This is a genomic window from Streptomyces sp. NBC_01525, from assembly GCF_045040405.1.
Lineage (GTDB): Bacteria > Actinomycetota > Actinomycetes > Streptomycetales > Streptomycetaceae > Streptomyces > Streptomyces benahoarensis.
The window spans coordinates 1,003,005-1,060,052 of sequence record NZ_CP109397.1 but is presented as its reverse complement, the minus strand read 5'-3'; the positions used below and the strand labels follow the sequence as shown (position 1 = coordinate 1,060,052).

At 72.1% G+C, this 57,048-nt stretch carries 49 protein-coding genes, 1 tRNA gene and 2 pseudogenes (2 of these 52 running past the window's edge); 20 read left to right on the top strand and 32 right to left on the bottom strand.

What is annotated here, in order from left to right; genetic code table 11:
• The 3 genes from OG422_RS04790 to OG422_RS04780 form a co-directional block, all read left to right on the top strand.
• Positions 1 to 260: the 3' portion of a hypothetical protein gene (locus OG422_RS04790; RefSeq protein ID WP_405740029.1), read on the top strand. The gene continues 391 nt to the left of window position 1, outside the view; the window shows 260 of its 651 coding nt (coding positions 392-651); its start codon lies off the left edge, out of view; the stop codon is at positions 258 to 260.
• 66 nt (positions 261 to 326) lie between these two features.
• Positions 327 to 2,774: a protein translocase subunit SecD gene (gene secD / locus OG422_RS04785; RefSeq protein WP_405740026.1), complete on the top strand. Its 2,448-nt coding sequence runs from the start codon at positions 327 to 329 to the stop codon at positions 2,772 to 2,774.
• Positions 2,775 to 3,056: 282 nt separating this feature from the next.
• Complete coding sequence (locus OG422_RS04780) at positions 3,057 to 3,584, top strand: GNAT family N-acetyltransferase (RefSeq protein WP_405740023.1); 528 nt, start codon at positions 3,057 to 3,059, stop codon at positions 3,582 to 3,584.
• Between the two features lie 137 nt (positions 3,585 to 3,721).
• Here OG422_RS04780 and OG422_RS04775 read toward each other — a convergent pair.
• A tRNA-Pro gene (locus tag OG422_RS04775) sits at positions 3,722 to 3,795 on the bottom strand.
• 188 nt (positions 3,796 to 3,983) lie between these two features.
• Between OG422_RS04775 and OG422_RS04770 the strand changes: the two genes are divergently transcribed.
• From OG422_RS04770 to OG422_RS04750, 5 genes are all read left to right on the top strand, one after another.
• Entirely contained in the window at positions 3,984 to 4,364 is a 381-nt protein-coding gene (locus OG422_RS04770; protein WP_143944175.1) for a DUF488 domain-containing protein, read from the top strand.
• Positions 4,365 to 4,645: 281 nt separating this feature from the next.
• The gene (gene argH / locus OG422_RS04765; protein WP_143944176.1) at positions 4,646 to 6,073 is read left to right on the top strand and encodes an argininosuccinate lyase; all 1,428 of its coding nucleotides are present in this window, start codon (positions 4,646 to 4,648) and stop codon (positions 6,071 to 6,073) included.
• A 144-nt stretch (positions 6,074 to 6,217) separates the two neighbouring features.
• On the top strand, positions 6,218 to 6,769 hold the full coding sequence (locus OG422_RS04760; protein WP_405740019.1) for a TetR/AcrR family transcriptional regulator: 552 nt from the start codon (positions 6,218 to 6,220) through the stop codon (positions 6,767 to 6,769).
• Positions 6,766 to 8,352, top strand: coding sequence for an MFS transporter (locus tag OG422_RS04755; protein WP_405740016.1), 1,587 nt, complete (start codon positions 6,766 to 6,768; stop codon positions 8,350 to 8,352). Before OG422_RS04760 ends, OG422_RS04755 begins: the two co-directional genes overlap by 4 nt.
• A 406-nt stretch (positions 8,353 to 8,758) precedes the next feature.
• Positions 8,759 to 10,729 (top strand): bifunctional metallophosphatase/5'-nucleotidase, encoded by a 1,971-nt coding sequence (locus OG422_RS04750; RefSeq protein WP_405740014.1) that lies wholly within the window; start codon positions 8,759 to 8,761, stop codon positions 10,727 to 10,729.
• 62 nt (positions 10,730 to 10,791) lie between these two features.
• Here OG422_RS04750 and OG422_RS04745 read toward each other — a convergent pair whose 3' ends face one another.
• Positions 10,792 to 11,460 (bottom strand): lysophospholipid acyltransferase family protein, encoded by a 669-nt coding sequence (locus OG422_RS04745; RefSeq protein WP_405740011.1) that lies wholly within the window; start codon positions 11,458 to 11,460, stop codon positions 10,792 to 10,794.
• A gap of 265 nt (positions 11,461 to 11,725) precedes the next feature.
• On the opposite strand from OG422_RS04745, the gene OG422_RS04740 reads away from it, so the two are divergent.
• The gene (locus OG422_RS04740; protein ID WP_405740008.1) at positions 11,726 to 12,895 is read left to right on the top strand and encodes a glycerophosphodiester phosphodiesterase; all 1,170 of its coding nucleotides are present in this window, start codon (positions 11,726 to 11,728) and stop codon (positions 12,893 to 12,895) included.
• Between the two features lie 362 nt (positions 12,896 to 13,257).
• Complete coding sequence (locus OG422_RS04735; protein ID WP_143942868.1) at positions 13,258 to 13,761, top strand: GNAT family N-acetyltransferase; 504 nt, start codon at positions 13,258 to 13,260, stop codon at positions 13,759 to 13,761.
• A gap of 58 nt (positions 13,762 to 13,819) precedes the next feature.
• On the opposite strand, the gene OG422_RS04730 is transcribed toward OG422_RS04735, so the two are convergent.
• Positions 13,820 to 14,263 carry a hypothetical protein gene (locus tag OG422_RS04730; protein ID WP_143942869.1) on the bottom strand — a complete coding sequence of 148 codons (444 nt, stop codon included), beginning with the start codon at positions 14,261 to 14,263 and terminating at the stop codon, positions 13,820 to 13,822.
• The gene (locus OG422_RS04725) at positions 14,256 to 14,624 is read right to left on the bottom strand and encodes a hypothetical protein (RefSeq protein WP_143942870.1); all 369 of its coding nucleotides are present in this window, start codon (positions 14,622 to 14,624) and stop codon (positions 14,256 to 14,258) included. The genes OG422_RS04730 and OG422_RS04725 overlap by 8 nt, the downstream gene beginning before the upstream one ends.
• Before the next feature lie 698 nt (positions 14,625 to 15,322).
• Between OG422_RS04725 and OG422_RS04720 the strand changes: the two genes are divergently transcribed.
• The 8 genes from OG422_RS04720 (at position 15,323) to OG422_RS04685 (ending at position 27,379) form a co-directional block, all read left to right on the top strand.
• Positions 15,323 to 16,399, top strand: coding sequence for a methionine ABC transporter ATP-binding protein (locus tag OG422_RS04720; protein ID WP_143942871.1), 1,077 nt, complete (start codon positions 15,323 to 15,325; stop codon positions 16,397 to 16,399).
• The gene (locus OG422_RS04715) at positions 16,396 to 17,145 is read left to right on the top strand and encodes a methionine ABC transporter permease (protein ID WP_143942872.1); all 750 of its coding nucleotides are present in this window, start codon (positions 16,396 to 16,398) and stop codon (positions 17,143 to 17,145) included. Before OG422_RS04720 ends, OG422_RS04715 begins: the two co-directional genes overlap by 4 nt.
• A 75-nt stretch (positions 17,146 to 17,220) precedes the next feature.
• Complete coding sequence (locus OG422_RS04710; RefSeq protein ID WP_405747647.1) at positions 17,221 to 18,075, top strand: MetQ/NlpA family ABC transporter substrate-binding protein; 855 nt, start codon at positions 17,221 to 17,223, stop codon at positions 18,073 to 18,075.
• A 175-nt stretch (positions 18,076 to 18,250) separates the two neighbouring features.
• Positions 18,251 to 18,883 (top strand): GNAT family N-acetyltransferase, encoded by a 633-nt coding sequence (locus tag OG422_RS04705; RefSeq protein WP_143942873.1) that lies wholly within the window; start codon positions 18,251 to 18,253, stop codon positions 18,881 to 18,883.
• Between the two features lie 205 nt (positions 18,884 to 19,088).
• Positions 19,089 to 20,315, top strand: coding sequence for a precorrin-6y C5,15-methyltransferase (decarboxylating) subunit CbiE (cbiE, locus tag OG422_RS04700; RefSeq protein WP_405740000.1), 1,227 nt, complete (start codon positions 19,089 to 19,091; stop codon positions 20,313 to 20,315).
• Positions 20,316 to 20,565: 250 nt separating this feature from the next.
• Positions 20,566 to 24,879, top strand: coding sequence for a nicotinate-nucleotide--dimethylbenzimidazole phosphoribosyltransferase (gene cobT / locus OG422_RS04695; protein WP_405739997.1), 4,314 nt, complete (start codon positions 20,566 to 20,568; stop codon positions 24,877 to 24,879).
• A 333-nt stretch (positions 24,880 to 25,212) separates the two neighbouring features.
• Positions 25,213 to 26,439, top strand: coding sequence for a uroporphyrinogen-III C-methyltransferase (gene cobA, locus OG422_RS04690; RefSeq protein ID WP_405739994.1), 1,227 nt, complete (start codon positions 25,213 to 25,215; stop codon positions 26,437 to 26,439).
• Between the two features lie 52 nt (positions 26,440 to 26,491).
• On the top strand, positions 26,492 to 27,379 hold the full coding sequence (locus OG422_RS04685; protein ID WP_405739991.1) for a TrmH family RNA methyltransferase: 888 nt from the start codon (positions 26,492 to 26,494) through the stop codon (positions 27,377 to 27,379).
• 120 nt (positions 27,380 to 27,499) lie between these two features.
• Here the strand turns inward: OG422_RS04685 and OG422_RS04680 are convergent, their stop codons facing one another.
• From OG422_RS04680 to OG422_RS04645, 8 genes are all read right to left on the bottom strand, one after another.
• Positions 27,500 to 28,927 (bottom strand): NDP-hexose 2,3-dehydratase family protein, encoded by a 1,428-nt coding sequence (locus tag OG422_RS04680; RefSeq protein ID WP_405739989.1) that lies wholly within the window; start codon positions 28,925 to 28,927, stop codon positions 27,500 to 27,502.
• Complete coding sequence (gene rfbH / locus OG422_RS04675) at positions 28,924 to 30,180, bottom strand: lipopolysaccharide biosynthesis protein RfbH (RefSeq protein WP_405747646.1); 1,257 nt, start codon at positions 30,178 to 30,180, stop codon at positions 28,924 to 28,926. Before rfbH ends, OG422_RS04680 begins: the two co-directional genes overlap by 4 nt.
• 47 nt (positions 30,181 to 30,227) lie before the next feature.
• Positions 30,228 to 31,259: a dTDP-glucose 4,6-dehydratase gene (gene rfbB / locus OG422_RS04670; RefSeq protein ID WP_405739986.1), complete on the bottom strand. Its 1,032-nt coding sequence runs from the start codon at positions 31,257 to 31,259 to the stop codon at positions 30,228 to 30,230.
• The gene (locus OG422_RS04665) at positions 31,259 to 32,326 is read right to left on the bottom strand and encodes a glucose-1-phosphate thymidylyltransferase (protein WP_405739984.1); all 1,068 of its coding nucleotides are present in this window, start codon (positions 32,324 to 32,326) and stop codon (positions 31,259 to 31,261) included. The genes rfbB and OG422_RS04665 overlap by 1 nt, the downstream gene beginning before the upstream one ends.
• A gap of 40 nt (positions 32,327 to 32,366) precedes the next feature.
• Positions 32,367 to 33,044, bottom strand: coding sequence for an antibiotic biosynthesis monooxygenase (locus OG422_RS04660; RefSeq protein ID WP_143942426.1), 678 nt, complete (start codon positions 33,042 to 33,044; stop codon positions 32,367 to 32,369).
• 70 nt (positions 33,045 to 33,114) lie between these two features.
• Entirely contained in the window at positions 33,115 to 34,386 is a 1,272-nt protein-coding gene (locus tag OG422_RS04655) for a nucleotide disphospho-sugar-binding domain-containing protein (protein ID WP_405739981.1), read from the bottom strand.
• An 89-nt stretch (positions 34,387 to 34,475) separates the two neighbouring features.
• Positions 34,476 to 36,041, bottom strand: coding sequence for an MFS transporter (locus OG422_RS04650; protein ID WP_405739978.1), 1,566 nt, complete (start codon positions 36,039 to 36,041; stop codon positions 34,476 to 34,478).
• A 61-nt stretch (positions 36,042 to 36,102) separates the two neighbouring features.
• Complete coding sequence (locus OG422_RS04645; RefSeq protein WP_405739975.1) at positions 36,103 to 37,113, bottom strand: Gfo/Idh/MocA family protein; 1,011 nt, start codon at positions 37,111 to 37,113, stop codon at positions 36,103 to 36,105.
• Between the two features lie 155 nt (positions 37,114 to 37,268).
• Here OG422_RS04645 and OG422_RS04640 point away from each other — a divergent pair, with 155 nt between their 5' ends.
• Entirely contained in the window at positions 37,269 to 37,700 is a 432-nt protein-coding gene (locus OG422_RS04640) for a MarR family winged helix-turn-helix transcriptional regulator (RefSeq protein WP_143942423.1), read from the top strand.
• A gap of 26 nt (positions 37,701 to 37,726) precedes the next feature.
• Here OG422_RS04640 and OG422_RS04635 read toward each other — a convergent pair whose 3' ends face one another.
• A complete protein-coding gene (locus OG422_RS04635; protein ID WP_405739972.1) occupies positions 37,727 to 38,659 on the bottom strand; it encodes an alpha/beta hydrolase family protein in 933 nt (310 codons plus the stop codon).
• Between the two features lie 215 nt (positions 38,660 to 38,874).
• Between OG422_RS04635 and soxR the strand changes: the two genes are divergently transcribed.
• Complete coding sequence (gene soxR / locus OG422_RS04630; protein ID WP_143941341.1) at positions 38,875 to 39,327, top strand: redox-sensitive transcriptional activator SoxR; 453 nt, start codon at positions 38,875 to 38,877, stop codon at positions 39,325 to 39,327.
• Positions 39,328 to 39,422: 95 nt separating this feature from the next.
• Here the strand turns inward: soxR and OG422_RS04625 are convergent, their stop codons facing one another.
• From OG422_RS04625 to OG422_RS04535, 19 genes and pseudogenes are all read right to left on the bottom strand, one after another.
• A complete protein-coding gene (locus OG422_RS04625) occupies positions 39,423 to 40,007 on the bottom strand; it encodes an NADPH-dependent FMN reductase (protein ID WP_405739969.1) in 585 nt (194 codons plus the stop codon).
• An 87-nt stretch (positions 40,008 to 40,094) separates the two neighbouring features.
• Positions 40,095 to 40,328, bottom strand: coding sequence for an acyl-CoA carboxylase epsilon subunit (locus OG422_RS04620; RefSeq protein ID WP_405739966.1), 234 nt, complete (start codon positions 40,326 to 40,328; stop codon positions 40,095 to 40,097).
• Between the two features lie 11 nt (positions 40,329 to 40,339).
• Complete coding sequence (locus OG422_RS04615) at positions 40,340 to 41,929, bottom strand: acyl-CoA carboxylase subunit beta (protein WP_143941338.1); 1,590 nt, start codon at positions 41,927 to 41,929, stop codon at positions 40,340 to 40,342.
• 53 nt (positions 41,930 to 41,982) lie between these two features.
• Entirely contained in the window at positions 41,983 to 43,317 is a 1,335-nt protein-coding gene (locus OG422_RS04610; protein ID WP_405739963.1) for an MFS transporter, read from the bottom strand.
• A gap of 135 nt (positions 43,318 to 43,452) precedes the next feature.
• Positions 43,453 to 45,738, bottom strand: coding sequence for an SDR family oxidoreductase (locus OG422_RS04605; protein WP_405739960.1), 2,286 nt, complete (start codon positions 45,736 to 45,738; stop codon positions 43,453 to 43,455).
• Positions 45,739 to 45,740: 2 nt separating this feature from the next.
• Positions 45,741 to 46,685: an aromatase/cyclase gene (locus tag OG422_RS04600; protein ID WP_405739957.1), complete on the bottom strand. Its 945-nt coding sequence runs from the start codon at positions 46,683 to 46,685 to the stop codon at positions 45,741 to 45,743.
• A gap of 39 nt (positions 46,686 to 46,724) precedes the next feature.
• On the bottom strand, positions 46,725 to 47,510 hold the full coding sequence (fabG, locus tag OG422_RS04595) for a 3-oxoacyl-ACP reductase FabG (protein ID WP_143941335.1): 786 nt from the start codon (positions 47,508 to 47,510) through the stop codon (positions 46,725 to 46,727).
• A gap of 59 nt (positions 47,511 to 47,569) precedes the next feature.
• Entirely contained in the window at positions 47,570 to 47,836 is a 267-nt protein-coding gene (locus OG422_RS04590; RefSeq protein ID WP_143941334.1) for an acyl carrier protein, read from the bottom strand.
• A 39-nt stretch (positions 47,837 to 47,875) separates the two neighbouring features.
• On the bottom strand, positions 47,876 to 49,084 hold the full coding sequence (locus tag OG422_RS04585) for a ketosynthase chain-length factor (protein WP_405739953.1): 1,209 nt from the start codon (positions 49,082 to 49,084) through the stop codon (positions 47,876 to 47,878).
• A complete protein-coding gene (locus tag OG422_RS04580; protein ID WP_405739951.1) occupies positions 49,084 to 50,352 on the bottom strand; it encodes a beta-ketoacyl-[acyl-carrier-protein] synthase family protein in 1,269 nt (422 codons plus the stop codon). Before OG422_RS04580 ends, OG422_RS04585 begins: the two co-directional genes overlap by 1 nt.
• Positions 50,349 to 50,678: a TcmI family type II polyketide cyclase gene (locus tag OG422_RS04575; protein WP_405739948.1), complete on the bottom strand. Its 330-nt coding sequence runs from the start codon at positions 50,676 to 50,678 to the stop codon at positions 50,349 to 50,351. The genes OG422_RS04580 and OG422_RS04575 overlap by 4 nt, the downstream gene beginning before the upstream one ends.
• Positions 50,679 to 50,797: 119 nt before the next feature.
• A complete protein-coding gene (locus OG422_RS04570) occupies positions 50,798 to 52,264 on the bottom strand; it encodes an FAD-dependent monooxygenase (RefSeq protein ID WP_405739938.1) in 1,467 nt (488 codons plus the stop codon).
• Positions 52,265 to 52,364: 100 nt separating this feature from the next.
• Positions 52,365 to 52,571 (bottom strand): annotated as a pseudogene (locus OG422_RS04565) (acetyl-CoA carboxylase biotin carboxyl carrier protein subunit); the annotation flags it as partial.
• Between the two features lies 1 nt (position 52,572).
• Positions 52,573 to 52,918, bottom strand: a pseudogene (locus OG422_RS04560) (biotin carboxylase N-terminal domain-containing protein); the annotation flags it as partial.
• A 26-nt stretch (positions 52,919 to 52,944) separates the two neighbouring features.
• Positions 52,945 to 53,601, bottom strand: coding sequence for a hypothetical protein (locus OG422_RS04555; protein ID WP_405739935.1), 657 nt, complete (start codon positions 53,599 to 53,601; stop codon positions 52,945 to 52,947).
• Positions 53,602 to 53,643: 42 nt separating this feature from the next.
• Positions 53,644 to 55,176, bottom strand: a complete 1,533-nt coding sequence (locus tag OG422_RS04550) for an FAD-dependent monooxygenase (protein ID WP_405739932.1) — start codon at positions 55,174 to 55,176, stop codon at positions 53,644 to 53,646.
• Between the two features lie 16 nt (positions 55,177 to 55,192).
• Positions 55,193 to 55,411: a ferredoxin gene (locus OG422_RS04545; protein WP_143941328.1), complete on the bottom strand. Its 219-nt coding sequence runs from the start codon at positions 55,409 to 55,411 to the stop codon at positions 55,193 to 55,195.
• Between the two features lie 4 nt (positions 55,412 to 55,415).
• Positions 55,416 to 56,654: a cytochrome P450 gene (locus OG422_RS04540; RefSeq protein WP_405739929.1), complete on the bottom strand. Its 1,239-nt coding sequence runs from the start codon at positions 56,652 to 56,654 to the stop codon at positions 55,416 to 55,418.
• Between the two features lie 75 nt (positions 56,655 to 56,729).
• A protein-coding gene (locus tag OG422_RS04535; RefSeq protein WP_143941326.1) for an SCO6745 family protein crosses the window boundary here: on the bottom strand, positions 56,730 to 57,048 show its 3' end. 584 nt of this gene lie beyond the right edge of the window; 319 of the gene's 903 nt are visible here — the last part of the coding sequence; its start codon lies beyond the right edge, outside the window — the gene reads right to left on this strand; the stop codon is at positions 56,730 to 56,732.

The window sequence follows — 57,048 nt, the reverse complement described above, 5'->3', positions numbered from 1 at the left end:
AAGCCCCCCACGCCGCCCCCTTCGTCGGCGGCTTCCGGACCGCCCCCGCCGTCCGCTGTCCGGCCCCCGTGCTGCGGACCGGACCGGGCGCAGGTCCCGAGCAGACGTACCACCCGGTGTCGGGCACGCCGCCCGCCGCCGTCCCTCCCGTACCGCCGTACACCGGGCCGCGCCCGCCGCGTATCCGTGCCGCCTCCGGCGGTGCCCCTGGGTACGCCGCGCTCCCTCCGGCCCGCGCCCCGCCCTCCTCCGGCAGCTGACCGACGTCCTGTCGCATTCCACCGCGCCCGGCAACGCCCGGACGCGGTACGCCTGCTGGAGGCATCATGACCCGCGCCACCAGGGTGCGCGCGCTGCTCGCGTTCGCCGTGCTCGCCCTGTCCGCCTATCTCGCCGTGACCCAACCCGTCCGGCTCGGTCTCGATCTGCGCGGCGGTACGCAGCTCGTTCTGGAGACCCGCGACTCCCCGTCGGCGCAAGCCGACCGGGACGCCACCGACCGCACGCTGGAGGTGCTGCGCCGCCGGGTGGACGCCCTCGGCGTCGCCGAACCGTCCCTCACCCGCTCCGGCGACCACCGCATCGTCGTCGAACTCCCCGGCGTCCAGGACCCGGCCCACGCCGCCGACGTCCTCGGCCGCACCGCCCAACTCACCGTCCACCCCGTCCTCGGCACCGCCGCACCCACCGACCGCCCGGCCACCGGCAAGGACACCGGGGGGACCGACAAGGCCACCTCGGCCCCCGGCAAGGACGCGGAAGGAACCGGCAGGGTCCCTGCGGATTCCGGCAACCCCCCGAAGGACTCCCGCAAGGACCCCGGCGCCCCCGGGCCCGTCCTGCCCGACGCATCCGGTGCCCGGCTGCGGCTCGGACCGCCCGCGCTCACCGGCGCCGGGGTGGAGAACGCCACGGCCCGGTTCGACGCGGAGCGCGGTACGGGCTGGCACATCGGCCTCGACCTGCGCGGCCCGGGGGAGCGCGCCTGGGCGGCGCTCACCGCCGAGGCGGCCTGCGCGCCCCCGGGCGACCCCGCCCGCCGCGCCGCCATCGTCCTCGACGACAAGATCATCTCGTCGCCGCAGGTCGACCCTTCCGTCGCCTGCGGCACCGGCATCACCGGCGGCGCGACGCAGATCACCGGCGGCTTCGACCAGGAATCCGCGAAGGAACTCGCCCTCCTGATCAACGGCGGCGCCCTGCCCGTCCCCGTCGAGACCGTCGAACAGCGCACCGTCGGCCCGACCCTCGGCGCCGCCGCCCTCGACTCCAGCGCCCGCGCGGCGCTCCTCGGCACGGCCCTGACCGCGGTCTTCCTCGCCGTCGTCTACCGCCTCCTCGGCGCTCTCGCCGCCGCCGCGCTGGCCTGCTACGCGCTGATCTCCTACGCCGCGCTGCTCGCCGTCGGCGCGACCCTCACCCTCCCCGGGCTCGCCGGGTTCGTCCTCGCCATCGGCATGGCCGTCGACGCCAATGTGCTGGTCTTCGAGCGGGCCCGCGAGGAGTACGCGGCGGGCGGCCGGACCCGGCGCGGCGCACCACGCCGCAGCCCCCGCGCCGCGCTCACCGCCGGATTCCGGCACGCCTTCAGCGCCATCGCCGACTCCAACCTCACCACCCTGCTCGCCGCGGGCCTGCTGTTCGTCTTCGCCTCGGGCCCGGTCCGCGGCTTCGCAGTGACCCTGTGCATCGGCGTCCTCGCCTCCATGGTGAGCGCCCTGCTCCTCACCCGCGTCCTGGCCGAACTCGCCCTCTCCCGGCGGGCGGTGACCCGCCGCCCCGGCCTCACCGGCCTCGCCCGCCCCGGCCGGGTCCGCACCTGGCTGGAGCGGCGCGCCCCCGACCCGCTGCGCCACCGCCGCCGCTGGCCGCTGCTGACCGCCGTCGCGCTCGCCCTGGCCGTCACCGGCATCGTGGTGCGCGGCCTGGACTTCGGCGTGGAGTTCACCGGCGGCCGGATGATCGAGTACACGACCACCGCCCCGGTGGACGCCGAGCGGGCCCGTACCGCCCTGGGCGACGCGGGCTTCCCGCGCGCGGTGGTCCACACCTCGGGCACCCGGGAGCTGACCGTCCGCACCGAGCCGCTGTCCGCCGCGGACGGGAGCCGGGTCACCAAGGTGGTGTCCGGTCTGGGCGGCGGCGCGGAGAAGGTGCGCGACGAGCAGATCGGGCCGAGCCTCGGCACCGAACTGCGCCGGGGCGCGCTGATCGCCCTGGGCGTGGCGCTGGCCGGGCAGATGCTCTATCTCGCGGCCCGGTTCCGCTGGACCTTCGCCCTCTCCGCGGTCGCCGCGCTCGCCCACGACGTGCTGGTGCTGGTCGGCGCCTTCGCCTGGCTCGGCAAACCGGTCGACGGCGTTTTCCTCGCGGCGCTGCTGACCGTGGTCGGCTACTCCGTCAACGACTCGGTAGTGGTCTTCGACCGGGTCCGCGAGCTGTGGGCCGCCGACCGCGCCGCGCCGTTCCGTACGATCGCGGGCCGGGCGCTGCTGCAGACCGTGCCGCGGACGGTCAACACCGGCATCGGCGCGGTCTTCATCCTCGCCGCGCTGGCCCTCCTGGCCGGTGACACGCTGACCGACTTCGCGGTGGCGTTGCTCATCGGCATCGGCGTCGGCACGTACTCGTCGATGTTCACGGCGATGCCGCTGGCCATCGAGCTGGAGACGGCGAGCGGCGCCCCGCCGCCACACCCGGCCCGCCCGCGCGGCGCCCGCCCCCGCCGCCCGGCGGGCGACCGGCCGCGCCACGACACGGGGGCCCGGGTCTGACCCGGAGGGCGGTGGTCCGGCCCGAGCGGCCGGACCACCGCCCCGCCCCCGTACGCGGGGGAAACCCGCCAGCCTGGAGCTGACGCAGCTCCACCAGCGGGGCGTGGACCAGGCGTGCGCGACGGCGGACCGAGGGCTCGCGCTGATGCACGGCAACGCCCTGCCCGGCCGGATGCGCTCCCGCCTCGGGGACTTCTACCGTGACCTGACCGCGCTCGCGCCGGACTCCGGTACCGCGCGCGAGTGGAAGGACCGTTACCGATCGGAATGGAGCCAGGCCCGATGGCCTCAGCCCTGGAGCTACGCCACTACGGCCACGACGACCTGCCGGAAATCCGGCAGACCTTGATCGACGTGCACGCGGATGTGCACGCCGACCGGATGGCGGACGACGAGTTCCGGCAGAAGTTCCCTTGGTTCGTGGATCACTGGGGCGGGAACCCTGGCTTCTCGTGCCTGATCGCCTACGACGGCGACGAGGTGGTGGGCTTCTCGTTCGGTGCGCCCGCCATGGAGGGCCGGGAATGGTGGCGGAAGCGCCTGGCCCCTGCGCCGGAGAAGCCGCGCACGTTCCATTTCTCCGAGTTGATGGTGCGGGAGCGCCGGCGGAAGACGGGCACGGCGGAGCGGCTGCACCGGGCGCTGATGGCCGCCCGGGACGAAGGCCTGGCGGCACTCCTGGTGGACGTGACCCACCCGAAGGTGGAGGCGCTGTACGAGTCGTGGGGGTACCGGAAGATCGGGGAGGATCAGCCGTTCCCGGACTCCCCGGTGTTCGCCGTGATGATCGCGGACCTTCCACTGTCCTGAGCTGGGCGTTTACGCACCAGGAAGTCGCAGGTCGTCTCCGCGAAGTCCCGCCTGGCTCGCGACGCCCCGCAGCGGTCCGGCCCTGGAAAACGATCAAGAGGGGCCCCGAAGGGCCCCTCTGACCTGCTTCTACACCGTCGGGACGACAGGATTTGAACCTGCGACCCCTTGACCCCCAGTCAAGTGCGCTACCAAGCTGCGCCACGTCCCGGTGCATGGACCGACCGGAAGAGATCCGGTCGGGGCGTGCAGAAGAAAAATACCCTGTCCGGTGCCCGGAGGCCAAAAGCGGGGTCCCGAAGCGCCCTCCGGCCGGGCCTCGGCGCCGCGCGCGACCCGTCCCGACCAGGGCCGGACGCCCGCACCGGCGGACCGGCGCGGGGCGTGTTTCGATGAGGTATGGCCCATAAATCTTCCGCCGGCGGCCCGCACATCCGCCGGGTCTACGAGGCGCCGGAGCCGTCCGACGGCGCGCGGGTGCTGGTCGACCGGCTCTGGCCGCGGGGTCTCGCCAAGGAGGACGCCCGGCTCACCGAGTGGTGCAAGGCCGTCGCGCCCTCGACGGATCTGCGCCGCTGGTACGGGCACGATCCCGAGCGGTTCGCGGAGTTCGCCGACCGCTACCGCGAGGAGCTGGCGCGGGACGCGGTGGCGGGCGAGGCGCTGCATCATCTGCGGGCGCTCGCCGACGACGGCCCGCTGACGCTGCTGACCGCCACGAAGGATCTTCCGCACGGCCATGTGCAGATCCTGCTGGAGGAACTGCGCGCCACGGGCTGACGCGCCTCGACGTGCCGATCCCCGACGCCTCGTCCGCCCCACCCTCCCGCGTTGACGAACCATGCAGTCCACTGCATACTTATGCTCATCAGCGTAGGGATCGCAAGGGGGGATCCGGGGCCGCGCGCCTCGTGCCCGCCCGCTCCGGCGGCCCGTCGCGGACGCGGCCGGACGCGCGACCTCGCCCGGCCCGGCTCGTTACCTTCTTGACCTTCGTACGACGGCCGCCTCCCGCCCCGCGCGGGCAGGCGGTGGTACCTCACCACCTCCGAGGAGCAGCAGTGAGCAGCAACAGCGGTGACGTCCGGCTCTGGGGCGGGCGGTTCGCCGACGGCCCGGCAGAGGCGCTGGCCCTCCTGTCCGCGTCCGTCCACTTCGACTGGCGGCTGGCCCCCTACGACATCGCCGGTTCGCGTGCCCACGCCCGTGTGCTCCACAAGGCCGGTCTGCTCACCGCCGACGAGCTGGAGCGCATGATCGCCGGTCTTGACCGGCTGGAGGCGGACGTCGCCGACGGCTCGTTCACCGGCACCGTCGCGGACGAGGACGTGCACACCGCCCTGGAGCGTGGCCTGCTGGAGCGGCTCGGCCCCGACCTCGGCGGCAAGCTGCGGGCCGGACGCTCCCGCAACGACCAGGTCGCCACGCTCTTCCGGATGTACCTGCGCGACCACGCCCGGATCGTCGGCGGGCTGATCGCTGACCTCCAGGAGGCGCTGGTCGGCCTCGCCGAGGCGCACCCGGACGCCGCCATGCCGGGCCGCACCCACCTCCAGCACGCCCAGCCGGTGCTCTTCGCCCACCACGTCCTGGCGCACGTCCAGTCCCTGTCCCGGGACGCCGAGCGGCTGCGGCAGTGGGACGAGCGGACCGCCGTCTCGCCGTACGGCTCGGGCGCGCTGGCGGGCTCCTCGCTGGGGCTCGACCCGGAGGCGGTCGCCGCCGACCTCGGCTTCGAGCGCGGCAGCGCCGGGAACTCCATCGACGGCACCGCCTCGCGGGACTTCGTCGCGGAGTTCGCCTTCATCACCGCGATGATCGGCGTCAACCTCTCCCGGATCGCCGAGGAGATCATCCTCTGGAACACGAAGGAGTTCTCCTTCGTCACCCTCCACGACGCCTTCTCCACCGGCTCGTCGATCATGCCGCAGAAGAAGAACCCGGACATCGCGGAGCTGGCGCGCGGCAAGTCCGGCCGTCTGATCGGCAACCTGACGGGCCTGATGGCGACGCTGAAGGCGCTGCCCCTCGCGTACAACCGCGACCTCCAGGAGGACAAGGAGCCGGTCTTTGACTCCTGCGACCAGCTGGAGGTCCTGCTGCCCGCGTTCACCGGCATGATGGCGACGCTCACCGTCAACCGTGAGCGGATGGCGGAGCTGGCCCCGGCGGGCTTCTCGCTCGCCACCGACATCGCCGAGTGGCTGGTCAAGCAGGGTGTGCCGTTCCGGGTGGCGCACGAGGTCGCCGGTGAGTGCGTGAAGGTCGCCGAGGCCGAGGGCAAGGAGCTGGACGAGCTGACGGACGAGCAGTTCGCGAAGATCTCCGCCGATCTGACCCCCGAGGTCCGCACCGTCCTCAACGTCCCCGGTGCGCTCGCCTCCCGCAGTGGCCGCGGCGGCACCGCGCCGTCCGCCGTCGCCGTCCAGCTCGCCGAGGTCAAGGCCGACCTCGCCGTCCAGCAGGAGTGGGCCGCGGCCAAGCGCTGACCCGAGCCCTCGCGCATCGACGGCGTCCCTTCCCGTGCGGAGGGGCCGCCGTCGGCGTATGCGTGGCTCCGTGCGGCCCTACGGGCGTGAGAGCCTAAACGCTTGAGTGAGACACCATCGTCTCATTCGGTTAGAGTGCGTCTCATGGCTGTGGATCGCTCCCATGTACTCACCGCCGCCGCGGCGCTGCTCACCCGGCGGCCCACGTCCTCCATGGACGAGATCGCCCGCGCCGCCGGAATCGGCCGCGCCACCCTGCACCGGCACTTCGCCGGGCGCGACGCCCTCATCCGCGCGCTGGAGCAGCTGGGCATCGAACAGCTCACCCGCGCCATGGACGCCGCCCGGCTCGGCGAAGGCGACGCTCCGGCCGCGCTCCGGCGGCTCATCGCCGAGACCGAACCGGTCGCCGGCGTCCTCGCCTTCCTCTTCACCGAGAACCAGCTCTTCGAGGGCGCGGAGATCAACGAGGGCTGGAACCGCCTCGACGCCCGTATCCACGCGCTGTTCCGCCGCGGCCAGGAGGAGGGCGACTTCCGCATCGACCTCGGCGCGGCGTGGCTGACCGAGGCGCTCTACGGCCTGATCGGCGCCGGAGCCTGGGCAGTCCACGACGGCCGGGTGGCCCGCAACGACGTCACCCACTCGATCGCCGAGCTGCTGCTCGGCGGCGCACGACGGAGCATGGAGAAATGACCGAGAGCGCACCGGCGGGCCCCGGCTCCGCACACGAGGACCACCCCCGCCCGGGACGCTGGCTGGCGCTCGCCGTCCTCGTGCTCGCGGTGCTGCTGGTCGGCGTCGACGCCACGGTGCTCGGCCTGGCCACCCCGTACCTCAGTGAGGACCTCCAGCCGTCCGGCACCCAACTGCTGTGGATCGGCGACATCTACTCGTTCGTCATCGCGGGTCTGCTGGTCTCGATGGGCAGCCTCGGCGACCGCATCGGCCGGAAGCGGCTGCTGCTCCTCGGCTCCGTCGCGTTCGGCGCGATGTCGGCGCTGTGCGCGTACGCGACCAGCCCGGAGATGATGATCGCGGCGCGGGCGCTGCTCGGGGTGGCCGGGGCGACGCTGATGCCGGCCACCCTCGCCCTGATCCGCAACCTCTTCCACGACCCCAGGGAGCGCAGCCTCGCGGTCGGCATCTGGGGCGCGATGGCCTCGGCGGGCACCGCCGTCGGCCCGGTCCTCGGCGGCTTCCTGCTGGGCCACTTCTGGTGGGGTTCGGTCTTCCTGATCAATCTGCCGGTGATGGCGCTCCTCGTCGTCGTCGGCGCCCGGGTGATCCCCGAGTCGCGCAACCCCGAGCCGGGCCCGTGGGACCTGCCCAGCGTCGCGCTCTCCCTCGTCGGCATCGTCGCCGTGGTCTACGCGATCAAGGAGGCGGCGGCGCACGGCTTCCGCTGGGACATCGCGGTGGCCGCGGTCGTCGGCGTCGCCGCGCTGGTGGTGTTCGTCCGCCGCCAGTACGTCCTCGACTCGCCGCTGCTGAACATGAAGCTCTTCCACCACCGGGGCTTCTCCGGCGCGGTCCTCGCCGATCTGCTGACCATCCTCGGCCTGTCCGGACTGGTCTTCTTCCTGTCGCAGTTCCTCCAGATGGTGCAGCTCCGGCCGCCGCTCAACGCCGGACTCGTCGAACTGCCCGCGGCGGTCGGCGCGGTGGGCGCGGGCCTCGCCGCGGGGTACGTCGCCCGGCGGCTCTCCGTCCGCGTCGTGGTGGCCGGTGGCCTCGCCGTCGTCGGCCTCGCGCTGGCCGGATGCGTCACCCTGCACGCCGACACCAGCACCCTCGCCCTGACCGCGATCCTCTTCGTCGTCGGCGTCGGCGCCGGGTTCGCCTTCACCGTCACCGCCGACGTCATCCTCTCCAGCGTCCCCAAGGAGGAGGCGGGCGCCGCCTCCGCGGTCTCCGAGACGGCCTACGAACTGGGCGCGGCGCTCGGCATCGCGCTGCTCGGCTCCATCGTCACCGGCATCTACCGCGGCTTCCCCCACCCGGCGGGCGTGGCGGGCGACGCGTCCGCCGCGGCCCATGAATCCCTGGGCGGTGCGGTGGAGGCGGCCCGGATGCTGCCGCCGGAGCAGTCGGCCGCGCTGCTGCACTCCGCGCAGGACGCTTTCGTCGACGGCCTGGACATCGCGGCGGGCGTCGGCGCCGGGGTGCTGCTCACCGCCTCGGTCGTCGCATGGTTCCTGCTGCGCGGTCAGAAGCTCGGCGAGAGCCCGGAGGAGCGCCCCGCCGACGAGCAGCCGGACACGGGGACGGCGGCTTAGGCCGGGGCCGGGGCCGGCCGGGAACCGGACCGGCTCCCTCCCGGACCGGCTCCCTCCCGGACCTCGCACCCGCCCCTCCCGGCCCGGCGCCAACCCTGGCGCCGGGCCCGTCCTCGTGCGCACGGCACGCCCCACCCTCCGCGCACCGTCCCGCCCCGTACTTGTCCGTCCGGCCGGTTTGGGTGCGGATGGGGGACGTGGGGTGCGGCGGGGCGTGTCGGCGTCGGGGCGTGGCCGGGCGGCAACCATGATCACCACCGGTGCGCCGGGCGTACCGGTGGCCGACGGGCCGATGTCCGCCGCCCGTTCACGTCCGCGTCGCGTCGCGGAGATCGGCCGGCCCGCCCCGCCCGCTTTACTCTCCGACCGTTCCCTTCCGGCCGGGACCTCTCAGGAGAGTGACGCAGTGCGCGAGATCGGACGACGTTCCTTCCTCACCGCCGCCGGAGCGCTGGCCACCACCGGCGCCCTCGGCACCCCCACCTACGCCACCGGCCACGCCCGCGACGCGGCCACCGCCACCGAGTACGTCGACGTCCAGCTCCTCAACATCACCGACCTGCACGGCTACCTTCAGGGCGCGCCCGGCGGAAACTCCGTCATCACCGGCGCGGGCGGCCGCAGGTACACCGTCGGCGGCGTCGCCTCCATGGCCGCGCATCTGAACGCGCTGCGCGCCGGGCACACCAACTCGGTCTTCTTCGCGCCCGGAGACCTCTTCTCCGGCTGGGAGTTCGACGCCGCCTCCCTCGCCGACGAGCCCACCATCGAGGCGCTCAACGCCATGGGCCTGGACTTCGCGTCCGCGGGGAACCACGAGTTCGACAAGTCGGTGCGGTACCTCACCGCACACATGGCGGGCGGCAAGCCCTACCCCGTCGTCGACCGCGACGACGCCTTCAAGGACTCCACCGGCACCCGCTTCAAGGGCGCCGACTTCCCCTACTACAGCGCCAACGTCACCGACGCCGCCACCGGGAAGACCGTGCTGCCGCCGTACAACATCGTGCGGGTCGACGCGGGCGGCGGCCGCACCCTGCCGGTCGGCTTCATCCACCTCACCGCCATCGGCACCGAGGCGTTCCCCGGCTCCTACCAGCCCGGACTGTGCACCCTCGACGAGCTGGAGACCGCCAACCGCTGCGCCGCCGAGCTCAAGGCCCAAGGCGTCCGCGCCATCGTCCTGAGCATGCACGACGGCGCCGTCGCCGGATCCGACTTCAACAGCGGCACCAACCCCTCGGGCCCCGCCTACGAACTCGCCCTGCGCGCCTCGTCCGACATCGACGCCATCGTCACCGGCCACTGGCACTGCGCCTTCTCCATGATGCTGCCGGACCCGTCGGGCACCCCCCGCCCGTTCGTCGAGGCGGGCTGCTACGGCCAGCTGATCAACGAGATCACGCTCCGCCTCGACCGCACCACCGGCGAGGTCGTCCGCGAGCTGACCACCACGACCAACCACCCCAACACCCGCGACATCGCCCCCGATCCCGTCCTCCGCGAGATCGCCGACTACTGGGCCGGATACGGCACCCGCCGCGCCGCCACCCCGATCGCCACCCAGACCGCCTCCTTCACCCGCACCCGCAAGGCCACCGGCGAGAGCACCATGGGCAAACTCGTGGCCGACTGGGCGCTGTGGGCCGGACGGCAGCCCCTCGACCCGATGGCCGACCCGGGCGGACCGGCCAACGCCCCCGCCGACCTCGCCCTGATCGCCGTAGCACCCCGCCAGGGCCAGGCCGTCATCGCCGCCGACCTGGTGCACGACGCCCAGAGCGGCGGCACCGTCACCTTCGGCGCCGCTTGGAACGCCGTCGGCTTCGGCGACCCGGTCATGACCGTCACCGTCACCGGGCGCCAACTCCACGACGCCCTGGAGGAGCAGTGGGCCCCGGCCGCGGGCGGCGGCCTCGGCTTCTCCCCGCTCGCCGTCTCCGGCAACGTCCGCTACACCTTCGACGCCACCGGCCCGGTCGGCAAACGCATCGACCCCGCCGAGGTGTTCATCGACGGCGAGCCCCTCGACGAGAAGCGCACCTACCGCCTCGCCGCGCCCTCGTACACCCTCATCAACCAGGACGGCTTCAGCGCCTTCCTCGGCTTCACCGAACCCGTGCGCCACACCCGCGACTTCGAGAGCTTCGTCGCCTTCGTCCGGCAGGCGAAGAGGCTCACCCCGGCGGCCACCGACCGGGTCCGGGTGAAGAACGCCACCGGACCCGGCGCCCGCACCGGCACCGTCACCGAACGCCCCCGCCTGCTCCAGTACGACGGCACCGCCGTGCCCCGCCCCGAAGCGGCCCTGCGCACCGCCCGCACCAGCGGCACCGAGGGCGGGCGCGCCGCCGGCGGCTTCCGCGTCCCCTGCTGAGAGCGCGCACACGACGACGGGCCGCACCCCCGAAGGGATGCGGCCCGTCGCGCGGCGTACGGTCAGGCGGCGCGCGCCTTGGTGGCGTACATGTCCACGTACTCCTGGCCGGACAGCTCCATCACGTCGCTCATCACCTCGTCGGTGACGGCCCGCAGGACGTAGCGGTCGCGGTCCATGCCGTCGTAGCGGGAGAAGCCCAGCGGCTCACCGAAACGGACCGTCACCTTGGCGATGCGCGGCATGCCCTTGCCGTCGGGCTGCACCTTGTCCGTGCCGATCATCGCGAACGGGACGACGGGCGCGCCGGTCATCAGCGTCAGCCGGGCGATGCCGGTGCGACCGCGGTAGAGACGGCCGTCGGGGGAGCGGGTGCCCTCCGGGTAGATGCCGAACGCGTGGCCCTGCTCCAGGATCCGGCGGCCGGTCATCAGCGCCGCGACACCGCCGCGCCCGCCGTCGCGGTCCACCGGGATCATCCCGGAGCTGCGGAAGAACCACGCCATCAACCGGCCCTTGAGGCCCTTGCCGGTGACGTAGGAGTCCTTGCCGATGAAGTACACCGGCCGCTTGACGACCAGGCTCAGGAACAGCGAGTCGATGAACGTGACGTGATTGCCGGCCAGGATGACCGGACCGGTCTGCGGGATGCGCTCGACGCCCTCGACCGTGGGGCGGTACAGGACACGCATGACGAATCCGAGAATCGCCTTCAGCAGAATGCGGGACAACGGGCCCTCCGGGCGTGACGGGTCGGCGGTGGCGGGTGGATGACGGAACGCGAGGCTCAGGACGATACTCGCGGGTCACCCGTGGTCGCACACCGGGTTCATCCGGTCGCTACGCGCAGTTGGCCCCCACCTGCGCCCTGTTCTCCCGGAATCCGCCGCCCGTCTCCCCGAACGCCCCGGGTCGAGCATACGATCGACCGGCCGCCCGGCCCGTAGCCACGGTCCGGCGCGGCCGATCACACGAACCGGAGAGCAAGGAGCGGGGATGCACCAGGGGCAGCAGCCGGGACGGCGCAGGATACTGGGGGCCGCGGCCCTCGGCGCGGGCGCGGTGGTGCTCGGCGCCGCCGGACAGGCCGGAGCGGCGGACCGCACCGGCACGGCGGCGGGCGGCCGTCCGGGCCACGGCGGCGTCGGCGGGGAGCTGCCCGTCCCGCTGATCGTCGGCCACCGCGGCGCCAGCGGCTACCGCCCGGAGCACACCCTCGGCTCCTACCAACTCGCCCTGGACATGGGCGCCGACGTCATCGAGCAGGACCTCGTCCCCACCAAGGACGGCCACCTCGTCTGCCGTCACGAGAACGACATCACGGCCACCACCGATGTCTCCGCGCACCCCGAGTTCGCTGACCGCAAGACCACCAAGACCGTCGACGGCGTGCAGCTCACCGGCTGGTTCACCGAGGACTTCACGCTCGCCGAGCTGAAGACCCTCCGCGCCAAGGAGCGCATCCCCCAGACCCGTCAGCACAACACGCTCTACGACGGCGTGTGGGAGGTGCCCACCTTCGACGAGGTGCTGCGCTGGGCCGACCGTGAGGGCCGCCGCCGTGGCCGCCGCGTCTGGCTCCACATCGAGACCAAGCACCCCACCTACTTCCGCAAGCTGGGCCTGGGCCTGGAGGAGCGGCTGGCGAAGGCGCTGCGCGCGTACGGGCGGCACCGCCGCACCTCCGCGACCTTCCTCCAGTCGTTCGAGCCGAGCAGCATCCAGCGCCTGGGCAAGCTCGTGGACTGCCCCAAGATCGTTCTGCTCGACGCCCCCGACACCCGGCCGTGGGACTTCGTCGAGTCCGGTGACCCGCGGACCGTGGCCGACCTCATCGAGCCCGCGGGGCTGCGCTGGATCGCGGGCTTCGCCCAGGGCATCGGCCCGGCGCTGGACCAGATCATCCCCCGGGACGCGTCCGGGAAGTCCGGTGCGCCGACCTCGCTGGTCAAGGACGCGCACGCCGCCGGTCTGGTGCTGCACCCCTACACCGGCCGCAACGAGAACACCTTCCTGCCCACCGACTACCGCCGCGGCACCGACCCCAACGCCTACGGCGACGCCCGCGGCTACTTCCGGGCGTGCCTGGCGACCGGCCTCGACGGGATGTTCTCCGACAACCCGGACACCGCGCTGCTGGTGGCCGAGGAGTTCCGCACGGCCTGATCCGGTCGGCGCGTCCGCGGACCGACGCCGCCCCGCCCCGTCGCCCCGGGGTGGGGCGGCGTCGGGAATGTCACAGCGGGGCGCCGGTCCGTTCCGGTTGCGGTGCCGGGCCCGCAGAATGCCAGGGCCTGTCGTCACCCTCCCGTTGTCGCCCGGACGCCGTGAGGCGGACGGGAGTGTGACGACAGGCCCTCGCGGCGCGATTGCCGCCGGTGCTTTCCGGGGAGCCCTGGAGAGCCCGGCGACGGCCACGCCGGGAGCGGCGGTGCCTGCCGGGCGCCGCCGGTCAGGGCCATCGTTCCGGGAGCCGCCACCCTCAAGGCGCCCGGACACCGCGAACCGACAAGGGGAGGCAGACGCGCATGGGCACGAGCGTGACCATCTCTGCGGCGACCGACCAGGACGCCGAGCAGATCCTCAAACTCCAGTACCTCTGCTACCAGCCCGAAGCGGCGCTGTACGACGACTACGGCATCGAACCGCTCACCCAGAGCCTGGCCGGGCTGCGGGAGGAACTCGCCACCGGCTGTGTGGTGGTCGCCCGCCTCGGGGACGAGGTGGTCGGCTCGGCCCGAGGCACCGTCGACACCGACGGCACCGCCCGCATCGGCAAGCTCATCGTCCACCCCCGGCTGCAACGGCACGGTCTCGGCGGCCGGCTGCTGGCCGCCGTCGAGGCGCGCCTGAGCGCCGAACGCGCCGCCACCCGCTACCGCCTCCTCGCCGGTCACCGCGGCGACGGCGGTCTCCGCCTCTACCGCAACCACGGCTACGCCCCCGTCCCCACCGAGGAGACCGGCCGCCGCCTGGGCCGCATCACGCTGGAGAAGCCCGCGGCGGCACAGGCGTACGCCACCGGAGCCTGAGCCTTCGCGCCGCGGGGCCGCCCTCAAGGCCCCGCGGCACGGCCGCGCCCCGGAGGCGTCACGCCGTACGCGACCGCCGCAGCCAGAGCAGACCGGTGACCGGCAGGAAGACCGGGATGAAGAGATAGCCCATGCCGTAGTCCGACCAGACCGTGGCGTCGGGGAAGGCGGACGGGTCCAGCAGCGTCCAGCTGCCGACGCCGAGGACGCCCAGCAGCTCCAGCGCACAGCAGACCAGCGCCGCCCGGCGGGCCCCCTCACCGCCGCGCACCAGCGAGAAGGTGATGAAGCCGTAGACCACCGCGGAGACCGCGGAGAGCGTGTAGGCCAGCGGCGCCACATGGAACTGCGCGATCAGCTGGTACAGCGAGCGGGACGCGGCGGCGACGGTGAAGATGCCGTAGAGGGTGACGAGCAGCCGCCCGGGGCCGGTGCCCAGCGACCGGCGGCCGTCCGCGGCGACGGCGGTGTCCTGCGCGCCGGTCTTGGTGATGTCATCCATTGCCGCCTCCCCAGATGTCGAACAGCCGGACCTCCAGCACCGCCAGCACCACGGCGCCCGCCGCGACGGTGGCCGAGCCCCAGCGGGTGCGCTCCGACAGCGACATGAAGCCGGTGCCCGGTACGCACGCCGCCGCGCCGATCAGATAGGCGAGGAAGAGCGCGGTGCCCTTGGCGGGAGAGTGTCCGCCCGCCAACTGCACGATGCCGACGACGAGTTGGACGATCCCGAGGAGGGAGACGACGGCCATGCCGATGAAGTGCCAGTCCTTCGTGGGCTCGTCGCGGTACGCGGCGAAACCGCACCAGGCGGCCAGGGCGAGAGCGGTCGCACCGACCGCGATCGTCAGGGCGTCGATCACCGGGACCTCCGCGCGGCACGGCGGCGCACCGTGGGGTTGTGGGGCATGAGGCGATGCTAATCGGCCCGTACCGGACGCTCGCGCGCGGGCCCGGCGCGGCGGGGGAGCGGCGCGGCGGGGCCGGCGGCTTCCCCTTCCGGGCCGCGCCGCCCGCACCTTCCGGGCCGCCCCCGGGCCCCGGCCCGTCCCGCCCGCCGTGGCGTTGGCCACACGGCCCGTGCCCGCGCGGGGCGCACGGGGTGCCCGCCCGGGTCCGTACGCGGGCGTTCGCGCAGGCCGCGCGGCCCGGGGATGGCGGATGCGGCGGGCGGGCGGGTCGCGGAGCCGTCCACGTTCCGACATTCGCCGTCCGCTATTCGGACGCGCTGGCTCGACTTGCACGCTTGTCTGGTTTACTTGCCGCCATGACCACGACGAGCAGCCGCACCCCTGCGACCGAGGCGATGACGACGCCCGGTGCTCGTTGCATGTGTCGAATGTGTGACCGCTGAGGGCCCCCGCCTGAGCCTCGCGCCCCGAAGCGAGACCTGCTGCCATGAGCCGAAAGTGTCCGTCCCCACGGAACCGGCCACCCCGCGTCACCGGAACCCGAAGCCCGCTCTTCGGCGTCTTTCAGGTCCCCGGTTTCCCATGCCGCGAAAGAATGCCCCGTGTCCGGCGGGCGAGCCGCCGGGCACTCGACAGTGACGGAATTCCCTGTGATCACCACAACGGGCCTGACCAAGGTCTACCGCTCAGGAGACCGCGAAGTCACCGCGCTGGACGGCGTCGACCTGCACGTCCGCGAGGGTGAGGTCTACGGCGTCCTCGGCCAGAGCGGCGCCGGCAAGTCCACCCTGATCCGCTGCCTCAACCTCCTGGAGCGCCCCACCTCCGGCACGGTCACCGTCGCCGGGACCGATCTGACCGCGCTGGCCGGACGCAAGGAGCGGGCCAACGCCGCGCTGCGCGCCGCCCGCAGCCACATCGGGATGGTCTTCCAGCACTTCAACCTGCTGTCCTCGCGCACCGTCCAGGACAACGTCGAACTGCCGCTGGAAATCCTCAAGGTCGATCGCCGCGAACGCGCCCGCAAGGCGCTCGAACTCCTCGACCTGGTGGGCCTCGCCGACAAGGCCAAGGCGTACCCGGCCCAGCTCTCCGGCGGCCAGAAGCAGCGCGTCGGCATCGCCCGCGCCCTCGCCGGTGACCCCAAGGTGCTCCTCTCCGACGAGGCCACCAGCGCCCTCGACCCGGAGACCACCCGCTCCATCCTCCAGCTGCTGCGCGACCTCAACCAGCAGCTCGGCCTGACCATCGTCCTCATCACCCACGAGATGGACGTCGTCAAGACGATCTGCGACTCCGCCGCGCTGATGAAGGGCGGCCGCGTCATCGAGTCCGGCACCGTCTCCGAACGCCTCGCCACCCCCGGCTCCGAACTCGCCCGCGAACTCTTCCCCGTGGGCGGCGAGCCCTCCGGGGACGGCCGCACCGTCGTCGACATCACCTTCCACGGCGCCGCCGCCACCCGCCCGGTCATCTCCGAGCTGTCACGCACCTACAACGTCGACATCTCGATCCTCGGCGCCGCGATGGACACCGTCGGCGGCAAGCAGATCGGCCGGATGCGGATCGAACTGCCAGGCCCCTTCGAGGAGAACGTCGTGCCCATCGGCTTCCTCCGCGAACAAGGACTCCAAGTCGATGTCGCAGAGGCCGCAGACGTCGCGGATGCCGCACCCGCCGGAGCCACCGCGCCCGCCACCACGCTCCGGAAGGACGCTGCCAAGTGAGCTGGAACGACATGCAGCCGCTGCTGTACAACGCGTGCCTCGACACCTTCTTCATGGTGTGGTGGGCGACCGTCTGGGCGGTCATCGGCGGACTGCCGCTCGGCGTGCTGCTGGTCCTCACCGAGCGCGGCGGCCAGCTCCGCAACGCCGCCGTCAACAAGATCATCAGCGTCGTGGTGAACATCGGGCGGTCGCTGCCCTTCATCATCCTGATGATCGCCCTGATCCCGTTCACCCGCTTCGTGATCGGCACCTCCATCGGCCCCAGCGCCGCGGTCGTCCCGCTGGCCATCGGCGCCATCCCGTTCTTCGCCCGCCTGGTGGAGACCGCGGTACGCGAGGTGGACGGCGGCCTGATCGAGGCCGCCCAGTCGATGGGCGGCGGCACCTGGACCATCGTCTTCAAGGTCCTGCTGCCGCAGGCGATGCCCTCGCTCGTGGCCGGTCTGACCAACACCGTCATCACCGTCATCAGCTACTCCGCGATGGCCGGCGCCCTCGGCGCGGGCGGTCTGGGCAGCGCGGCCATCACCTACGGCCAGCAGCGCTTCGACACCCGCTTCATGATCGTCACGGTGGTCCTGATCATCGTGATCGTCACCGCCGTCCAGCTCATCGGCGACCTCGCGGTACGCGCCCTCTCCCGCCGCTCCTCGCGCGCCGACGCCCCCCGCGGTCTGCTGCGCCTGCCCCGTCCGCGCAAGGCGAGCGAGCAGATCCAGCGGGACAACGCACACCTTCTGTGAACCCCAGGTCCGGACCCTTTGCCGGACGGTCGACGTCCCGCGCGCCCCGCGGGACCCATGAGAAAGGCACTCTTCGTGCGTAACGTCATCAAGATCACCGGGGCGGTCGCGGCCGCCGCCGCCCTCACCCTCGGTCTCGGCGCCTGCAGCGCCCCCTCGGACCCGGAGACCACCAAGAAGAACGACGCGAACGCGCCGCTCACCGTCGGTGCCACCTCCGTCCCCCAGGCCCAGATCCTCGACTTCGTCAAGAAGAACCTGGCGTCGAAGGAAGGGCTGAAGCTCAACGTCCGTACCTTCGAGGACTACACGCTCGTCGACCCCGCCACCGAGAACGGGGAGCTGGACGCCAACTACTTCCAGCACAAGGAATACCTCGACGAGTACAACAAGAAGGAGAACGGCCACCTCGTCCCGGTGGTCAACGTCCACCTGGAGCCGATGGGCCTCTACTCCAAGAAGCACACCAAGCTCTCCGAGCTGGGCTCCGGCAGCGTCATCGGCGTCCCCAACGACCCCAGCAACCAGGGCCGCGCCCTCAAGCTGCTCGCGTCCAAGGGCCTGATCACCCTCAAGGACGCCAAGGTCGACAACCCCGGCCTCAACGACATCAAGGACACCAAGGGCCTGAAGTTCCAGGAGGCCAAGGCCGAGACGCTGCCCTCCTCCCTCCCGGACTACGACGCCGCGGCGATCAACGGCAACTACGCCATCCCCGCCAAGCTCAAGCCGTCCAAGGACGCCCTCGCCATCGAGCCGGTCCAGGGCAACCCGTACGCCAACTTCCTCGCCGTCAAGAAGGGCAACGAGGACGACCCGCGCGTCAAGAAGCTCGCCAAGCTCCTCAACACCGACGCGGTGAAGAAGTACATCGAGAAGACCTACACCGACGGCTCCGCGCTGCCCTCCTTCGGCAAGCCCAAGAGCTGACCGCACCCGGTGCCGCCGACGGCCCGTGCGCAGCCCCGCGCTGCGCACGGGCCGTCGTGCTTGGCGCATCCGCGCCGGGATGCTGCATGCTGGTGCACTCACGATGGTCGACAAGTGATCGAAAACGACCCGTAACTCCCCGGAGCCCTACGGTCGACAGCGTTGGAGCAGCGGCATGAACCCCACCTTTCCGGATATCTCCATCAGCACGGACCGGTTGACGCTGCGCCCGTTGGACGAGGACGACGTCCCCGCCCTCGCCGAGATGATGAACGACGAGCTGGTCGCCGCCTGGACCGCGATACCGCAGCCCTACACCGAGGACGGCGCCCGCAACTGGGTCACCCGGTACGCACCCGGCGAACGCACCTCCGGACGCGGCATCGACCTCGCCGTCACCGAGTTCCTCACCCAGCGCCTGGTCGGCATCGTCCAGCTCGGCAACACCAACTGGCGGGTGCGCTCCTCCGAGATCTCCTACGTCATCGCCCCCTGGGCCCGCGGTGAGGGCTATGCCTCCGAGGCCGCCCTCGCCGTCGCCCGCTGGCTCTTCGGGGACCAGAAGTTCGAGCGACTGGAGCTGCGCACCGCGGCCGGGAACACCGCCTCCCAGCAGGTCGCCCAGAAGATCGGCTGCATCAGCGAGGGCGTGCTGCGCAACGCCTTCATCGCCCGCTCCCGCACCGAGGACGGCGGCTGGACGGACATCCGCACCGACCTCATCGTCTGGAGCCTGCTGCCCGAGGACCTGGACGTGCCCGGCCGGCGGGTCGACGCCAACGGCTTCGCCTACCCGGAGTGGAACTGAGGGACTGACGGACTGACGGGCACCGGGGGCCGTTCCGGTCGCCCCCCGGCCCCGGTGCGGCCGGGCGCGGACCGCGGCCGGGCGGCGCGCGCCCGCCGTACCCGGTCCGTGGTCCGGGCCCGTCAGGAGTAGTCTCGCGGTGCCGCGCCCGCACCGACCTGCGACGCGGCCCCGCCCCTCACCCGCGACAGGAGACTGACGAAGCATGGCCGACCGGGTCACGGTCATCGGCTGGGACGGTTCGCCGCTCACCGCCGCCGCCCGCTCCGCGCTGGGCGCCGCGACCCTGGTGGCCGGCGCGGCGCACCATCTCGCCCTCCCCGAGGTACCGCCCGCCGCCGAACGCATCCGCCTCGGCAGCGTCGCGCTCGCCGCCCGCCGCATCGCCCAGCACCGCGGCACCGCCGTCGTCCTCGCCGACGGCGACCCCGGCTTCTTCGGCGTCGTCCGCACCCTGCGCGCACCCCTGTACGGCTTGGAGGTCGAGGTCGTCCCGGCCGTCTCCTCCGTCGCCGCGGCGTTCGCCCGTGCCGGGATGCCCTGGGACGACGCCCAGATCGTCGTCGCCCACGGCCGCGATCTGCGCCGTGCCGTCAACGTCTGCCGCGCGCACCCCAAGGTCGCGGTCCTCACCGCCCCCGGCGCGGGCCCCGCCGAACTCGCCCTGCTGCTGGGCGGCGTGCACCGTACGTTCGTCATCTGCGAGGCGCTGGGCACCGACCGCGAACGGGTCACCGTCCTCACCTCCGACAAGGCCGCCGACCACGACTGGCGCGACCCCAACGTCGTCATCGTCGTCGGCGCCGCCGGGCGCGCCGACGACGCCGGGGACCGTGCCAGCGGCTGGATCGCCGGCCACGACATCGGCCACCCGGCCGGCCCGCGCGGCTGGGGGCTGCCGTCCGGCGCGTACGGCGGGGTGTTCGGCGAGGGCGAGGCGGTGCAGCTGCGCACCGCCCAACTCGCCCGGCTCGGGCCCCGCCTGGGCGATCTGGTGTGGGACATCGGCTCCGGCAGCGGCGCCGCCGCGGTGGAGGCGGCCCGCTTCGGCGCCGCCGTCATCGCCGTCGACGCCGACCCGGACGCCTGCGGCCGCACCACCGCCGTCGCCCGCCGCCACGGCGTCCAGCTCCAGGTCGTGCACGGCCGCGCCCCGCAGATCCTGGAGGACCTGCCGGAGCCGGACGTGATCCGCGTCGGCGGCGGGGGAGTGGCGGTCATCGCCGCCTGTGCGGCCCGCCGCCCGGAGCGGATCGTCACCCACGCCTCGACCCGCGACGAGGCCGAAGCGCTCGGCCGCGCCCTGGCCGACGGCGGTTACGAGGTCGAGTGCGCACTGCTCCAATCGGTCGATCTGGACACCTCGGCCTGGGTCGAGCGGGAGCGCTCCGTCGTGTTCCTGCTGAGCGGATATCGCGTTCCTCACCCGTGACCAGGACCGTCGTCGACGCGGGGTAGGCTGGCGGATCGTTGCGCCGCCGTTCCGCTTTCGGCTTCGTACGTCAATATCCGGTAAACGTCACGGTTTTGGCTGGATATCCGGATAACCGGCTACGACGCTCGGAGGGCGGACGTGCCGCGAGGCGTGCCCGCTCGTTCCGTCACCGGGCCGAGGGCGCGCCCTCGGCCACGCGCGCGCACGAGCGGTGGTAAGGAGCACTATCAATGGGCGAGGGGTACGCATGACCGACACCGGCCAGGTCCCGGGCGAGGGACAGCCGGAGCACGCAGGCGGGCAGGCCGGGCAGCCGGCCACCGCCTCCCCTGCCGCACCCGGAGCTGCCGAACAGCCGGGCACCGCGCAGGCGGACGCGTACGGCCACCCCGAGCCGTCCGGTGTCGTGGTCGATGACGACGATCTGCTGCTGATGCCGGCCGCCCAGGGCGCCTGGACCGAGCAGCCGGACCGCAGGGGCCGCCCCGCCGCCCCCGCCCCGCAGGACCGGCCCGCGCCCGCCCGGCGCCCGCTGCACATGGGCCCGCCCGTGCCGGATGCCACCGGCGGCGTGGTCCGCTCCCTGGCCGACCGCGGCCCGGCGACCCCGCCCCAGCCGATGCCGGTACGGCAGCCGGGGCCGCCCACCGGCGATCCCGAATACCTTGATGTTCCGGCGGCGGATGTTCCCGCAACGGATGTTCCGCAGGCCGAGGGGGGGCCGCAGGTGCCGGGCGAGGTGCCCGGCCCGCAGACACCCGTTGCCGAGCCCGGCTCGCAGGCGCCCGGTGTCGAGCCCGGCCCGCAGGTGCCCGCTGCGGACGCCGGTTCGCAGGCGCCCGGTGCGGAGGCCGGTCCGCAGGGGCAGGATTCGGCCGCGCCCGCCGCCCCGGTTGCGTACGGCGCGCCTGATGCCGCGCAGCTGCCCGGTCCTCAGCTCGGTGAGATCCCGCCGCAGGTGATGCCGTGGGGTGAGGCGTCCGCGCAGGTGGCTGCCGTTCCGGTGGCGCCGGTGGCCGAGCCGCAGCAGCCGGGCGCCGCCCCGGCCCCGCAGCCCCCGGCCGGGCCGCTTCCTGCCGAGGCTGTGCAGGTTGCGGCCCAGAACCCGGAGGCCGTCCCCGCCGCGCAGGCCCCGGACGCCGTCCCCGTCGCGCAGGCCCCGGAGGCCGTTCCGGCCGAGGTGCACCCGGAGGTGTCCGGTCAGGCCGTGGAGGCGGGCGCCGAGGCGGAGGGGTCCGTGGCGCAGCAGGCTGCCGGGCCCGAGGGTGTGGCCCCGGCTGACGCCCCGGCCGAAGCCTCGGTCGATGCCGTTGCCCCGCAGGACGCCGTTGCTCCTGAGGCTGCCGCTGCCGAGAACGTCGCCCAGGCCGTCGACGTCGCCGTGGCGCAGCCGGAGGCGGATGCGGAGACCCCCGAGGCGGAGCAGCAGGCCGCCGAGGTGGACGGGGCGAGCGCCGCCGATGTGCCCGGCGCGGACGGCCCGAACGCGGCTGCCCCCGTCGCCGATGTTCCTCAGGCCGATGCACCGGTCGGTGCCGAGGCTTCCGGTGCCGATGGCGCGGACGGGGCCGTTCCGGCCGCCGCCGCGCAGGGGGCCGCCGGGCAGCCTGCCGCGCCGGAGGGCACGGAGGAGGCCCCCGAGGTGGCGGTGGACGTGCCCGCCGGGGCCCGCGATGCCGAGGCGGGAGACGTCGTGACCGAGGAAGCCGTGGCCCAGCCCGCCGAGGCGGGCGCGGAGCAGCCCGAAGAGCAGCCGCAGCCCCGGCCCGACGCCGTACGGTCCGAGGCACAGGCGCAGGCCGCGGCCGGGCAGGCCCCCGTCGCCGAGGCTGCCGAGACCGCCGAGGGTGTGGCGCCCGCACAGCCCGCGCCCGCCGCCGGTGCCGAGGCAGTTGCCCAGGCCGCTGCTCCCGAAGCTGACGCCGAGGCAGCCGCCCAGCTTCCCGTTCCCGACGCGGACGCCCAGGCTGCCCCTGCTCCCGAAGCCGAGGCCCAGGTCCCCGAGGCCGAGGCTCCCGAGGCCGCCGCCCCGCAGGTCGCCCCCGTCGCAGACGTGGCAGCAGCGGACCCGGCCGCCCCCGAGGCAGCCGCCGAGCAGCCGTCCGACGCTCCCGCCGAGCCGCACCCGGAGGCCGCCGCGCCGCAGGCCGCCCCGCAGGCCGAGCCCACTGCGGAGCAGCCCGGCCACGACCAGGTGGCCCAGGAGCAGCCCCAGCAGCAGGCGCCCCAGCCCCCGTCGGCACCGGTCGACAGCTCCGCGTCGGCCCCCGCCCCGCAGCCCGACAGCCCGGACACCGCCGAGCAGGCGCAGCCCACCGAGCCCCCGGCCGACGCCGAGCCCGCTGGCGCCCCGCAGGCCGCCCCCGAGGCAACCGCCCCGCAGGCCGAGCCCGCAGCCGAGGCGCCCGCCGCCCCGCAGGCCACCCCGCCGGCCGTGCCCGGCGCCCCGGTCCCCGCCCCGCTGCCGGTCACCGCCACCCCGGCCGCCGGTACCCCCATCGCGGGCTGGCCGCAGACCGTGCCCCCGGCCGCCCCCGAAACCGTCCCGCACCCGCAGGACGGCACCGGGCCCGGCGCCCCCGAAGCGCCCCAGGGTCTCCCGCAGGGCGAAGCCCACCCGGAGGCGGCCCCGGTCACTCCGGAACAGCCGCAGCCCGCCGAGGCCACCGCACCGGCCGACGCCACCACCGAAGGCCCGGCGCACCCGGAGCCCGCTTCCCCCGAAGCGCCCGCCGCCGAGCCCGCCGAGGCCACCGAGCCCGCCGAACCGGACGGAACCACTCCCGCCATCGAGCAGACCGAGAACACCCCCGTGGCCCCCACCCGCCCCCCGGCCGCCGGTTACGACGACTCCGACCGCGCCGCCGTCCACCGCGTCATGCGCGAACGCCGCGACATCCGTAACGGCTTCCGCCCCGACCCGATCCCCAACGACGTGCTGCTGCGCGTCCTGGAGGCGGCGCACACCGCGCCCAGCGTCGGGCACTCGCAGCCGTGGGACTTCGTCGTGATCCGCTCCGGGGAGACCCGCGAGCGGATGCACCAGCTCGCCACCGGCCAGCGGAAGGCGTACGCCGCATCGCTGCCCAAGGGCCGGGCCAAGCAGTTCCGTGAGCTGAAGATCGAGGCCATCCTCGACACGCCGGTGAACATCGTCGTCACCGCCGACCCCACCCGCGGCGGCCGTCACACCCTCGGCCGTCACACCCAGCCGCAGATGGCGCCGTACTCCTCCGCGCTCGCCGTCGAGAACCTCTGGCTCGCCGCCCGCGCCGAGGGCCTCGGTGTCGGCTGGGTCAGCTTCTTCGACGAGCGGCAGATGGTCACCGAACTCGGCCTGCCCGAGCACCTGGAGGTCGTCGCCTACCTCTGCATCGGCTACGTCGACGAGTTCCCCGAGGAGCCGGAGCTGATGCAGGCCGGATGGGCCGAGCGGCGCCCGCTGTCCTGGGTCGTCCACGAGGAGACCTACGGCCGCCGCGCCCTGCCCGGCGAGGACCCGCACGACCTGCTCCGGGAGACCCTGCACGGCATCCGCCCGCTCGACGCCAAGGCGCTCGGTGAGGCGTGGGAGCGCCAGAAGCGGATGACGAAGCCCGCCGGGGCGCTGGGCATGCTGGAGATCATCGCCGCGCAGCTGTGCGGCCTCTCCCGCAAGTGCCCGCCGCCGATCCCCGAGCCCGCCGCCGTCGCGATCTTCGCGGGCGACCACGGCGTGCACGCCCAGGGCGTGACCCCCTGGCCCCAGGAGGTCACCGGTCAGATGGTCGCCAACTTCCTGGGCGGCGGCGCGGTCTGCAACGCCTTCGCCACCCAGGTCGGCGCCGAGGTCTGCGTCGTCGACGTCGGTGTCGCCGCCGAACTCCCCGCCGCACCGGGCCTGCTGCCCCGTAAGGTCCGCGCCGGTACGGACGACTTCACGGCCGGGCCGGCCATGTCCCAGGAGGACGTGCTCAAGGCGATCGAGGCGGGTATCGAGACCGCCCGGGACCTCGTCGCGGCCGGTAACAAGGCGCTGCTCACCGGCGAGATGGGCATCGCCAACACCACCGCTTCGGCGGCCCTCGTCAGCGTCTACACCGGCGCCGACCCCGCCGAGATCACCGGCCGGGGCACCGGTATCAACGACGAGACGCACGCCCACAAGGTCGACGTGGTGCGCCGCGCACTGGAGCTGCACCGCCCCGACCCGGCCGACCCCATCGGCGTCCTCGCCGCGGTCGGCGGTCTGGAGCACGCCGCCCTCGTCGGCCTGATCCTCGGCGGCGCGTCCCTGCGGACGCCGGTGATCCTGGACGGCGTCAGCACCGGAGCCGCCGCCCTCGTCGCCCACGCCATCGCCCCCGAGGCGCTGGCCGCCTGCATCGCCGGGCACCGCAGCGCCGAACCGGGCCATGTCGCCGCCCTGACCAAGCTCGGCCTGCGTCCGCTGGTCGACCTCGATCTGCGACTCGGCGAGGGCACCGGCGCCCTGCTCGCCCTGCCGCTGGTGCAGAGCGCCGCCCGCGCCATGCACGAGGTCGCCACCTTCGACACCGCGGGCGTGACCGAGAAGGACTGACCCGGGCCACCCGACCACGGGCCCGGCGCCCCGCCTGCCGACGGGACGCCGGGCCCGCGCCTTCAGGAACCCTTCCTGTTTTCTCGGGGGCGGGCCGCGGTATCCCCCAAGGCCACCCCTCGGGCCGGGGCCGGGGCGGCACCGCCGCACGACGTCACACCGTGCGTCACAGGCCCCCGAAGACCGGCACCACATCCCCTATAGGCTGGGAGCCGGGCCGCCACCCGCGCCGGGGCCGGACCCGGCGGCGTCCCGTGGATGCCTCCCAGCCGTTCCACCGCCGCAGCGGCTGCGTCCTCCGGAGCCGCCCCACCCGCACAAGGAGCCGCACCCATGGCCGAGCATGCCGCCGAACACGCCGCCTACCCCGTCGGCCTGCGCCTGTCGGGCCGCCGCGTCGTCGTCCTCGGCGCCGGTCAGGTCGCCCAGCGCCGGCTCCCCGCCCTCCTCGCCGCCGGGGCCGACGTCCTGCTCGTCTCCCCGTCCGCCACCCCCTCCGTCGAGGCGATGGCCGACACCGGCGAACTCCGCTGGGAGCGCCGCCGCTACCGCCCCGGCGACCTCGCGGGCGCCTGGTACGCGCTGATCTCCACCGACGACGCCGAAGCCAACGCCGCCGCCTCCCAGGAGGCCGAGGAGCGCCGCGTCTGGGCCGTCCGCTCCGACGACGCCGAGGCCGCCACCGCCTGGACCCCGGCCACCGGCCACAGCGAAGGCGTCACCGTCGCCGTCCTCACCGGCCGCGACCCCCGCCGCTCCGCCGCCGTCCGCGACGCCGTCGTCGAGGGCCTGCGCGACGGCTCCCTCGCCGCGCCCCACCACCGCGCCCGCACCAAGGGCGTCGCTCTCGTCGGCGGCGGCCCGGGCGACCCGGACCTGATCACCGTGCGCGGCCGCCGCCTGCTCGCCGAGGCCGACGTCGTCATCGCCGACCGCCTCGGCCCCCGCGACCTCCTCGCCGAACTCCCCCCGCACGTCGAGATCATCGACGCGGCGAAGATCCCTTACGGCCGGTTCATGGCACAGGAGGCCATCAACCAGGCCCTCATCGACCACGCCAGGGCCGGTAAGGCCGTGGTCCGGCTCAAGGGCGGCGACCCCTTCGTCTTCGGCCGCGGCATGGAGGAGGTCCAGGCGCTCACCGAGGCCGGGATCCCCTGCACCGTCGTCCCCGGCATCTCCAGCACCATCTCGGTACCCGGCGCCGCCGGTATCCCCGTCACCCACCGCGGCGTCGCCCACGAGTTCACCGTCGTCAGCGGCCATGTCGCCCCCGACGACGAGCGCTCCCTCGTCGACTGGGCGGCCCTCGCCCGGCTGCGCGGCACCCTCGTCGTCCTGATGGGCGTCGGCAACAGCGCCGCCATCGCCGCCACGCTCATGGCCCACGGCCGCTCCGGCGACACCCCCGCCGCGGTCGTCCAGGAGGGCACCACGGCCGCCCAGCGCCGCGTCGACGCCACCCTCGCCACCCTCGGCGAGACCGTCCGCGCCGAGGGCGTACGGCCCCCGGCGGTCCTCGTCATCGGTGACGTCGTCGCCGTCACCCCCGGAAAGTAGCCGTCCCGCACCCGGCATTGGCACCCCGACACCGACAAGGCACTATCTCCCCGTGGCAGAAATCATCACCGTCGACGACCCCGACGACCCGCGGCTGCGCGACTACACCGGCCTCACCGACGTCGAGCTGCGGCGCCGCCGGGAGCCCGCCGAGGGCCTGTTCATCGCCGAGGGCGAGAAGGTCATCCGCCGCGCCCGGCACGCCGGTTACGAGATGCGCTCGATGCTGCTCTCGGCCAAGTGGGTCGACGTCATGCGCGACGTCATCGACGAGGTCCCGGCGCCGGTCTACGCGGTCACCCCCGACCTCGCCGAGCGGGTCACCGGCTACCACGTCCACCGCGGCGCCCTCGCCTCCATGCAGCGCAAACCGCTCCCGGACCCCGCGTCGCTGCTCGCCACGGACCGCCGCATCGCCGCCGTGGAGGCGGTCGACGACCACACCGACATCGGCGCGACGTTGCCTGTGGGTCTGCAACGGAGTGCAGGCCGGCGCGTCGCCATCTTCGAGGACATCGTCGATCACGCGAACCTGGGTGCCGCCTTCCGCAACGCAGCCGCTCTGGGCGTGGACGCCGTCTTCCTCACCCCACGCTGCGCCGACCCCCTGTACCGGCGGGCGGTGAAGGTGTCGATGGGCGCGGTCTTCCACGTTCCCTGGACCCGGCTGACCTCCTGGCCGGAGGAGATTGAGCTCTTCCGCCAGGACGGCTTCGTGACGGCTTCCCTGTGCCTCGACGAGAAGTCGATCACGATGGACGAACTCGCCGCCCGCCGGTACGAGAAGCTGGCGCTCATGCTCGGCACCGAAGGTGACGGCCTGTCGATCGAGGCTCTCCGCGCGGCCGACGAATGGGTCCGGATCCCGATGGCCGCCGGAGTGGATTCCCTCAACGTCGCCGCGGCCTCTGCCGTGGCCTTCTACGCGACGAGGCTGTAACCACGGTGCCCATGCCGGTGGAGGCGGCCGGAACGTCCGCACGCCGACGTCCGCCGTCAGGAGCGCAGCCGGTGAGGGTGAGCGCAGGACGCTCACCCTCACCCTTGTGGCCTTCCGTTGTCAGGCCCGCGTGCCGGTCGCGTTGAGGCAGGCGAGCAGGGTCCGGGCCTGGACGTTCACATAGTGGTTGTGCCGGACCAGAGAGGTGAGCTGTCCCGGGGTGACCCAACGGAATCCGGCGGGTGGGTCGAGGGGAGCCGTTGCCTCGTCGGCCTCGACGAGGAGATGGCGGCTCTCCGCGTTGCGGAACCGGCCGCCCTCCTCCGAGTGCACGGCCTCGTAGCTGATGCGCGAGGGGAAGGAGGCGCGCGCGTTCAGCACGTCGTCCAGGAACGGTGGCCGGTCTTCGGCGGGCAGATGCGCGTGGGCGGCGGGGGTGCACTGGACCGTGGGGCCGAGTTCCACGGTGTCGAGGAAGCCCCCTTCGACGCGTGCCTGGACCAGGACGTGGGGTACGTCGCCGAACCGCCGGACGAGGAAGGCCGTGACGCCCCTCGCGCGCGGCTCGAACAGCGGCTGGGTCCAGCCGGTGACCTCCCTGCTGTCGGCCTGTACGCGGACCGCCACGACGCTGAAGTAGCGGCCTTCCGCGTGGTCGATGCTCGATTCGCCGCGGTTCCAGCCGGGGAGCCCGGCCAGCGGCAGCGGCTCGGCGCGTACGTCGTGCCGGGAACGTTCGGCGGTGAACCACGACAGCAGTTCGGTGTCCGAGTGCAGGGCGCCGGGCTGGTCGTCGCGGTACGGAACGCAGGAGAGCACGGTGCGTGCGTCCATGTTGACGACATTGTCGGAGTGCAGCAGCTCACCGATCTGGCCGAGGGTCAGCCAGCAGAAGTCGTCGTCGAGCGGGACCGGCTCCGTGGTCTCCACGATCATGTTCCGGTTGCTCTTGCGGAAGAACCAGGAGCCGTGCTCGGACTGGAGAACGTCGGCGATGATCCTGTGGGGGGCCGGGCGGGTGAAGTGCTCCACGTACTTCACGGCCGCGCCCTTGTGCACCTTGGTGTAGTTGCTGCGGGTGGCTTGGACGGTCGGGGAGAGCTGCACCAGGTTGGGGTTGCCCGGCTCCATCTTGGCCTGCATCAGGAAGTGGAGCACCCCGTCGAACTCCTTGGCGAGGATGCCGAGGATGCCGACTTCGGGCTGGCGGATGATGGGCTGGTGCCATTCCCGGTAGGGGCCCTCGTCCACGGTGACGCGCAGTCCCTCGACGGTGAAGAACCGGCCGCTGTCGTGTACGAGGTTGCCGGTGTCCCCGTCGAACGACCAGTTGTCCAGCTGGGCGAAGGGGATGCGCTCCACGTGGAAGCGGTGGGACCGGCGGCGCTCGTCGAGCCAGGTGTGGACTTCCGCGGTCTGCGGCCCCGCACCTTGGCGGGTGGCCGCGGACCGGGCGATGCGAGGGAGGAGAGCGTCGTCGTGCCGTGGTCTCAGTCCGCGGTCACGGTCGGCGGGAGCCGCGGTGAGGGACGCGGTCCGCGGGGTCATGAGTGCTTCTCCACGAACTCCGTCACCGAGGAGATGACGTAGTCGAGCATCTCCTCGGTCAGCGCCGGATACACCCCGATCCAGAAGGTCTGCTCGGTAACGATGTCGCTGTTGGTCAGGTCGCCGACGACGCGGTGCGGCTGGTCGGTATAGGCCGGATGCCGTGTCAGGTTGCCGGCGAAGAGCCGCCGGGTGCCGATCTTGCGGGATTCGAGAAAGTCCACCAACGCGCCCCGGCTGAAGGGGGCCTCGGGATCCACGGTCAGCGCGAACCCGAACCAGCTCGGGTCGCTGCGCTCGGTCGCCCTGGGCAGCAACAGGTGCGGGGTGCCCTCCAGGCCGTCCCGCAGCCGCTGCCAGTTGCGGCGCCGGGCTGCGCAGAACGCGTCGAGCTTGTCCAGCTGGGTCAGGCCCAGGGCGGCCTGGATATCGGTCGCCTTCAGGTTGTAACCGACGTGCGAAAAAATGTATTTGTGGTCGTAGCCTTCGGGCAGGGTACCCATCTGGTACTGGAACCGCTTGAGGCACTTGTTGGTCTCGCCGGGCTCGCACCAGCAGTCGCGGCCCCAGTCACGGAGTGACTCCACGATCCGGGCGAGCGCCAGGTTGGAGGTCAGTACGCAGCCTCCCTCGCCCGTCGTCAGGTGGTGGGCCGGGTAGAAGCTGACGGTCGTGAGGTCGCCGAAGGTGCCGGTCAGCTTTCCGTCGTAGGTCGAACCGACCGCGTCGCAGTTGTCCTCGATCAGGAACAGATCGTGATCCGCCGCGAGTTGGGCGATCTCGGCGACCTCGAACGGGTTGCCGAGGGCGTGGGCGATCATGATGGCCCGGGTGCGCGGCCCGATCGCCTCGGCGACGCGGGCAGCCGTCGTGTTGTAGGTGCCCAGCTCGACGTCGACGAAGACCGGGACGAGTCCGTTCTGCAGGATCGGGTTGACGGTGGTGGGAAAGCCCGCCGCGACCGTGATCACCTCGTCCTGCGGGCGCAGCCGCCGCTCTTCCAGCAGATGTGAGGTGAACGCGGTCATGGCCAGAAGGTTCGCGGAGGAGCCGGAATTGGTGAGATGAGCCTTGCGGTGCCCCAGTTTGCGGGCGAACCGGGATTCGAACCTGCGCGAGCTGGGCCCGGCGGCTATCCGCATCTCCAGGGCGGCTTCGACCAGCGCGGCCCGGTCCGTTTCGTCCAGGACCGCGCCCGAGGGCCAGATCTCGGTGACGCCCGGGACGAAGGGCTCCTCCGCCCGGGCGTCCATGTGGTACTTCGCGGTCTCGTCGAGAATCAGTTCCTTGTGGGCGTTCCTCACGCGATGTCCCCTCGGTGCTGCTGTCCGGTGTCCTCGGCCGCGTACTTCACGGCCTTCCACCAGGCCAGGTGGGAGCGGTACCACTCGACGGTGTCGGCCAGGCCCTGCTCGAAGGAGATGCGGGGGCGGTAGCCGAGCTGTTCACGGATCTTGGTCGAGTCGAGCGCGTAGCGCAGATCGTGTCCCTTGCGGTCGGCGACCCGGCGGACGCTGCCGGCCTCCGCACCGCACAGGTCGAGCAGGCGCTCGGTGACGTGCAGGTTCGTCCGTTCCTCGCCGCCGCCGATGTGGTAGATCTCGCCGGGCCCGCCGCCGTCCAGGACGAGGGCGATCGCGCGGCAGTGGTCGTCGACGTGCAGCCATTCGCGGACGTTGCGTCCGTCGCCGTACAGCGGAACGGGCAGCCCTTCGAGCAGGTTGGTGACGAAGAGCGGGATCAGCTTCTCGGGGTGCTGGTAGGGGCCGTAATTGTTCGAGCAGCGGGTGACCGACACATGCAGCCCGTGCGTACGCCAGTAGGCGCGGGCGAGCAGATCGGACGCGGCCTTGGAGGCGGCGTAGGGGGAGTTGGGCGCCAGTGGCCACTCCTCGGTCCAGGCGCCTTCCGTGAGGGAGCCGTACACCTCGTCCGTGGAGATGTGGACGACCCTGCCCACCTCCGCCCGGACGCAGGCCTCCAGCAGGGTCTGTGTGCCCTGCACGTTCGTCCGTACGAACGCGGCCCCCGAGTCCACGGACCGGTCGACGTGCGACTCCGCCGCGAAATGGACGACCGCGTCGTGCCCGGGCAACAGCTCGCGCAGCAGCGGGCCGTCGCAGACGTCGCCCGCCACGAACTCCAGGCGGGGGTGGTGAGCGGGGAGGTTGTCGCGGTTGCCCGCGTAGGTCAGTTTGTCGAGCACGGTCACCCGGGTCGACTCGTGGCCCGGGTAACCGCCGTGCAGGAGGGTGCGGACGAAGTGGGAGCCGATGAACCCGGCGCCACCGGTGACCAGCAGCCTCGTCGGTGTGCCGCGCGGCGCGGGCATCAGGCGGCCACCCTGATCCGGGTGTGGTCGCCCACGACCAGGGTGTGGCAGGCGGCACCGGCCAGGCCCGCGCCGATGACGGCGTTGCGGCCGATCAGCGAATTCCGCAGGCCGGGCCCGTGGGCGATCTCGGCACCGTCCATCACGATGGAGTCCCGGACCCGGGTCGCCCGCAGCGTGCAGCCGGAGCCGATGGAGGTGTTCGGCCCGATGTGGCAGTCCTCGATGACGGTGCCCGCTCCGATGACGGCCGGGCTGTCGATGCGTGAGCGGATGATGCGGGCGCCCGCCTCGATGCGTACCCGGTCGCCGAGTTGGCTGGCGGCGTCCACGCTGCCCAGGTTGCCCGGGCGCAGATCGGCCAGCAGCCTCTCGTTGCAGTCCAGGATGTCCGCGGCCTGGCCGGTGTCCTTCCAGTAGCCGCGATACTCGTCGGCCTTGATGCGGAAGCCGTTCTCGACCAGCCACTGGAGCGCGTCGGTGATCTCCAGTTCGCCGCGGGCACTGGGCTTGATCGACCGGACGGCCTCGTGGATGGCCGGGGTGAAGAAGTAGACGCCGATCAACGCGAGGTTGCTGCGGGGGTGCGGGGGCTTCTCGACGAGCCGGGCGACGGTGCCGTCCGGCTCCAGCTCCACGACACCGAACGCCCGCGGGTCCGCCACCTGGTGGACGACGACCGCCGCGGCCGGGCGCTGGGCCCGGAACTCGTCCGCGGCCTGGGCGATGCCCTCGGGGAGCATGTTGTCCCCGAGGTACATCACGAAGTCGTCGTCGCCCAGGAAGGTGCGGGCGAGCGATACACAGTGAGCCAGGCCGAGCGGCTGTTCCTGGGGTAGGTACGTCACGCGGATGCCCAGCCGCGAACCGTCCCCCACGACTTCGGCGATCTCCGCGGCCCAGCTGCCCACGACGATGCCGACCTCGGTGACACCCAGATCCCTGATGTTTCCCAGCACGTGCTCAAGGACCGGCTTGTTGACGATGGGGATGAGCTGTTTGGGCATGGAGTGGCTGAAGGGGCGCAGACGGGTGCCTGATCCACCCGATAACACCAGGGCTTTCACGGGATCCTCCTTGCGTTGACCGGTGGAGAACGGGGAGCGATCAGCTCGCGGCCGGCGGTGCGCCGACGCTGCCGTGCAGCAGGTACCGCTTGCCGCCGATGCCCCGGACTCCCGGAGTGTCTTGGGTGAGCTTGGTGGTCGCCTGGGCGATGGGGCTGGCCAGGAAGTCCACGTGGGCCTCGTCCTCGGTGAATTCCGCGTAGTTCAGCACGCGGCTGCCGTCCAGGCTGTAGTGGAAGTGCGCCGAGAGCAGGCCCGGTGTCGCCTCGGTGAGCGGGCCGTCGAGCAGCCGGTCGATGATGGTGCGTTGCGTGGCACGGCCGTCGACGTCGAACATCGGCGCGACGATGCGGGTGGGGGTGCTGACGGTGTCGAAGACGGTGCTCCGGTAGCGCTTGAACGCTATGGGGGCACAGCGTTCGACGTCCGCCCCGTCCACGCCGCGGCCGCGCAGTGTCGGGGGCTGCAGGTACATGCGGCCGGATGCGCGGTAGGCCGCCAGGCCGGTCCACTGTTCGTAGGTCCACACGTTCTCGCCCTCGGTGCTCACGTAGCAGGTCTGCGAGAGCAGCCCCTCCGGTCGGCTCGTCGCCTCCCATTCGGCGAGGAGGGCATCGGCCACCGCCTGCTGGACATCGGCGGTGCCCACGTACAGGGGGGTCACCAGCACCAGTTCGGAGTCCGGGCGGTTGACGGTGGGGAAGGCGGGCGGGGTCACGGCTTTCTCCTCTTGCTTCTGTTCTCGGGTGCGTGTGCGGGTGGTGCGGTGTGCCCGGTGCGGGAGCCGTTCACCGGCTCCGGTGCCGGCGGGTGCGGCTCTCCAGCTCCGGGATGATCTCGACGGGGCTCGGGATCCGGGTGAACTCCTGGTGCAGTGCCGTGGTGGCCTCCTTGAACGCGGGGTCGCCGAGCAGCCGCAGCAGCCCCTCGCGCAGGGCTGCCACGGTGGGCTTCTCGTCCTCGATGACCAGACCCGCGCCCTTGGCCGCGGTGTAGCGGGCGAAGTCCACGTACTCGGAACCGGTCTTGGGCAGCAGGAGCTGCGGTACGCCGTGCACGATGGCGGCCGCCCAGGTCCCCGTTCCGCCGAGGTGGATGACCGCGTCACAGGTCGGCAGGAGCTGGTTCAGCGGGGTGTAGTCCGTCAGGCGGACGTTCTCCGGGATGGTGCCGGCGCCCGCCAACTGCGCCTCGTTGAGCGTGGCGACCATCTCGATGTCCAGCTGGGCGGCCATCGCGAACACCTCGCTGATGGAGATGCCGTTGTCCCCGAACAGGTCCCGGCCGCTGGTGCCCAGCGTCAGACAGACGCGGGGCCGCTCGGGGACCTCGCGCAGCCAGCCGGGGACGGCCGTGGCGCCGTTGAACGGCACCGGGCGCATCGCGAGGTGGTCCAGGTCCAGCGGCAGCCGCATGACCTCGGGCCAGGGGTCGATGCTCCACTGACCCACGATCAGGTCCTCGCCGAATTCGATGCCGTAGCGGCTGAGCTGGGGCCGCATCAGCTCGGCCATCAGGTCCGGTTCGGAGGCGCCACGGCCGCGCCGGCCCCGGGTGTACTGATCGCGCAGCCAGCCGAAGCGGTCCAGGCCCCACAGCAGCCGCGCGTGGGCGGCGCCGCAGGACCGGGCGGCGATCGGCGAGGGGAAGAACAGCGGGTCCCAGATGACGAGTTCCGGCTGCCACTCCTGGGCGAAGCGGACCATCTCGTCGGTGACCCCGGCGGATTCGGTGGTTGCCGGGTAGTAGAACGCGTACGAGGCCACGACGTAGTTGCGGATCATGGGCCAGGTGTTGTCGTCGTCGGGGTCCACCCCCGTGGTCCGGGCGATCCCCTCCAACGTCTCGTTGGCGAAGGTTTCCTGGACCGCGGCGGCCAGGTCGATCCTGCCGTCGAGCGGTACCGCGGTCAGGCCCGCTCCCGTGATGGCGGCGACGGTTCCCGGGTGATCGTGCGTCACCACCCGTACCTGGTGTCCCGCGCTCTGCAGGGCGGTGGCCGGGGGGGCCAGCGCCATGACGTGGGAGGTGACGGGTAAGACGGTGAACATGATGCGCATGCGGTAACTCCTTCACAGTGCCCGATGGGTCGGGCGAGCGGTGTGCGGAGGCGGCGCCGGTCGCGCGGCCCGTTCGACGGCAGGATTCCTCAGGCGGTCTCGACGCCGTCCGGTGCGGCCTGAGGCGGCGACGCCTCTTGGTCCTCGCCGGGCCGGGCGGTGTTGCGGAGCAGGACCGCGATCGCCACGGCCAGCGCCAGCACCGCGACCGCGCAGACGAGGGAGACGGCGTGGAGGCTGTCGAGGAACGCGCTTCGGGCGGTCCTCAGCAGGTCGGCGCCGGCCTGGGCCGACAGCCGGCCCGCGGCCTCGACCGCCCCGCCCAGAGACTCATGGGCGTCCTGCGCGGCACGGGCGGGAATCCCGGCGAGATCGCCGTCCGTCATGCCCGACCGGTAGACGGCGGTTCCGACACTGCCGAGGAGGGCCAGCCCCAGGGCGCCGCCGAGTTCGTTGGCGGTCGAGGTGACTGCGGACGCCGCACCGGCCCGCTCCGGCGGAGCGGCGCTGACCGCCATGTCGGTGCCGAACACACCCATGGCGGACAGCCCGACGAACATCACCACGGTGCCGATCACCAGCAGGGTCAGATGGGACACCTGTACCTGCGTGATGAGGACGAAGCCGACCGCCGCCACCACCAGTCCCAGCGCCATGACGTAGGCCGGACGGACCTTCCGGGCCACGGAGGGGATCAGGAGGGCGACGGGGATGCCCGCGATGGTCATCGGCAGCGTCCACAGGCCCGCTTCCAGGGGGGAGCTGCCGTGGACGAGCTGGAGGTACTGGGCGGCGAAGAAGTTGAGGCCCATCATGACGCCGGTGTTCACGACCAGGGCGACGACGGCCACGTTGAACCGGATGTTGCCGAACAGCCCCAGATCGAGCAGCGGGTTGGCGGAGCTCCGCTGCCGGTGGAGGAAGGCCCAGCCGACGAGCAGGCCGGCGACGGCGATGCCGACGGAGAGCGGCGTAACCCCGTGTCCGGCGATCTGCTTGACCCCGTAGACCACGGACAACATGCCCACCAGCGACAGCACCACGCTGACGAGGTCCATGGGGCCCGCCGCATCGGCACGGTACTCGGGCAGCACCTTGGGGCCGAGCACCAGCAGCAACAGCATGACCGGTACGCCCATGAGGAAGACCGAGCCCCACCAGAAGAAGTTCAGCAGCGCCCCGCCGACCAGCGGGCCGAGTGCCGCTCCGGCCATGAAGCTGGTCATCCAGATGCCGATGGCACGCGAACGCTGGACGTCGTCATGGAACATGGTGCGGATGAGGGCCATCGTGGAGGGCATCAAGGTCGCTCCCGCGACGCCCAGCAGCCCGCGTGTCACGATCAGCATGCCCGCGCTGTCGGACAGCGCGGCCAGTACGGAGGCCACGCCGAAGACCGCGGCGCCGTACAGCATCAGACGGCGCCGGCCGATGCGGTCGCCGATGGAGCCGGCGGTGACGAGACAGCCGGCGATCATGAAGCCGTAGATGTCCACGATCCACAGCAGCTGGGTACTGCTCGGGTGCAGGTCCTCGGTGAGTCCTGGGACCGTCAGGTGCAGGACCGTCAGGTCCATGGAGACGAGCAGGGTCGGCAAGGCCAGAATGGCGAGTCCTGCCCATTCCCTCCGGCCTGCCTTGGGTGGAGCGACCACGACGTAGTACCTCTTTCTCGTTCGTTTCGTTGCGGTGCCGTCCAAGGGAGACGGCGGTGTTTCAGGGGAGAAGCGAGCGCGCGCCACCGCTGCGCGGGACCGCCAGGGCCCGGGCGCGGACGTCGTCGACCAGGGCGGCCTGGGCGAGGACGGACTCGCCCTCCAGACCGGACGGGGTGCCCTGTCGTATCCGGGCCACGAAGGCGGCGACGACGTTGGCGAACTGGTCCTCGGGCGGCAGGGTGATGTCCTCGACGCGGTCCTGCTGCTCGATGCGGATGAGGGGGGAGTGCGTCGGCGGCGGTGTGTAGGCCCAGCGGACGGAGATCCTTCCGTGGCTGCCCCACAGCGCGTACTGGGAGCGGTAGGAGTGCTCCATGCCGAAGGTGAGGTGCGCGGCGACCCCGTCGGGCGAGCCGAGCAACGCCGATCCGCCCAGGTCCACCCCGCGGTCCTCGTCGACGTGGAGCCATGCGCCGAGCACGTCGAGCTCGTCGCCGAGGTACATCAGGGCCGTACGGATCGGGTAGACGCCGATGTCGGTCAGCGCGCCGCCGCCCACGTCCGGCCGGTAGCGGATGTCGTCCGCGGCCTTGGCCGGGAAGGCGAATTCGGCGGTGAGGTGACGCAGGTCGCCGATGGCCCCCTCGGCCACCTTCCGCTGGACGAAGGCGTGCTGGCTGTGCGTCAGGAACATGAAGCTCTCCAGCAGCACCAGATCACGTGCCGCGGCGAGCGTGAGGAGTTCCTCGGCGTCCTTCCGGGTCGTGGCCAGCGGTTTCTCCGACAGGACGTGCTTGCCGGCCTGGAGGGCCCGCTCGATCCACTCGGCGTGCAGGAGTGCGGGCAGTGGCACGTACACCGCGTCGATGTCGGGGCGTTCGAGCAGTCGGTCGTACCCCTCGACCGGTTCGCCGCCGAAGCGGTCGGTGAACGAGCGGGCCTTGGCCTCCTGCCTGCTGGCGATCGCGGCCACTTCCGTGGCGGGATGGGCCACGAGTGCGGGCAGCATGCGGCGCGCGGCGATCGCGGCGCAGCCGATGACGCCCATGCGTAAGGGGTGTGCAGTCATGTGACGACCTTCGCCTTCGTGGCCCGTGTCAGGGTTCTGGTCCGGTGTCGCGCAACGGGGAAAGAGGGCTGCAATATTGGTCGCTCCAATATTGGTTGGCTCAACGATAGAGTTTTATGTTGGTCGGTGCAATATAGGAGGCGTAGGATCGCCTCATGAAAATGTCGGGACGCTTGGCGCAGCTGGATGTCTGGCTCTTGTCCAACGCCGCCCATCAGGCGAAACGCCTGCTCTGCGCGCACCTGGACCGGACGGGTCTGCGCATGCAGCACTACCGGGTCATGGCCGGGCTGACCGAACTGGGCGAGTGCACCCAGGCGGAGCTGGGCCGGGCGCTCGAACTGGACGCCGGGAACCTGGTCGCGCTGCTGGGCGACCTGGAGGAGGCGCGCGCCGTCACGCGCGAGCCCGACCCGGCCAACCGGCGCCGCAACCTCGTGCGGTGCACCCCGCAGGGGCGCCGGCTGTACCGCCGGATGGACGAGGCGGTGGCCCGGGCGGACGAGGCGATGTTCGCGTCCTTCAGTGAGGAGGAGCGTGACCAGTTCCACCAGCTGCTCGCCCGCCTGGTGGCGGCCGCGGACTGAGCGGTCGGCCCGCCCGGCCGGTCGTCTCATCGAAGGCGTGCCCGTCGTGCGGTGACGCATTCCTCCAGGAACCCCAGGGCGCGCAGGTGGTACGACCTGGCGGCCCAGCCCAGGCTGATGTTGTGCCCCGCCGCGAGTTGCCGGTCGACGGTGACCGTCGCGCCGGTGAACAGCGCGGTCATGGCGGCCACGGTCTGCCCGTCGTGCCGCCACCAGCGCTCGTGCTCGGCGAAGGTGAAACGCACCGGGACACGGATCCGTGTGGCGATGCCCGCGAACTGTTCGGGCCAGTGGGCCATCTCCCGCACTTCGCGTTCGGGCATCGGGGTGACCAGCGTCCCGGCCAGCCGGAACGTGCCCGGCGGATACAGGCTGAGCGGTCCCCAGTGCAGCGAACCGTTCGGGCGGCCGTCGGAGGCGGACAGCCTGCTGAAGTCCACCGCGGGGCGATGGCCGATACCGGACACGTCCACGCCGATGAGGTCCGGGCCGAACGCCCCCTCGGCGGCCGCGCGCAGGGCGAGCTTGCCGCCGTAGGAATGGGCGACGGCGAAGAAGCCCGTCCCCGTCCGGTGCCCGTCGGCGAAGGCCGTGAGCGCGGCGGCGAGCGTGGCGGACTGCTCGGCCAGGCCCTGGCCGAGCGGCAGCCGCCCGGCGGAGGCCCCGTAGCCGGGGCGGTCGAGGGCCAGCACGGTGTAGCCCAGCCGCGCGCCGAGGTCGAGCAGGGACAGGGTGGGGTGTGCCCGGCCGTGGAAGTACCCCGCCCGCATTCCGCCGCCGTGCACGGCGACGACCACCGCGCGCGGCGGGGCGTGGCGCGGTTCGGCCAGCAGCGCGGACAGGGGGATACCCGCGCCGTCCAGCGTGATCCGGCGGACGTCCGGGTCCGCGGGGAGCGCCGCCGGGCCGGTGGTCGCGTCGTCGGGTGCGGGCGGGGCGGGTGTCGGGGGGCCGGTCATACGGGCCTCGGCTTCCAGGGGCGGCTCGGTCCGGGCCGCGGTGGGTGGGGTGTGTCGTGGTCCGGTTCCTCGTCCTCGGCGGCGAGCGGGGGAGGGCGAGGCCGGAAAGGGCGTCGGAGCGGAGGGGTTCGGCGCGGCGGTCGGTGATCACGTGGGGTGCTGCCGGGGGTGCTGACGGGCCGGGCCAGGAGGACGGCACCCCTTAGGATGAGGGCATGTCGAACTCGGCGGCGTTGGCGAAGGAGCTGACGGTCGGAGAGGTGTCGGACCGTAGCGGTGTGCCCGCCTCCACGTTGCGCTATTACGACCGCGAGGGGCTGATACACAGCCGCCGCACCAGCGGTAATCAGCGGCGCTACGCCCGCGACACACTCCGCCGTGTCGCCTTCATACGCGCCTCGCAGCGCGTCGGGATCCCCCTCGCCGACATCCGGGAGGCCCTGTGCCTCCTCCCTGAGGGCCGCACCCCCACCGAGGAGGACTGGGTCCAGGTCTCCGAGCGGTGGCGCTCCGAACTCGCCCGCCGCATCAACCTGTTGCTGCGTCTGCAGAGCAAGCTCACCGACTGCATCGGCTGCGGCTGCCTCTCGCTGGAGAAGTGTGCCCTCGTGAACCCCTGTGACGTTCTCGGGGAAGTGGGGCCGGGCGCCGGAGGGCTCCAGTTCTAGGCCCTGTCGTCACACTCCTGCCGCGAGGCATGCGGGAGCGTGAAGACAGGACCCGGGGGCGGGCCGCACACGTGCTGTGGGCCCGGCGCCCCAGGTCAGCTGCTGTACGGCCGCCTCTCGCGGGCCTCGCGCAGGGCGAGGCCCCACCAGACGAGCTGGTCGAAGAGGGTCGCGGCGGCGGCGGTCGCGGCGGCCGGGTCCTTCAGCGCGCCGGTCTCGTCGAACTGCCCCCAGCAGTTGTGGAAGCTGACCACGTCCCGGACGGTCACCGCGTGCAACTCGGCGAAAACGGTGCGCAGTTGCTCCACCGAGCGCAGACCGCCGGCCAGACCGCCGTAGGAGACGAAGCCGACCGGCTTGGCGCCCCACTCCGTGCGGTGCCAGTCGATCAGGCTCTTGAGCGAGGCGGGGAAGCTGTGGTTGTACTCCGGGGTCACCACGATGAAGACGTCCGCGTCGGCCAGCCGCGGCGACACCTTCAACAGGGTCCGGGCCACCTCCTCGCCGGGGTTGGCGGACAGCTCGTACGGCAGCGTGTGGTCGGCGAGGTCGATCAGATCGACCTGAAGGTCGTCGCGCTCCTTGGCGAGCGAGGTGATCCAGTTGGCGACGGCCGGACCGAAACGGCCCTCCCGGACGCTGCTGTTGATCAGGGCAAGGCGCAGTGGCGTGGTGGACATGGGTCTCCTTGTGCGTGGGGGCAGGCCCCGTTTCGCGGAATGGTCAAACGATCAGACTTGAAGTGGGGTTCAAGTCAAGCCCGTTCCTCAGCCGGTGTGTCGCGCGGCGGGGCGCGTCTCGCTGCGCCAGCTGCGCGGACCCCGGTGTCCCAGAGCCCGTTCCAGGCGGCGCCAGTGGGGATGGTGGCGGCGGATCTCGTTGCGGGGCCGGGCTGTGGCGCGGGTCCGGGCGAGCAGCACCACGACGAGCGCCGCCAGCTCCTCGGGGGTGGCGTTCCCCTTGGTCACGCGGAGGAGGGAACCGGTGTCGGTCGTGGTCATGTCTCTCTCCGTCACTGCGGGGGATTGCCGTGCTTGCGGGAGGGCAGGTCGGCGTGTTTGTCGCGCAGCATGGCGAGGGAGGCGATCAGGACCCGGCGGGTCTCGACGGGGTCGATGATGTCGTCGACCAGGCCGCGCTCCGCCGCGTAGTACGGGTGCATCAGCTGGGTCCGGTACTCCTCGATCTTCTGGCTGCGGACCGTTTCGGGCTCGTCGGCGTTGCTGATCTCCCGGCGGAAGATGACATTGGCGGCGCCTTCGGCGCCCATCACCGCGATCTCGTTTCCCGGCCAGGCGAAGGCCAGATCGGCCCCGATGGAGCGGGAGTCCATCACGATGTAGGCCCCGCCGTACGCCTTGCGCAGGACCAGCGAGACCCGCGGCACGGTGGCGTTGCAGTAGGCGTACAGCAGCTTGGCGCCGCGCCGGATGATGCCCTCGTGCTCCTGGTCGATACCGGGCAGGAAGCCGGGCACGTCGACCAGGGTGACCAGCGGGATGTTGAAGGCGTCGCAGAACTGCACGAAGCGGGCGGCCTTCTCGCTGGCCTGGATGTCCAGCACGCCCGCGTAGGAGGCCGGCTGGTTGGCGACGACGCCGACGACCTCGCCGCCGAGCCGGGCCAGCGCGCAGACGACGTTGGCCGCCCACGCGGCGTGGACCTCGAAGTACTCGCCGCTGTCGACGATCTCCTCGATGACGGCACGGATGTCGTAGCTGCGGCCGGGCTCCCCGGGGATCAGGTCGAGCAGCGGCTCGTTGCCGCGGTCCGGAGGGTCCTGGGACGGTACGGACGGCGGCAGTTCGCGGTTGTGGGACGGCAGCAGGGAGAGCAGAAAGCGCACGTCCTCCAGGCAGCTCTCCTCGTCGTCGTACGCGCCGTGGCACACGCCGGAGGTCTCGGCGTGCACATCGGCGCCGCCCAGGCCGTTCTGGGTGATCTTCTCGCCGGTCACCGCCTGGACGACGTCCGGGCCGGTGATGAACATCTGCGAGGTGTCGCGGACCATGAAGACGAAGTCGGTGAGCGCCGGGCTGTAGGCGGCGCCGCCCGCGCAGGGGCCGAGCATCACGGAGATCTGCGGGATGACGCCGGACGCCTTGGTGTTGCGCTGGAAGATGCCGCCGTATCCCGCGAGTGCGGAGACGCCCTCCTGGATGCGGGCGCCCGCGCCGTCGTTCAGCGAGACCAGCGGCGCGCCCGCCTGGATGGCCATGTCCATGATCTTGTGGATCTTGGTGGCGTGCGCCTCACCGAGGGCGCCGCCGAAGATCCGGAAGTCGTGCGCGTAGACGAAGACCGTCCGGCCGTGGACCGTGCCCCAGCCCGTGATCACACCATCGGTGTAAGGCTTCTTCGCCTCCAGGCCGAACCCGGTCGCCCGGTGCCGGCGCAGCGGCTCCACCTCGTTGAACGAACCCTCGTCGAGCAGCAGCTCGATCCGCTCTCGGGCGGTCAGCTTGCCCTTGCCGTGCTGGCGTTCGGTGGCGGCCGGGTCGGTTCCGTGCCGGGCCTCGTGCTTGATCAGGCTCAGCTCGGCCACACGTTCGCGCAGGGTCCAGTCCACGCGGGGGGCCGGTGTCGTATCAGCAGCGGGCATGTCTGTCCTCACTTCCTGAAGGCGGGGGCGGCGCGGTGTCCGGCGCCGCGGGATCACGACGGGCGCGCCGCGCGCGGCAGGCTGCAGAGCCCTGCGGCCACTCCCGCGGCGCCGACGGCCGTGATGAGCCACAGGGCCGGGGTGTCATCGGAGCCGCCGGCGACGAGCGCGGCGGTCAGCGCGACGACCAGGACCGCCGACAACTGGACGGCGGTCTGGTAGAGCGCGACCGCCTGGCCCCGGGCGCTCGCCGCGATGCCCTGGGTGGCCTGCATGTTCAAGGCGGCGAATCCCAGGACGAAGCCCGCGCCGACCAACAGCATCGTCGGCAGGACACCGGTGGCGTACGGTGCCCGCGCCGGAGCACTCAGATAGAGCAGATAACCGGCGAGCGGTCCGAGCGCGCCCACGGCGATCGGGCCGGCGGTGCCGAAGCGGTTGACGAGGCGTCCGGAGAACAGCGCGGTCGCCGCCAGAGGGGCGCTCGCCGGGAGAAAGGCGAGCGCGGTCCGCAGCGGCGACCAGCCCTGGCCGTCCTGCAACCGCACGGTGGCCACCAGCAGCAGCCCGAGGTACGAGCCGTTGAGAGCGGCGGCGCCGAGCATCGAGCGGACGAGCGGGCCGCTGCGCAGGACAGCGGCGCCGAACAGCGGCCGGGGCGAGGCCCGTTCGACGCCGTAAAAGGCCGCCGCAAGGAGCGCGGCCACGACGAAGGCACCCAGCGTGCGGAGGCCGAGCCAGCCGTGCGCCGGGACTTCGCCGATCCCGTACACCAGGGCCAGCACGGCGCCCACGAAGGTGCCCGCGCCCGCGATGTCGAAGTGCCGGGTGGTGTTCGCGGGCGGCGCACCGGGGATGAGACGCAGGCCGAACACGGCGAGTACGAGGACCACCGGAGCCGGGAAGAGCAGGGTCCAGCGCCAGCTGATCCCGGTCAGGAAGCCGGACAGCAGGAGCCCGGTGGTGAACCCGCAGGCCCCGAAGAGGGCGTACACCGACACGGCACGGTCGCGGTCACGGCCCGCACGGAAGGCGGAGGCAATGATGGCGAGCCCGGTCGGTGCGGTGAGGGCGGCGCAGAACCCCTTGACGAACCGGGTGGCGATCAGCACCGAGGGGTCGCTGGTCAGTCCGCCGACGACCGAGGCCACGGCGAAGCCGGCCATCGCGGCCAGGTACACCCGGCGTCGGCCCAGCAGCTCCACGACGCGGCCACCGAACAGCATCAAACCGCCGAAGCCGAGGGCGAAACCGCTGACCAGCCACTGCGATACGGCCAGCGACAGGTGCAGCTCCCGGCCGATCGACGGCAGCGCCACGATCACCGCGGACACTTCCAGGGCGTCGATGAGCATGTTGCCGGCCAGCACCAGCAGCAGTCCCCACATCCGGGGACTCCAGTGCCCGGCCGGTCGGGCGGCCGGCCGGGCGGGCGCGTTCGTTGGGGGCGAGGACTCCATCATCCTGCTTCCGGTTCGGTGGGGAGGACGGGGCGGGGAGGGCGGCACAGCATCGGTGGCCCGTCACCCCAGCAGCGTGCCGCCGGTCGCGTCGATGAAGGCGCCGGTGATCCAGCGGGCATCGTCGGTGGCGAGGAAGGCCACCACATCGGCGACATCCTGCGGCTCGCCGACCCGGCCGAACGCCGACAGCTGTGCCATCTGCTCGACGGCCTCGGGGATGTCGAAGACGGGGTTGCCGTTGCGGGTGATGCCGGGGGCGACGCTGTTGACGGTGATGCCGCGCGGGGCCAGGTATTTGGCGAAGTGCATCGACAGCTGCTCGATGGCGCCCTTGGTCATCGCATAGGCGATCTCCTCGGGGTTGGCGAAGCGGGTCAGCCCGGAGGAGATGTTGATCACCCGGCCGCCGGGGGCGAGGCCGGCGAGAGCCCGCTGGATGATGAAGAACGGCGCCCGGGCATTGATCGCGAACAGCCGGTCGAACGTCTCGGGCGTCGTGTCCTCGGGCGAGACCCCGCCCATCACCCCGGCGTTGTTGACCAGGATGTCCAGCGAGGCCGAACCGGTGCGCTCCTTGAGCCCCTCGTCCACCCCCAGGAACAGCTGGTGGACGTCGCCGGGCACGCCCAGTTCGGCTTGGACCGCGAAGGCCCGTCCGCCGTCCTTCTCGATCGAGGCGACGACCTCCTCGGCCGCCTCACGGCCGGTGGCGCAGTGCACGGCGACGAGGGCTCCCTCCCGTGCCAGCCGTACCGCGACAGCCCGGCCGATGCCCCGGCTGGATCCGGTGACGAGCGCCGTCTTACCTGCGAGCCTGCTCATGTGGTCTCTCCGATCGACTGTTGTCGGCAGGGCGCTGTGGGCCCCGCCCGGGACGGTGGTGCGTACGGTGTCCGGCGAGGCAGGCTCGCCGAACCAGCGCCGTAGGGCCGTGACCAGTGGTTCCGGACCGGCGGGGCCCGCCGAGGCGATCCAGACGACGTGACCGTCGGGGCGCACCAGCACGGCGTCGGCCGCGGGCAGTTCACCGCCGGGCTCCGGCGTGCCCGCCACCGTGTCCACGCGGTCCGCCCAGGGCGCTGCGGCCCGGCGCAGCCGCGCGTGGTGCTCCTCGTCGCCGTAGAGATCGATCAGGACGCCGCGCCCGGGGCGCGGCGGATACCTGTGGATCAGGCGGGCACCCAGCAGCGGATGCGCGCCCGCGCCGACGTCGTGGCGGATGTCCAGGCCGGAGATCATCCCGGCCAGGCGGCGGCGGACGGGCTCGTACCGGACGAGCTCGCCGATGACGGCCCGCAGCGGCTCCACCTCCGGGCCGCCGAGCAGCAGCGTCGCCTGGGCCCCGATGTTGCCCAGGACCCGTGCGCCGACCGCGTGCCGCTCGGTGTGGTACGTGTCGAGCAGCGTGTCGGGCGTCCGCCCGGTGACCCGGAGGGCCAGCTTCCAGCCCAGGTTGACGGCGTCCTGGAGGCCCAGGTTGAGGGCCTGGCCACCGATGGGCATCTGCTGGTGGGCGGCGTCGCCGGCGAACAGCACCCGGCCGTGGCGGTAGCCGGTCAGCTGACGGGCGGCGTCGTGGAAGGAGTTCACCCACAGTGGGGTGCCGTGTGCGAGGTCCTCCCCGGTGACGCGCCGCCAGGTGTCACAGATGTCGGCGAACCCGGGATCGCCGGTGCGCTGCCCGGCGGCGCTGCCGAACTCGTGCACCATCACCCGGGTGACGCCCTGCGGATTGCGGGCCGCGATGGCCAGCCCCCGCTCCAGACGCTGGAAGCGCCGCGCCGGGATCTCGATGCCGTCGACATCCGCCCGGATCAGCTCCCGCTCCGCCTCCCGCCCGGGGAACGCGGCGCCGGTCAGGCGGCGTACGGTGCTGTGTTCGCCGTCGCAGCCGACGAGGTACCGGGCTCTGACCCGGACCGGACCGCCGGGGCCCGACACCTCCGCCTCGACGTGATCCGGGTGGACCCGCAGACCGGTCAGTTCATGACCGCGCCGCAGCCGGGCGCCCAGGGACAGCGCCCACTCCTGGAGGACCGCCTCGGTGCGTACCTGGGGCGCCTTCCACTGGCCGGGGTACGGGCCGGGCAGGGTCAGGTCCAGGGGGATGCCGCCGAAGTGCCCCATGACATCGCCCGGCAGCTCTCCGAAGCGGTCCAGGAGCGCGCGGCTGTCGAAGATCTCCATGGTGCGGGCATGGAGGGTCGAGGCCCGTGACTCGGTGGTCGGTTCGGCCCGGCGCTCCAGCACCACCACATCCGCCCCGCCGAGCCGCAGCTCCCCGGCGAGCATCAGTCCGACGGGGCCCGCGCCGACGACGATGACGTCGTTGTCCACGTCGGCCACGGTCAGCGCGTGCTCTCGGCGTAGTGCTTGGCGTGGCCCAGGGTGGCGCGGCTGTTGGTGCTCAGCGCGCCGCGTACGTATTCCCGGGCGTCCGCGACGCTTGCCCCGGAGCCCAGGACCCGGGCGATGTTGGCCGTGTTGAGGACCACGGTGTGCTGCGAGGAGGCGGTGACACCGCCCTCGTCCTCCGTGAAGGTCCAGCAGCCGGTGTGCAGGGTCATCAGCGCGGGCAGGGTGATCTGCTTGTACACGATCTTCTGGTGCGGGAAGGCCACCCGGTAGGACTTCGTGGTGTGCACCGAGCCGTCCTTCGCCCGGGTGTCCATCTCCAGGACCTGGAGCCCGGGGGTGTCCTCGGTGAAGCGGACGGACGCCACGTGCGGCAGCCGCTCCGCCCACCGCCCGGCCTCGTTGATGAAGTCGAAGGCGTCCTTGGCGGACCCCTCGATCCGCACGCTGTCCTCGAAGGAGAAGGTCAGTTCCTCGGTGGCGTGGGCCAGTTCGATGTTGGTCTTCAGCGCGGCCAGCTCGGAGCGCGAATTGCGGTCGACGGCCTCGTCGATCCACTTCAGCCCCTTCGGGTCGTCGTCGATCGCCCGGTAGTCGTGCAGCAGCCGGATCCGGGAGGCGGTCCCGGAGAGCGGTTCGATGATCCAGGCGCCGCCCATCGCGGCGACCGGCGGGGCGGAGACCTCCTGACGGAAAGTGATCCGCAGCTTCTCGGCGTCCAGGGTCCGGCGCGAGGTCCAGCTCTTCGCCTCACCGCCCGCGGTGGCCCAGATCCGTATGCGCTCCTCGTCCGCGCCGCGCTCGACGTGGTCGACATGGAGGGTGGGGGGGAAGATCCGCGGCCAGTTCTCCACCTCGGCGATCAGCCGGTAGACGGCGGCGGCGGGGGCCTCGACGGTGATCCCGTGCTCGACCTCGCGAAGTTCTGGGTGAGCCATGCTGTTCTCCTCTTCGTTTCCGGGAGGGGGAAAGGGCGCTCAGAAGTTGCCGAGGCCACCGCAGACGTTGAGCGCCTGTGCGGTGATGGAGGCCGCGACGTCGGAGGCCAGATAACCGACCAGCCCGGCGACCTCGTCCGGGGTGGAGTAGCGGCCGAGCGGGATCTTCGCGGAGAACTTCTCCATGATGGCGTCCTCGGTGGTGCCGTAGGCGGCCGCGTATCCCTGGCGCACCCGCTGGGCCATGGGCGTCTCGACATATCCGGGGCACACCGCGTTGACGGTGATGCCGGTCGGCGCGAGCTCGTTGCCCAGCGCCTTGGTGAAGCCGACGACACCGTGTTTGGAGGCCGAGTAGGGGGCGCCGAGCACCACGCCCTGCTTTCCCGCCGTCGAGGCGATGTTGATGATGCGTCCGCGGTCCTTGTGGCGCATCCCGCCCGTGTTGAGGACCTCGTGGCTCATCCGGAAGACGCTGTGGAGATTGGTGTCGATCACGTCCTGCCACAGCTCGTACCCGATGTCGGCGGTGACCCCGCCGCCGCTGCGGCCCGCGTTGTTGACCAGTACGTCGACCGTGCCGAAACGGTCGACCGCGGCCTGGACGAAGGTCCGTACGTCGTCCGCGGAACGGACGTCGAGGGTGGTGCCGTCGACGTCCAGGTCCTCCCCGCGCAGCTCCTTGACGGTGGTGGCGACGTTGTCGCCGCTGCGGGCGCCGATGAACACCCGGTGGCCCTGACGGGCCAGCAGACGGGCCACGGACAGGCCGATGCCGCTGGTCGCACCGGAGACGAGGGCGACCCTGGCGTGCTGCTCCGACATGCTCTCTCCTTCTGTTGCCGTGTGCTTCTGTCGCTGCGTGGACGTGCGGTGTTCCGTGGTCAGGCCGCGGCCGACGGGGTGAGGCACGTGTTGACGGCGTCGATGAGCTCCCGGGGCGTCAGGGTGTGGGTCAGCTCGACCTCGTCGAGGCTGATGCCGTACTCGCGCTCGATCCGGCTGGCGGTCTCCAGCAGCGCCAGCGACTCGTAGCCCAGCTCCTCAAGGCCGAGGTCGAGGATGTCGGCGTCCAGATCCACGCTTTCGTCGGCGCCGGCGCCCTCCAGGAGAATGCGCTTGAGATCGTCGAGGGTGAACTGCTTGCTCATGGTGTTTTCCTTCGCTTCAGTGGGAAATTTCGGGCTGGTTCAGGCCCGGACCAGGACCGCGGAGTTGAAGCCGCCGTAGCCACGGGCCAGGACCAGCGCGGTGCGTACGCGGGCGGTGCGGGGGGCGCCGGTCACCAAATCGAGCCGGTGGTCCGGCCGCGCCGTGACATGGGTGGTCGGCGGGATCAGCCCGTCCTCGATGGAGAACAGGGCGGCGGCGACGTCCAGCGGGGCGGCGCCCGAGTAGAGCCGGCCGGTCATGGTCTTGGGCGCGGTGACCGGGACGCCCCGGGGGCCGAAGACCGCAGCGATCGCGGCCGCCTCGCTGCGGTCCAGCTCCGGTACGGCCGCCGCGTCCGCGAAGACCACGTCGACATCGGCGGGATCGGCCCCGGCATCGGCCAGTGCCAGCTCGATGGCCCTGCGCAGCCCCGGTTCGCGGCCGCTGCCGGGTGCGGGATCGAAGGTGGCGCCGTAGCCCGCCATCTCGCCGTAGATCCGGGCGCCCCGCTGTCGGGCCGCCTCGGCCGCCTCCAGGATCACGATCGCACCGCCCTCGCCCGGCACATGGCCTCGGGCCCCGGCATCGAAGGGCAGGAAAGCGCGTTCCGGGTCGTCGCTGGTGCTCAGCCGCCCGCCGGCCAACTGGGCCACCCAGCCCCAGGGGCAGATCGACGCGTCGACGCCCCCGGAGACGATGAGCCGGGTGCCCTTGCGGATCTGGCGGCGGGCGTGCGCGAGCGCGTCGAGGCCGCCCGCCTGGTCGCTCACGACGACCCCGCTGGGCCCCTTCATGCCGTTGCGGATGGAGATCTGTCCGCTGTTGACGGCGTAGAACCAGGCGAAGGACTGGTACGCGCTGACGTACTGGCTGCCCTGGCTCCACAGTTTCCGCAGTTCGTCCTGGCCGAACTCGAATCCGCCGGAGGAACTGGCCGTGACGACGCCCATGTCGAACTCGGGGAGCTCCTCGGGCTCGACCCCGGCGTCGGCCAGCGCCCAGTCGGTCGCGGTGAGGGCCAGCTGGGTCATCCGGTCGGTCTGCGGAATCAGCCGGCTCGGCACATGCTCACGGGCCGTGAACCCGGGGACCTCACCGGCCAGCCGGACCGGGTACGGGGACGCATCGAAGCGGGTGACGGGCCCGATGCCGCTCTGTCCGGCCAGCGTGGCCGTCCAGAACTCCTTCGCGCCGAGCCCGTTGGGGGAGACGACTCCCAGGCCGGTGACCACCACCGAGCGCGTCATCACACACTCCTCTTTGGCCGGGTCAGCACCATGGCGCTCTGAAAGCCGCCGAAGCCGCTGCCCACCGTCAGTACCGCGTCCGTCGCCCACTCCCGGGCGGTGAGCGGTACGTAGTCCAGGTCGCATTGGGGGTCCGGGGTGTGCAGATTCGCCGTGGGCGGCACGACGTGGTGCTCCATGGCGAGGACGGACGCGGCGATCTCGATCGAGCCGATGGCGCCCAGGGAGTGCCCGACCATCGACTTGATGGAGCTGACCGGGGTCCGGTACGCGTGGTCGCCGAGGCTCTTCTTGAACGCCGCCGTCTCGTGCCGGTCGTTCTGCTTGGTGCCGGACCCGTGCGCGTTGATGTAGTCGATCTCGTCGCCGTTCATCCGCGCCTCGGCCAGCGCGACATCGATGGCCTCGGCCATCTCCGCGCCGTCGGGGCGCAGCCCCGTCATGTGGAAGGCGTTGCAGCGGGAGGCGTAACCGGCGATCTCCGCGTAGGTGTGCGCGCCGCGCCGCCGCGCGCCCGCCAGCTCCTCCAGGACGAACACCGCGGAGCCCTCCCCGAGGACGAAGCCGTTGCGGGTGCCGTCGAACGGCCGTGAGGCGTGCTCAGGGTCGTCGTTGCGCGGTGTGGTCGCCTTGATCGCATCGAAGCACGCCATCGTGATCGGCGAGATCGGCGCGTCCGACGCACCGGCGATCATGACGTCGGCGGAACCCTCGCGGATCAGCTCCACGGCGTGGCCGACCGAATCCAGCCCCGAGGTGCAGCCGGTGGACACCACCGTGCTCGGACCCTCCGCGCCCACCGCCCAGGCCACCTCGGCGGCGAAGGAGCTGGGGACGAGGTAGTTGTACAGGTGCGGCACCGCGTAGGTGTGGTCGACCAGCTCCAGCCGGCCGCTGTCGCTCACCACCCGGTACTCCTGGTCGAGGCCGGTGGTCGCGCCGACCGCGCTGCCGATGGTGGTCCCGATGCGGTACGGGTCGAGATCGCCGAATGCGAGGCCGCTGTCCTCCACCGCCTCGCGGGCGGCCACGACGGCGAGCTGCGCGGCCCGGTCCATCCGCCGGATCTCCTGCGGGCTCAGCCCGTGCGCCTCCGCGTCGAAGTCGATTTCGGCCGCGACCCGGGAGCGGAACTGCGCGGGGTCGAAGAAGGTGATGCCACGCGTCGCCGTCCGGCCGTCGCTCAGCAGGGACCAGAAGTTCTTGACGCCGATGCCTCCCGGCGCCACGACCCCGATGCCCGTGATCACCACCCGGCGCCGCGTCATGAGGACGCCTCCCAGTGGTAGAAGCGCCGCGCCATCGCGTCGGCGGGGGAACGCCAGGTCGCCGGGTCGTACGCCTCGATGAAGGGCTTCAGGTCCTCGCTGATCCCGATGAACCGCGGGTCCGTCTTCGCTTCTTCGATGAGCTGACCGCCGTTGTCCGTGTCGAAGTCCTGCAGGTGGAAGTAGAGACTTCGGTACGAGAACAGCTGACGGCGCCGTGTCCCCATGCGGTGGGGCATCTCCGTCTCGTCGAACGCGCCGAACAGGCGCGCCACGTCGGTGCCTGAACCGGGCTCCATCCTGGCCACGATCAAAGTGCTGTGCATGGCTCTCTCCTTCGGTCGCTTCAGATGCCCCCGGCCGGAGGGGCCTGGGGGAGGTGCTGACGAGGGGGTGAGGGCGTGTCCGCGGAGTCCTGGCGCGGACGGGAGTGCGGCGACACGGCCTAGCGGGCGGGGCCGAACCAGTGGGTCAGGGCCATCGGCAGGTCGCCGTGGCTGCCGGGGGCGGCCCAGGCCACATAGCCGTCGGGGCGGACCAGGACGGCGGTGGTGTGCGCCAGCGGGTCCGGCACGTCGCCCTCGGGCTCCGCCGTCACGATGTCCACGCGGTCGGTCCAGCCCGTAGCCCTGCGGCGCAGCTCCGCGTTGTCGGCCAGGTCGAGCAGTACGCCGCGGCCCGCGTGCAGCGCCTCGGTACTGCTGCCCGCGCCGGAGCTGCCGGTCAGCGCCAGGTGCGGCATGCGCCGGCCGAGCAGCGGGTGGGGGCCGGAGCCGAGGGGGTAGTGGATCTCCAGGCCGCTGACCATGCCGGCCAGATGGCGGCTGACCACGTCGTGGGCGATGAGCTCGGTCATGACGTCCCGCAGTGGCTGCACCTCGGCACCGCTGAGGAACAGCAGCCCCTGGGCCTGCGTGTTCATCAGCAGCCGCTTGCCCACCGGGTGTCGCTCGTCGTGGTACGTGTCCAGCAGCGCCTCGGGTGCCCGGCCGCGCACCACGGCGGCCAGCTTCCAGCCCAGGTTCACCGCGTCCTGGATGCTGGTGTTCATGCCCTGGCCACCGGCCGGGAGGTGGATGTGCGCGGAGTCGCCCGCCAGGAAGACCCGCCCCTGCCGGTACCGGGTCACCTGGCGGGTGGCGTCACCGAAGGAACTCACCCACACCGGCTCCCCGTGCGAGATGTCGTCCCCGGTGAGCCGCTTCCAGGCCGATGCCACCTCGTCGTACTCGGGCGGTACGTCCCGCCGCTGCGGGGGCGTTCCCCGCTCGCAGACGATCAGCCGGGTGATTCCGCCGGGCAGCGGGCCGACCATGACCATGCCGCCGGGCAGGGTCTCGCCGATCATGCGCGGCTGGAGGTCGAGCCCCTTCACATCGGCGAGGAACATCTCCATCGTCGCCGGTGTGCCGGGGAAGCCGAAACCGACCGCCTTGCGGACCATGCTGCGTCCGCCGTCGCATCCGACCAGGTACGGGGCGGTCAGCCGGTGTGCCCCGTCCGGTCCGTCGACTTCGACCTCGACCGCGCTGCCGTTGTCCTTGACGGAGAGGGCCCGCTGGCCGCGCCGGATGTCACCGCCCAGTTCGGTGACCCACTCCTCCAGTACGGTCTCGGTGTGGGACTGCGGCACGGTTTTGGCGGCCTGATGGGCGCCGTCCAGCACGCCGAAATCAACCGGGAGACCGCCGAAGTGGCCCTCGTTGCTGATCTCGATCTCCCCGAACCGGGAGAGCAGTCCGCGCTGGTCGAAAATCTCCATGGTGCGTGCGGTGAATCCCAGGCCCCGGGATTCGCCGGTACGTTTCTCCAGACGTTCCAGGACGATGACGTCGACCCCGGCGAGCCGTAACTCTCCGGCGAGCATCATCCCGGCGGGGCCGGCGCCCACGACAATCACATCGGCGTCCATGTCACTCCTCGGGCAGTGGCGGGGCTGCGCGTCGGCGCGCAGCAAAGGGACGGTTCGCGCAGGCGGTGGTGGCCCCCGGGAACCGTGGTGTGAAGGGACGTCAGTCCTTGATTTCGCAGATGAGGGCGCCGGAGGTGAGGGCGGCGCCGACTTCGGCGGTGAGGCCCTTGATGGTGCCGGCGCGGTGGGCGTTGAGGGGTTGTTCCCTCTTCATGGCTTCGAGGACGACGACGAGTTCGCCTTCGGCGACGGTCTGGCCTTCTTCGACGGCGACTTTGACGATGGTGCCCTGCATGGGGGAGGTGAGGGTCGCGGGTGGAGACGACGACGTTGCCGTGTTTGTCGGTCAGGCACCTGTTTCGACGTGGCGGGGCGGTCGAGGTAGCGCTCGACGAAGCATTCGCCGCCGCCGAAGGCTGCCTTGATGGCGATCGGCAGGCCGTTTTCCTTGGCGAAGGCGACGACCTCGTCGGCGCCGGAGACGGGGTCGGGGGTGTCACCGCCCAGGGCGTATGCCTCGTCGGCCGCGCGGACGTGCAGGGCATCCCGGTCGGGGTCGGCGTAGGCCGCCACGCTCCCGATTCCGGCGTCCCGGCATGCACGGGCTACGCGGACAGCGATTTCGCCACGGTTGGCGATGAGCACCTTGCGCAGCATGAACCTGATACCTCCGCGGCCGGTCAGGAGCCGATGCTCCGGTGCAGGTGGTAGCGCCGGTATCCGATGGGACGGACTCCCGGCATGTCGTTGGTGATCCGCAGGGAGCTGTGGCGCGTGGCTCCGTCGAGGAAGACGACATGGGCCTCGTCGCTCGTCCACTCCGCGAAGTTGATCACGCGGGTGCCGTCGACGCTGAGATGGAAGTGCGAGGCGATCAGGCCCGTGTACTCGTCCGCGGGCGCCCGTTCCAGGTTCTCGGCGACCGACGCGACGATGCGCTGTTGCCGCTCCGCGCCGTCCACGTCGAAGAGGGCGGTGACCAAGGCGTTCGGCGGGCCCGCCGTGGGACTGAGCACCACGCTGCGGTGCAGGCGGAACTCGATCGGTTCGACGCGGGCCGAGGCGGCGGGCAGGCCACCGGCAAAGGGCCGGTAGACCGCGCTGTCCGTGCACTGCGCGTAGGTCATCACGGTGGTGCCGTCGGTGCTCAGGTAGCAGAAGAAGGCAAGGATCTCCTTGGGCCGTTCGGCCTTCTCCCAGGCATCCGCGATCTCGTCGAGCAGGGCCCGCCCCTGGTCGGCGTCGGCCACGTACCGGTAGGTCATGAAGACCGCGTGTGCGTCGGGGTGTGCGAGGTCCGGCATGGCCGACGGCGACCTGGTGGTGGATTCGGTCACGTTGTCCCCCTGGGGGCTTGTCGTGGTGGGTGGGGCGGGTGGTCAGTCGAGGGGATCGCCGAAGTGGCGGCGCAGGGCCTCGGAGAGGCCGTCGTCCCCGCCGTTGTCATCGCTCACCCATGCCACGTATCCGTCCGGTCGCACCAGGACGGCCTGGGGTTCGGAGAGCGGGGACGGCGGGTCGGAAGGTGTCCGGGGCATGTGACGGAGCCGCGAGAGGACCACGTCCACCCGGTCGGCCCAGCCCCGGGCGACACGGCGTGGTTCCGGGCCCGTGCCCAGGGTCAGTAGCAGCCCCCGCGCGGGGTGCAGGAGCTCGGTGGTGGTGGTCGTGCGGCCGTCGTCCAGGAGCAGTTCCGTCTTCGGCATCCGCCGCCCGATCAGCGGGTGGGCACCCGGCCCGACGTCGTAGCGGATGTCCAGCCCGCTGACCAGACCGGCCAGGTGGTGGGCGGCGCCCTCGGTACGGAACACCGTGGTGAGTACGTCACGCAGCGGCTGCATCTCGCTGCCGCCGAGGAACAGCACTGCTTGGGCCCGGGTGTTCCGCAGCAACTCGGCGCCGACCGGATGCCGTTCCGCGTGGTAGGTGTCGAGGAGCGCGGGGGCCGAGCGGCCGGTCACCACGGCGCCGAGCTTCCAGCCGAGGTTCACGGCGTCCTGGATGCTGACATTCATGCCCTGGCCACTGGCCGGGAGGTGGATGTGCGCGGCATCCCCGGCCAGGAGCACCCGGCCCCTGCGGTACTCGCTCGCCTGCCGTGCGGCGTCCCCGAACGAGCTGACCCAGACCGGAGTGGCGCCGGAGATGTCGTCCCCGCTGACCCGCTTCCAGGCGTCGGCCACTTCGGAGAACAGCGGCGGCTCGGTGCGGGATCGTGGCGTGCGGCCGTGCTCCGAGACGACGACGCGCATGACGCCCTCACCCAGCGGCGCGGCCAGCAGCATGCCGCCCGGGCGCCGCTCACCCGACCACAGAGCGGGGAGTTCCAGGTCCTTCACGTCGGCCAGCAGCAGTTCCGCCGTCGCGTCGGTGCCGGGGAAGGCGAACCCGCCCGAGGTGCGCACCACGCTGCGGCTGCCGTCGCAGCCCACCAGATACGACGCCGACAACCGCAGCTCACCGGCGGGCCCCTGCGCGTACGCCTCGACGGACTCGTCGGTGCCGGCGAATCCGGTCAGCCGGTGCCCGTACCGCACATCGGCTCCGAGTTCCTCGGCCCACTCGCCGAGCATGGCCACGGTCCGTGCCTGCGAGATTCCCGTGACGCTGGCGTGAGAGCCGTCGCCGACGGCGAAGTTGATCGGCACGCTGCCGAAGTGGCCGCCGGGCGACCGGTGGAGTTCCCCGAGCCTCGGCAGCAGCCCGCGTTGGTCGAACACCTCCAGCGTGCGGGCGGTGAATCCCATGCCACGGGATTCCTCGGTGGGGGTGTTCTCCTTCTCCAGGACGATGACCCGGGCGCCGGCCAGCCTCAGTTCGGCGGCGAGCATCAGCCCTGCGGGCCCGGCCCCGATGACGATGATGTCCGTGTCCGTCCGGAGGCCCGTGGCGGTGGTGGAGTCCGTGTGCATCTGTTTCTGCTCCTCCTCACTCTTCGTCGGTCGTGGTGATGGTGATGGCTCCGGTGGGGCAGCAGTCCGCGATGTCCTGGAGCTGTTCGAGAAGGGCTTCCGGGTCGTGGCCCGGTCCGAGGGGCCGGGCGAGGGCGGTGCCGTCGTCGCTCAGCGAGAACAGACGGGAATCCATCACCTCGCACAGCCCCGTGCCACGGCAGAGCGTCCGGTCGACCCGCGCGGTTGCTCGCATCGCGTCAGGCCCCGGACATCCCCGACCGGGCGACCGGCAGGGCGGTCAGCCGACGGATCGCCCAGTTGTCGATGTACCGCAGCTCGTCCCGTGGCATCGCCAGGGAGAGCTGCGGAAAGCGCTGGAACAGGGCGGGAATCGCGATCGTGCCCTCAAGCCGGGCCAGCGCCGCGCCGATGCAGTTGTGCAGCCCGTGCCCGAACCCGACGTGCCGCGGTCCGCTGCGGGTGATGTCGAGACGCTCGGGGTCGTCGAACCGGCGCGGATCCCGGTTGGCCGCCAGCAGTGCGGCGATGATCGGTGCTCCGGCGGGCAGCCGGGTACCCGTGAGGTCGATCTCCTCCGTCGTGATGCGGAACAGCGCCGTGCTCAACGCCCCTTCGTAGCGCAGCAGTTCCTCGACGGCGCCGTCCGCCAGCTCCGGGTTCTCCAGGAGCAGCTTGCTCTGGTCGGGGTGGTCGAGGAGCGCGAGGGCCGCGTTGCCGATGAATCCGCGGACGGTGTCGCTGCCACCCATGATCATGGCCGCCACCAGCCCGGTCAGCTCGTCCGCGGACAGCCGCTCGCCCTCGTCGCTGGTCTGGATCAGCGCGGAGGTCAGGTCGTCGGAGGGGTCGTGACGCTTCTCCGCGACGAGTTCGGCGGCGTACTCGCAGATCCTGCCGAAGGCCGCGGGAGCCCGGTCTATCAGCGCCGGGTCGGACGGGAACGCCTCGTTGAGGGCGGTGACCAGTTCCCGGTGCCGTTCGATGCGGAAGCCGAGGATCACCCCGAGCACTCCGGCGGACACCTCGCCCGCGTAGTCGTCCATGACATCGAAGTTCTTCCGTCGCGCACAGTCCTCAAGGGTCCGGTCGACGACGTCGTGCACGGTCTGGCGCCACTGTTCCACCCGGCGGGTGGTGAAGGCGCTCATCGCCAGTCGGCGCAACCGGGTGTGTGCGGGCGGGTCCACCACGGTGATGCCCCGCTCCAGAATGGTGCCCTCGGCAATCACCAGACCCGCGGCACGGAACTCGTCATTGCCCCAGGTGATGCTTTCCGTACTGCACCGGGGGTCGGCCAGTACGGTTTTGACGTCGTCGAAACGTGTCACCATCCATGTGCGGACGTCACCGATGGGGAACGTGAATTCATGTACCGGTGAGTTCTCCTGAAGCCAGGTCAGCGTGGGGTGCGGGTTCTGGTAGTACTCGGGAGAAAAGAGAGCGATCGGCGGCACCGCCGGTGCGGACAAGTCCATGGGTGGTCCTTCCTCTGGTCGGTCCTCAGGCTTCGGTACGAGTGGCAGCGCAGGGTTTGCGAGGCGGTCGGCCGTTCAGAGACGGTTCCATTGACGCGTGTCGGGCGCGAAAAAAGTCCGCAAGGGCGGAGGAAAAGCGTGGGATTCGGCTGCCGTGCGGACCCATCCGTGGACGCGTTCGGCCAGCTTTCCGACGCCGGAAGCACCCAGGAGTTCATAAGGCCGGCGGTCGAGTCGTCCGGTCTCGCGCTCGACTTCGTCCCGCAGTGCGGCACCGCGTGCGGTCAGCGTTCCTTCGCGGCTCACCAGACCGCGTTCCCGCAGCCTTTCCTGCGCGGCCGCCCAATCGGTTTCGGTCCACCCGCGCATGGGCCTGACGATCTCCTTGGGCATG

Bases quoted from the DNA above. Each gene is read 5' to 3' on its own strand.
- OG422_RS04570 (WP_405739938.1), bottom strand. From the start codon at position 52,264: ATGGACGCCGATGTGATTGTCGTGGGCGCCGGCCCCGCCGGGATGATG.
- OG422_RS04705 (WP_143942873.1), top strand. From the start codon at position 18,251: ATGAACCCCACCTTTCCGGATATCTCCATCAGCACGGACCGGTTGACG.
- OG422_RS04625 (WP_405739969.1), bottom strand. From the start codon at position 40,007: ATGTCCACCACGCCACTGCGCCTTGCCCTGATCAACAGCAGCGTCCGG.
- cobT (WP_405739997.1), top strand. From the start codon at position 20,566: ATGACCGACACCGGCCAGGTCCCGGGCGAGGGACAGCCGGAGCACGCA.
- fabG (WP_143941335.1), bottom strand. From the start codon at position 47,510: ATGTCGGAGCAGCACGCCAGGGTCGCCCTCGTCTCCGGTGCGACCAGC.
- OG422_RS04580 (WP_405739951.1), bottom strand. From the start codon at position 50,352: ATGACGCGGCGCCGGGTGGTGATCACGGGCATCGGGGTCGTGGCGCCG.
- OG422_RS04770 (WP_143944175.1), top strand. From the start codon at position 3,984: ATGGCCCATAAATCTTCCGCCGGCGGCCCGCACATCCGCCGGGTCTAC.
- OG422_RS04755 (WP_405740016.1), top strand. From the start codon at position 6,766: ATGACCGAGAGCGCACCGGCGGGCCCCGGCTCCGCACACGAGGACCAC.
- secD (WP_405740026.1), top strand. From the start codon at position 327: ATGACCCGCGCCACCAGGGTGCGCGCGCTGCTCGCGTTCGCCGTGCTC.
- rfbB (WP_405739986.1), bottom strand. From the start codon at position 31,259: ATGCCCGCGCCGCGCGGCACACCGACGAGGCTGCTGGTCACCGGTGGC.
- OG422_RS04550 (WP_405739932.1), bottom strand. From the start codon at position 55,176: ATGCACACGGACTCCACCACCGCCACGGGCCTCCGGACGGACACGGAC.
- OG422_RS04620 (WP_405739966.1), bottom strand. From the start codon at position 40,328: ATGACCACGACCGACACCGGTTCCCTCCTCCGCGTGACCAAGGGGAAC.
- OG422_RS04740 (WP_405740008.1), top strand. From the start codon at position 11,726: ATGCACCAGGGGCAGCAGCCGGGACGGCGCAGGATACTGGGGGCCGCG.
- OG422_RS04600 (WP_405739957.1), bottom strand. From the start codon at position 46,685: ATGGCTCACCCAGAACTTCGCGAGGTCGAGCACGGGATCACCGTCGAG.
- OG422_RS04585 (WP_405739953.1), bottom strand. From the start codon at position 49,084: ATGACGCGCTCGGTGGTGGTCACCGGCCTGGGAGTCGTCTCCCCCAAC.
- cobA (WP_405739994.1), top strand. From the start codon at position 25,213: ATGGCCGAGCATGCCGCCGAACACGCCGCCTACCCCGTCGGCCTGCGC.
- OG422_RS04590 (WP_143941334.1), bottom strand. From the start codon at position 47,836: ATGAGCAAGCAGTTCACCCTCGACGATCTCAAGCGCATTCTCCTGGAG.
- soxR (WP_143941341.1), top strand. From the start codon at position 38,875: ATGTCGAACTCGGCGGCGTTGGCGAAGGAGCTGACGGTCGGAGAGGTG.
- cbiE (WP_405740000.1), top strand. From the start codon at position 19,089: ATGGCCGACCGGGTCACGGTCATCGGCTGGGACGGTTCGCCGCTCACC.
- OG422_RS04545 (WP_143941328.1), bottom strand. From the start codon at position 55,411: ATGCGAGCAACCGCGCGGGTCGACCGGACGCTCTGCCGTGGCACGGGG.
- OG422_RS04640 (WP_143942423.1), top strand. From the start codon at position 37,269: ATGAAAATGTCGGGACGCTTGGCGCAGCTGGATGTCTGGCTCTTGTCC.
- OG422_RS04760 (WP_405740019.1), top strand. From the start codon at position 6,218: ATGGCTGTGGATCGCTCCCATGTACTCACCGCCGCCGCGGCGCTGCTC.
- OG422_RS04680 (WP_405739989.1), bottom strand. From the start codon at position 28,927: ATGACCCCGCGGACCGCGTCCCTCACCGCGGCTCCCGCCGACCGTGAC.
- OG422_RS04540 (WP_405739929.1), bottom strand. From the start codon at position 56,654: ATGGACTTGTCCGCACCGGCGGTGCCGCCGATCGCTCTCTTTTCTCCC.
- OG422_RS04780 (WP_405740023.1), top strand. From the start codon at position 3,057: ATGGCCTCAGCCCTGGAGCTACGCCACTACGGCCACGACGACCTGCCG.
- OG422_RS04655 (WP_405739981.1), bottom strand. From the start codon at position 34,386: ATGCGCATCATGTTCACCGTCTTACCCGTCACCTCCCACGTCATGGCG.
- OG422_RS04735 (WP_143942868.1), top strand. From the start codon at position 13,258: ATGGGCACGAGCGTGACCATCTCTGCGGCGACCGACCAGGACGCCGAG.
- OG422_RS04610 (WP_405739963.1), bottom strand. From the start codon at position 43,317: ATGTGGGGACTGCTGCTGGTGCTGGCCGGCAACATGCTCATCGACGCC.
- rfbH (WP_405747646.1), bottom strand. From the start codon at position 30,180: ATGGACGCCCGGGCGGAGGAGCCCTTCGTCCCGGGCGTCACCGAGATC.
- OG422_RS04730 (WP_143942869.1), bottom strand. From the start codon at position 14,263: ATGGATGACATCACCAAGACCGGCGCGCAGGACACCGCCGTCGCCGCG.
- OG422_RS04615 (WP_143941338.1), bottom strand. From the start codon at position 41,929: ATGCCCGCTGCTGATACGACACCGGCCCCCCGCGTGGACTGGACCCTG.
- OG422_RS04635 (WP_405739972.1), bottom strand. From the start codon at position 38,659: ATGACCGGCCCCCCGACACCCGCCCCGCCCGCACCCGACGACGCGACC.
- OG422_RS04645 (WP_405739975.1), bottom strand. From the start codon at position 37,113: ATGACTGCACACCCCTTACGCATGGGCGTCATCGGCTGCGCCGCGATC.
- OG422_RS04575 (WP_405739948.1), bottom strand. From the start codon at position 50,678: ATGCACAGCACTTTGATCGTGGCCAGGATGGAGCCCGGTTCAGGCACC.